Origin of the sequence: Pedobacter polaris (genome assembly GCF_005116505.1) — a bacterium.
GTDB classification, from domain to species: domain Bacteria; phylum Bacteroidota; class Bacteroidia; order Sphingobacteriales; family Sphingobacteriaceae; genus Pedobacter; species Pedobacter polaris.
In genome coordinates this window covers 115,343-173,013 of sequence record NZ_SWBR01000003.1, presented here as the reverse complement: position 1 = coordinate 173,013, position 57,671 = coordinate 115,343, and the positions used below count along the sequence as shown (strand labels likewise).

59 protein-coding genes and 1 tRNA gene (1 of these 60 cut by a window edge) are annotated in these 57,671 nt (G+C 36.3%); 11 read left to right on the top strand and 49 right to left on the bottom strand.

Going from position 1 to position 57,671, the window contains the following annotated elements; translation table 11 throughout:
* Positions 1-22 precede the first annotated feature (22 nt).
* The 7 genes from FA048_RS12835 (at position 23) to FA048_RS12805 (ending at position 10,374) form a co-directional block, all read left to right on the top strand.
* Positions 23-1,129 (top strand): hypothetical protein, encoded by a 1,107-nt coding sequence (locus tag FA048_RS12835; RefSeq protein WP_136841619.1) that lies wholly within the window; start codon positions 23-25, stop codon positions 1,127-1,129.
* A 2-nt stretch (positions 1,130-1,131) separates the two neighbouring features.
* The gene (locus FA048_RS12830; RefSeq protein WP_136841616.1) at positions 1,132-2,451 is read left to right on the top strand and encodes a hypothetical protein; all 1,320 of its coding nucleotides are present in this window, start codon (positions 1,132-1,134) and stop codon (positions 2,449-2,451) included.
* Positions 2,452-2,454: 3 nt separating this feature from the next.
* On the top strand, positions 2,455-4,125 hold the full coding sequence (locus FA048_RS12825; protein ID WP_136841614.1) for a hypothetical protein: 1,671 nt from the start codon (positions 2,455-2,457) through the stop codon (positions 4,123-4,125).
* Between the two features lie 121 nt (positions 4,126-4,246).
* Positions 4,247-5,014, top strand: coding sequence for an ImuA family protein (locus tag FA048_RS12820; RefSeq protein WP_136841612.1), 768 nt, complete (start codon positions 4,247-4,249; stop codon positions 5,012-5,014).
* Positions 5,011-6,504 carry a Y-family DNA polymerase gene (locus tag FA048_RS12815; RefSeq protein WP_136841610.1) on the top strand — a complete coding sequence of 498 codons (1,494 nt, stop codon included), beginning with the start codon at positions 5,011-5,013 and terminating at the stop codon, positions 6,502-6,504. The genes FA048_RS12820 and FA048_RS12815 overlap by 4 nt, the downstream gene beginning before the upstream one ends.
* A 23-nt stretch (positions 6,505-6,527) precedes the next feature.
* Positions 6,528-9,758, top strand: a complete 3,231-nt coding sequence (locus FA048_RS12810) for an error-prone DNA polymerase (protein WP_136841608.1) — start codon at positions 6,528-6,530, stop codon at positions 9,756-9,758.
* Between the two features lie 7 nt (positions 9,759-9,765).
* Complete coding sequence (locus tag FA048_RS12805) at positions 9,766-10,374, top strand: alpha-ketoglutarate-dependent dioxygenase AlkB family protein (RefSeq protein WP_136841605.1); 609 nt, start codon at positions 9,766-9,768, stop codon at positions 10,372-10,374.
* Positions 10,375-11,095: 721 nt separating this feature from the next.
* Here the strand turns inward: FA048_RS12805 and FA048_RS12800 are convergent.
* The 32 genes from FA048_RS12800 to FA048_RS12645 form a co-directional block, all read right to left on the bottom strand.
* Positions 11,096-11,647: a hypothetical protein gene (locus tag FA048_RS12800; protein ID WP_136841603.1), complete on the bottom strand. Its 552-nt coding sequence runs from the start codon at positions 11,645-11,647 to the stop codon at positions 11,096-11,098.
* 11 nt (positions 11,648-11,658) lie between these two features.
* Entirely contained in the window at positions 11,659-12,117 is a 459-nt protein-coding gene (locus FA048_RS12795; protein ID WP_136841601.1) for a PH domain-containing protein, read from the bottom strand.
* A 78-nt stretch (positions 12,118-12,195) separates the two neighbouring features.
* The gene (locus tag FA048_RS12790; protein ID WP_136841599.1) at positions 12,196-13,179 is read right to left on the bottom strand and encodes a hypothetical protein; all 984 of its coding nucleotides are present in this window, start codon (positions 13,177-13,179) and stop codon (positions 12,196-12,198) included.
* A 260-nt stretch (positions 13,180-13,439) separates the two neighbouring features.
* On the bottom strand, positions 13,440-14,246 hold the full coding sequence (locus FA048_RS12785; protein ID WP_136841597.1) for a topoisomerase C-terminal repeat-containing protein: 807 nt from the start codon (positions 14,244-14,246) through the stop codon (positions 13,440-13,442).
* An 11-nt stretch (positions 14,247-14,257) separates the two neighbouring features.
* Positions 14,258-14,878, bottom strand: coding sequence for a hypothetical protein (locus FA048_RS12780; RefSeq protein WP_136841595.1), 621 nt, complete (start codon positions 14,876-14,878; stop codon positions 14,258-14,260).
* The gene (locus FA048_RS12775) at positions 14,878-15,693 is read right to left on the bottom strand and encodes a DUF4099 domain-containing protein (RefSeq protein ID WP_136841593.1); all 816 of its coding nucleotides are present in this window, start codon (positions 15,691-15,693) and stop codon (positions 14,878-14,880) included. Before FA048_RS12775 ends, FA048_RS12780 begins: the two co-directional genes overlap by 1 nt.
* A gap of 11 nt (positions 15,694-15,704) precedes the next feature.
* The gene (locus FA048_RS12770) at positions 15,705-15,992 is read right to left on the bottom strand and encodes a hypothetical protein (protein ID WP_136841591.1); all 288 of its coding nucleotides are present in this window, start codon (positions 15,990-15,992) and stop codon (positions 15,705-15,707) included.
* 4 nt (positions 15,993-15,996) lie between these two features.
* Positions 15,997-16,608 carry a M23 family metallopeptidase gene (locus FA048_RS12765; protein WP_169306872.1) on the bottom strand — a complete coding sequence of 204 codons (612 nt, stop codon included), beginning with the start codon at positions 16,606-16,608 and terminating at the stop codon, positions 15,997-15,999.
* A gap of 1 nt (position 16,609) precedes the next feature.
* Entirely contained in the window at positions 16,610-18,568 is a 1,959-nt protein-coding gene (locus FA048_RS12760) for a type IV secretion system DNA-binding domain-containing protein (protein ID WP_136841587.1), read from the bottom strand.
* Between the two features lie 50 nt (positions 18,569-18,618).
* Entirely contained in the window at positions 18,619-19,080 is a 462-nt protein-coding gene (locus FA048_RS12755) for a hypothetical protein (protein ID WP_136841585.1), read from the bottom strand.
* Between the two features lie 5 nt (positions 19,081-19,085).
* Positions 19,086-19,943 carry a conjugative transposon protein TraN gene (gene traN / locus FA048_RS12750; protein WP_136841583.1) on the bottom strand — a complete coding sequence of 286 codons (858 nt, stop codon included), beginning with the start codon at positions 19,941-19,943 and terminating at the stop codon, positions 19,086-19,088.
* A 2-nt stretch (positions 19,944-19,945) separates the two neighbouring features.
* Positions 19,946-21,202 carry a conjugative transposon protein TraM gene (gene traM, locus FA048_RS12745; RefSeq protein ID WP_136841581.1) on the bottom strand — a complete coding sequence of 419 codons (1,257 nt, stop codon included), beginning with the start codon at positions 21,200-21,202 and terminating at the stop codon, positions 19,946-19,948.
* Entirely contained in the window at positions 21,199-21,651 is a 453-nt protein-coding gene (locus tag FA048_RS12740) for a hypothetical protein (protein ID WP_136841579.1), read from the bottom strand. The genes traM and FA048_RS12740 overlap by 4 nt, the downstream gene beginning before the upstream one ends.
* Entirely contained in the window at positions 21,629-22,243 is a 615-nt protein-coding gene (gene traK / locus FA048_RS12735; RefSeq protein WP_136841577.1) for a conjugative transposon protein TraK, read from the bottom strand. Before traK ends, FA048_RS12740 begins: the two co-directional genes overlap by 23 nt.
* Before the next feature lie 72 nt (positions 22,244-22,315).
* A complete protein-coding gene (locus FA048_RS12730) occupies positions 22,316-23,467 on the bottom strand; it encodes a plasmid transfer protein (protein ID WP_136841575.1) in 1,152 nt (383 codons plus the stop codon).
* A 10-nt stretch (positions 23,468-23,477) separates the two neighbouring features.
* Entirely contained in the window at positions 23,478-24,254 is a 777-nt protein-coding gene (locus tag FA048_RS12725; RefSeq protein WP_136841573.1) for a hypothetical protein, read from the bottom strand.
* Positions 24,251-24,916, bottom strand: coding sequence for a hypothetical protein (locus FA048_RS12720; RefSeq protein ID WP_136841571.1), 666 nt, complete (start codon positions 24,914-24,916; stop codon positions 24,251-24,253). Before FA048_RS12720 ends, FA048_RS12725 begins: the two co-directional genes overlap by 4 nt.
* The gene (locus FA048_RS12715) at positions 24,913-25,581 is read right to left on the bottom strand and encodes a hypothetical protein (protein WP_136841569.1); all 669 of its coding nucleotides are present in this window, start codon (positions 25,579-25,581) and stop codon (positions 24,913-24,915) included. Before FA048_RS12715 ends, FA048_RS12720 begins: the two co-directional genes overlap by 4 nt.
* Positions 25,578-26,243 carry a hypothetical protein gene (locus tag FA048_RS12710; protein ID WP_136841567.1) on the bottom strand — a complete coding sequence of 222 codons (666 nt, stop codon included), beginning with the start codon at positions 26,241-26,243 and terminating at the stop codon, positions 25,578-25,580. The genes FA048_RS12715 and FA048_RS12710 overlap by 4 nt, the downstream gene beginning before the upstream one ends.
* Before the next feature lie 33 nt (positions 26,244-26,276).
* Positions 26,277-28,757 (bottom strand): TraG family conjugative transposon ATPase, encoded by a 2,481-nt coding sequence (locus FA048_RS12705; protein WP_136841565.1) that lies wholly within the window; start codon positions 28,755-28,757, stop codon positions 26,277-26,279.
* Positions 28,735-29,043, bottom strand: coding sequence for a plasmid transfer protein (locus tag FA048_RS19745; RefSeq protein WP_169306871.1), 309 nt, complete (start codon positions 29,041-29,043; stop codon positions 28,735-28,737). The genes FA048_RS12705 and FA048_RS19745 overlap by 23 nt, the downstream gene beginning before the upstream one ends.
* A gap of 11 nt (positions 29,044-29,054) precedes the next feature.
* Entirely contained in the window at positions 29,055-29,372 is a 318-nt protein-coding gene (locus FA048_RS12695) for a DUF4134 domain-containing protein (RefSeq protein WP_136841564.1), read from the bottom strand.
* Between the two features lie 82 nt (positions 29,373-29,454).
* On the bottom strand, positions 29,455-29,745 hold the full coding sequence (locus tag FA048_RS12690; RefSeq protein ID WP_136841561.1) for a DUF4134 family protein: 291 nt from the start codon (positions 29,743-29,745) through the stop codon (positions 29,455-29,457).
* 4 nt (positions 29,746-29,749) lie between these two features.
* A complete protein-coding gene (locus FA048_RS12685; protein ID WP_136841559.1) occupies positions 29,750-30,085 on the bottom strand; it encodes a hypothetical protein in 336 nt (111 codons plus the stop codon).
* Positions 30,082-30,456, bottom strand: coding sequence for a hypothetical protein (locus FA048_RS12680; RefSeq protein WP_136841557.1), 375 nt, complete (start codon positions 30,454-30,456; stop codon positions 30,082-30,084). The genes FA048_RS12685 and FA048_RS12680 overlap by 4 nt, the downstream gene beginning before the upstream one ends.
* 8 nt (positions 30,457-30,464) lie before the next feature.
* Complete coding sequence (locus FA048_RS12675) at positions 30,465-31,094, bottom strand: ParA family protein (RefSeq protein WP_136841555.1); 630 nt, start codon at positions 31,092-31,094, stop codon at positions 30,465-30,467.
* 38 nt (positions 31,095-31,132) lie between these two features.
* The gene (locus tag FA048_RS12670) at positions 31,133-32,410 is read right to left on the bottom strand and encodes a relaxase/mobilization nuclease domain-containing protein (protein ID WP_169306870.1); all 1,278 of its coding nucleotides are present in this window, start codon (positions 32,408-32,410) and stop codon (positions 31,133-31,135) included.
* 143 nt (positions 32,411-32,553) lie between these two features.
* Positions 32,554-32,964, bottom strand: a complete 411-nt coding sequence (locus tag FA048_RS12665) for a plasmid mobilization protein (RefSeq protein ID WP_136841551.1) — start codon at positions 32,962-32,964, stop codon at positions 32,554-32,556.
* Positions 32,965-33,364: 400 nt separating this feature from the next.
* Positions 33,365-34,303: a toprim domain-containing protein gene (locus FA048_RS20185; protein ID WP_136841549.1), complete on the bottom strand. Its 939-nt coding sequence runs from the start codon at positions 34,301-34,303 to the stop codon at positions 33,365-33,367.
* 637 nt (positions 34,304-34,940) lie between these two features.
* Positions 34,941-36,005, bottom strand: a complete 1,065-nt coding sequence (locus FA048_RS12655; RefSeq protein WP_136841547.1) for a hypothetical protein — start codon at positions 36,003-36,005, stop codon at positions 34,941-34,943.
* A gap of 269 nt (positions 36,006-36,274) precedes the next feature.
* Positions 36,275-36,538: a hypothetical protein gene (locus FA048_RS12650; RefSeq protein WP_136841544.1), complete on the bottom strand. Its 264-nt coding sequence runs from the start codon at positions 36,536-36,538 to the stop codon at positions 36,275-36,277.
* Positions 36,539-36,547: 9 nt separating this feature from the next.
* Positions 36,548-36,784, bottom strand: coding sequence for a hypothetical protein (locus FA048_RS12645; RefSeq protein ID WP_136841542.1), 237 nt, complete (start codon positions 36,782-36,784; stop codon positions 36,548-36,550).
* A gap of 152 nt (positions 36,785-36,936) precedes the next feature.
* On the opposite strand from FA048_RS12645, the gene FA048_RS12640 reads away from it, so the two are divergent.
* Positions 36,937-37,410: a helix-turn-helix domain-containing protein gene (locus tag FA048_RS12640; protein WP_136841541.1), complete on the top strand. Its 474-nt coding sequence runs from the start codon at positions 36,937-36,939 to the stop codon at positions 37,408-37,410.
* A gap of 280 nt (positions 37,411-37,690) precedes the next feature.
* On the opposite strand, the gene FA048_RS20095 is transcribed toward FA048_RS12640, so the two are convergent.
* The gene (locus tag FA048_RS20095; protein ID WP_136842428.1) at positions 37,691-37,846 is read right to left on the bottom strand and encodes a response regulator transcription factor; all 156 of its coding nucleotides are present in this window, start codon (positions 37,844-37,846) and stop codon (positions 37,691-37,693) included.
* Between the two features lie 144 nt (positions 37,847-37,990).
* On the opposite strand from FA048_RS20095, the gene FA048_RS20090 reads away from it, so the two are divergent.
* The gene (locus tag FA048_RS20090) at positions 37,991-38,215 is read left to right on the top strand and encodes a helix-turn-helix transcriptional regulator (RefSeq protein WP_394347489.1); all 225 of its coding nucleotides are present in this window, start codon (positions 37,991-37,993) and stop codon (positions 38,213-38,215) included.
* A 207-nt stretch (positions 38,216-38,422) separates the two neighbouring features.
* On the opposite strand, the gene FA048_RS12625 is transcribed toward FA048_RS20090, so the two are convergent.
* From FA048_RS12625 to FA048_RS12575, 11 genes are all read right to left on the bottom strand, one after another.
* Positions 38,423-39,742 (bottom strand): HlyD family secretion protein, encoded by a 1,320-nt coding sequence (locus FA048_RS12625; RefSeq protein ID WP_136841537.1) that lies wholly within the window; start codon positions 39,740-39,742, stop codon positions 38,423-38,425.
* 8 nt (positions 39,743-39,750) lie between these two features.
* Complete coding sequence (locus tag FA048_RS12620; RefSeq protein WP_136841535.1) at positions 39,751-41,940, bottom strand: peptidase domain-containing ABC transporter; 2,190 nt, start codon at positions 41,938-41,940, stop codon at positions 39,751-39,753.
* A 44-nt stretch (positions 41,941-41,984) separates the two neighbouring features.
* Positions 41,985-42,761: a GLPGLI family protein gene (locus tag FA048_RS12615; RefSeq protein ID WP_136841533.1), complete on the bottom strand. Its 777-nt coding sequence runs from the start codon at positions 42,759-42,761 to the stop codon at positions 41,985-41,987.
* Positions 42,762-45,551, bottom strand: coding sequence for an outer membrane beta-barrel protein (locus tag FA048_RS12610; RefSeq protein WP_136841531.1), 2,790 nt, complete (start codon positions 45,549-45,551; stop codon positions 42,762-42,764). It lies immediately after the preceding gene.
* A 107-nt stretch (positions 45,552-45,658) separates the two neighbouring features.
* Entirely contained in the window at positions 45,659-45,886 is a 228-nt protein-coding gene (locus FA048_RS12605) for a hypothetical protein (protein ID WP_136841529.1), read from the bottom strand.
* 22 nt (positions 45,887-45,908) lie between these two features.
* The gene (locus FA048_RS12600; RefSeq protein ID WP_136841527.1) at positions 45,909-46,112 is read right to left on the bottom strand and encodes a hypothetical protein; all 204 of its coding nucleotides are present in this window, start codon (positions 46,110-46,112) and stop codon (positions 45,909-45,911) included.
* A 175-nt stretch (positions 46,113-46,287) separates the two neighbouring features.
* Entirely contained in the window at positions 46,288-47,853 is a 1,566-nt protein-coding gene (locus tag FA048_RS12595) for a thioredoxin domain-containing protein (RefSeq protein WP_136841525.1), read from the bottom strand.
* A gap of 165 nt (positions 47,854-48,018) precedes the next feature.
* Complete coding sequence (locus FA048_RS12590) at positions 48,019-48,759, bottom strand: LytR/AlgR family response regulator transcription factor (RefSeq protein WP_136841523.1); 741 nt, start codon at positions 48,757-48,759, stop codon at positions 48,019-48,021.
* Positions 48,760-48,818: 59 nt separating this feature from the next.
* Positions 48,819-49,088 carry a hypothetical protein gene (locus FA048_RS12585; protein WP_136841521.1) on the bottom strand — a complete coding sequence of 90 codons (270 nt, stop codon included), beginning with the start codon at positions 49,086-49,088 and terminating at the stop codon, positions 48,819-48,821.
* Between the two features lie 156 nt (positions 49,089-49,244).
* Complete coding sequence (locus FA048_RS12580) at positions 49,245-50,636, bottom strand: hypothetical protein (protein ID WP_136841519.1); 1,392 nt, start codon at positions 50,634-50,636, stop codon at positions 49,245-49,247.
* A 59-nt stretch (positions 50,637-50,695) separates the two neighbouring features.
* The gene (locus FA048_RS12575) at positions 50,696-51,943 is read right to left on the bottom strand and encodes a PDDEXK family nuclease (RefSeq protein WP_136841517.1); all 1,248 of its coding nucleotides are present in this window, start codon (positions 51,941-51,943) and stop codon (positions 50,696-50,698) included.
* Positions 51,944-52,191: 248 nt separating this feature from the next.
* Between FA048_RS12575 and FA048_RS12570 the strand changes: the two genes are divergently transcribed.
* Positions 52,192-52,710, top strand: coding sequence for a hypothetical protein (locus tag FA048_RS12570; RefSeq protein ID WP_136841515.1), 519 nt, complete (start codon positions 52,192-52,194; stop codon positions 52,708-52,710).
* Positions 52,711-52,846: 136 nt separating this feature from the next.
* Here the strand turns inward: FA048_RS12570 and FA048_RS19740 are convergent, their stop codons facing one another.
* From FA048_RS19740 to FA048_RS12545, 5 genes are all read right to left on the bottom strand, one after another.
* Positions 52,847-53,338: a helix-turn-helix transcriptional regulator gene (locus FA048_RS19740; protein WP_169306868.1), complete on the bottom strand. Its 492-nt coding sequence runs from the start codon at positions 53,336-53,338 to the stop codon at positions 52,847-52,849.
* Positions 53,339-53,809: 471 nt separating this feature from the next.
* Positions 53,810-54,385: a GNAT family N-acetyltransferase gene (locus tag FA048_RS12560; protein ID WP_136841511.1), complete on the bottom strand. Its 576-nt coding sequence runs from the start codon at positions 54,383-54,385 to the stop codon at positions 53,810-53,812.
* Positions 54,386-54,986: 601 nt separating this feature from the next.
* Positions 54,987-55,532: a hypothetical protein gene (locus FA048_RS12555; protein ID WP_136841509.1), complete on the bottom strand. Its 546-nt coding sequence runs from the start codon at positions 55,530-55,532 to the stop codon at positions 54,987-54,989.
* Positions 55,533-55,565: 33 nt separating this feature from the next.
* Positions 55,566-56,762, bottom strand: coding sequence for a tyrosine-type recombinase/integrase (locus FA048_RS12550; protein ID WP_136841506.1), 1,197 nt, complete (start codon positions 56,760-56,762; stop codon positions 55,566-55,568).
* Positions 56,763-56,907: 145 nt separating this feature from the next.
* Positions 56,908-56,981: transfer RNA gene (locus tag FA048_RS12545), tRNA-Ala, on the bottom strand.
* Between the two features lie 170 nt (positions 56,982-57,151).
* Between FA048_RS12545 and FA048_RS12540 the strand changes: the two genes are divergently transcribed.
* Positions 57,152-57,671, top strand: partial view of an ATP-binding protein gene (locus FA048_RS12540; protein WP_136841504.1) — the beginning only. The gene runs 1,733 nt beyond the window's last position; 520 of the gene's 2,253 nt are visible here — the first part of the coding sequence; its start codon is at positions 57,152-57,154; its stop codon lies beyond the right edge, outside the window.

Genomic DNA, 57,671 nt, shown 5'->3' with positions numbered 1-57,671 from the left:
ATAGAATGTTCAATTTGTAAGTATGAAACAGTCTGTTCCTTGCTTTTTCCTGATTATTGTCGGTTTAAGATCAAAGATGAATTTTAATGAAAAACACTATCTTGTACCTAAACTGAATACAATGAAATTATGTGAACTTTGCAAAAAAAATGAGGCTGATAAAACAGGATCTCATATCATACCACATTTTCTCTTAAAGAGGGTGGACAATCTGGATGGAAGCGACAAACGGGACTTGGAATTTGGTTTTAGGATAGGCAATGGGAATGTCAAGGGTTATTTTGGAAGGTCCATTCAGCCGGAGAAACTAGAGGAAACTTATGGTGAAGTCACAGATGAGCTGATTGCGGGCTCACGGTCTGAAATGATAGTAGATTTTTTGCTGTGTTCTGATTGTGAGAAAAAACTTGCGGAAATTGAACATTCCTATTCACCTAGCATAGAAAAATTCGAAAAAACTACCTTCAAAAGCAATGATGACCCGCAGCTTTCAACGCTTTTTTGGGCTTCTGTATTTTGGAGAGCCTCAGTTTCTGGGACACTGGCAATAAAGTTGTCGGATGAGCACGAAGAGCTGCTGAGAATATTTTTGAACAATGGATTAAAAACCGAAGAATCCGAAGCAGACTTCACTGGCATAAAATACCGACTCCTTAAAATCGAAGGTTACCAAGAAGATAGAGATGGATTTGTAAACTTTGGACATAACCAAACCAATCCATATTATGCAGCCATCGGAGATCAGGTAATCAAAATGACTTTTGATCAGGATGCTGAAAAACAGAAGGTGGCGTTCTTTGGCTTTGAAGATGCAATGAATGATGCCCCATTAAATAATGTCGAAAACGGAGAGCAGTCAATGCCTGTTAATCATGAAATGCTAGAGCACGCCATCGCTGAGTTTACAATGATGCTCGCCGAAGATTTTATGGAAGTCCTGGACAATGACCTTGACGAACTGCATGTATTCCTTGGAGGGAATGGCAAAATGGATGACGAGCTAAAATCCGCCATTAAGAAAAACATTGAACAGGATGAAATACCACTTGGCCATCGCTATTCACCAGAGGGAAAAACAATTGCCATAATCAAAGCAATGCAAGATTTAGGAGTAATACCGAAAGAATAAAAATGGAAATCAAAGAAAAAGTACTTCAGGAGATCCTTTCTTTTTATGTAAAGTCAAAAGACTTTAACGGTATTCCCCTATCGGCTTTGCAAATAAAGATGAAGGAGGATCCAAGTGAGATTATAGAAATAGTTAAGATATTGGTTGAAGAAGACAAGGTTACAATCCAGACAGGTACCAATCCACATATCATTTCATTAGGATCTTATACCTTTGCTCACCAGCTTCAAAAATTGGAGGAAGCCAAGCAGAATGAAACAAAAATCATCTTAAAGATAAAAGGTGGGCCAGATTTTGTATCACAAAGCCATCCGGTGTGCCTATATCCGACTGAAAATCTTTTGCGGCAAAAAAGGAATGTAGATGAATATGCCGAATCGCCATTTACAAAACGGTTAGCCCTAGGTGAACCACAGTTAAAGCCAATCTATTTTGATGTTGAAGTACTAGATCGCTATCTTAAAGACCCGAGGTTCAGTTTTGACTTTGAGGATTATTCTGGCAAGATTTCCTATCATGAAACCGAAGAAAAAGCATCGGAACTAAGGGAGGAAGATAAGTTCTTCATGCAGACCTTTGGGCTTGGAACCGACGAGAAAGGTGGTCGTGTGGCAGTCGTTTACCTAAGATATCTCAGTGACTTGACACCAGAACACCAGGTATACTGGAAAAGCAAAATACGCAAGGATAACTGCCAGATACTTAAGGAATATTACGACAATACCATTGTCGGTACCTGGACCACTTCCTATTCTATTTTCAAGGCCTTTATTGGTCAGCAAAAATTACTGAACGAAATTTCGGAAGCAATCTTTGGAGTTCCATTGTTCAGGAAAACCTTCGAGGATGATAAAAGACCAAAAGAATTTACCTTTTTCATGACACCAACACTTGAGAATTACAACTCATTTATCCTTCTACTTGATAAAATGTATTCTGAAAACATAAATAAAACATTTTTTGAGGGCAAGATAGATACGTGGGAATTTCTTCCGGTTTCTGATGGCGTAGTTGAGAGAAAAGGAAAAGGAACCATAGTTCTTCTCCAGGCGTTTGTAGAGAAAAATTATAAAGCTGCTGACAAAAAGCCACTAGACGAAGTTTTCGGTCCAATCAAGGAAATTAGACGGGAGCGGCAAGATCCCGCACACCGGATAAATGAAAATTTTTATGATAAGGTTTTTGTAGAAAAGCAAAAACAGATGATGATAAAAGCATTGCATTCAATTACTGCATTGCGATATATTTTTCAGGCCCACCCCAAGGCAGCTCACATAAAAATACCCAAATGGCTTGAAACTGGTTCTATCAAAATATTCTAGTAGATGAAAACGTCAAAACCTCTACCTGCCAATGGTCTTCCAACAAGTAATTTCATTGTTGGGTATAAGGATATATTTCGCAGGCCAGCACCTTCTGATAGGCTGAGCTTAATTTCCAAAATGTCTAAAGACATTATAATCGGAGAAATTGCAGCCCTTAATTATAGATTAAAACCAAAAAAATCGAAAACCATTGACATCAATTTTAGCACCCAGCGAAGAGAATTATTTAATTTTTGTGGTAGGGATCAGAACATGTTCAATGACTACGGTAGGGCCTTAGATAATGTAACGGGTGGTAAAAAATCGTTTATCTTCACAAGGCAAACCTGCCTTTTTGCTTTAGAGGAAATCATTCAGAGCAACATGTCAAATGTTGATGGTTTCAGATTAAGCAATGAAAACAATTGGGACTTATTGCTCCAATACCTATTATCTGTTAATGATGAGATTACGAAAATTAAGGACAATGATGAGAATGAACCTATAGATTTTGAAACCCTTAACCCAAAATTGATACCTATTTCCGAGCTACTCTTGTATGTTGATCCATTCTTTACTGTTCATCGCGGTTGGGAGCTTATGGATTTTTTAACTCGGCAATCAAAAACAAAGGGATACATCCTTGAATATTTCAAAAGTACCTACAATTTGACGATTAAGGAATTTATACATGAATTGCACCGTATGTGGATTGCGAATAATAACAAAAGCGCAGATTTGGATTTCTATTACACATTAAGGGAAAACGAAAAATATGTTGCCTTTTTTAACAAATTTTCTGAAAAGTTTGAAACTACGGACACTTTTAAACTGCTTAACATACGTAAAAACCCTTTTTTCAAAAGGGACAAAAACAATTTCATGTTATTAGACATTTCCATTTTATTGGAAAAAGCTTATCAACAGTTCATAAATGATTTCTACTTTGATTTTCTTAGAAACAAGCAGTTATCCAATGGTAGTCCATTCACCATGCAGGATTACAAGGCAATCATTGGCTATTTCTTTGAGGACTATATCGAAAAAAACCTAAGATATTCATTTAACGACCATCGAAATTTCGTCCTAAGGACATTTGATCAACTCAAGATTAAAATCGACAAGAAATTGATAGAATGTGGCGATGTCTATTTGAGGAACCACAATAGAATAATGCTGGCTGAAGTTAAATCCACCTCTATTTACGATAAAGAAAAATATTCTGGCAATATTAGTGAACTTTACAAATCGAATAGGGCAAAATTCTTCAAAGATTTTGGTATTGATCAATTGGTGAACAATATTAAATCTTTCAAAAGAAATTTCACCGATATTGATGTTAACATCATTGAACACCAAACACTTAGAATATGGCCAGTGATAATTTTTAATGAAAGGAGTCTACAAACGCCTTTCATGGCGCATATTTTTAATAAGCGATTTTCGGAGTTGATGAATGGTTATGATGATAAATCTAATTACGTCTATCCACTTACCTTATTGCATGTAAGTGATTTAGAGAATATGGAACATATTTTAAAAAGCCGACCCGGGAAATTATTTGAATTACTGACGTACAATTTTTCCCAGAAATATAAAATTATACCGCCGTTTTACAACACTTTGAATCGACATGATATTCGTCCAAATTACACGCGAGTAATGAAAAAGGCAAGATTACTATTTGAGTAGAGTAGTTAAATATAGGCCATCTTGAGAATTTACTGTTTATAACTTTACTAAAATTGTTAGTAAATACTAACAATTTTAGTAATAGCTTTGTTGTTAATAAAGTCTTACGCAAACCAATAGCGTGAGAAAGGCAACGATGACAGGGGAAAAACAGGAAATATTAGCTAGGCTCAGACAGCAGATTTCAGCGGCGCAGGGATTTAAACCCAGCCCTATAGCCACGAGTGATGGTTTTGGGCTAGGCGAAATCGAAGCATGTTTCCCTAACGATGTTTTCCCGACCGGCACCATCCACGAGTTCTTGGCCGAACACCCAGAAGACGCTGCAGCCAGTGAAGGCTTTATTGCAGGGCTGCTGGCAAAGCTCATGAGAAATGGAAACAGCTGCCTATGGATCAGTCACAACCGTAAACTATTTCCACCATCACTTGAAACCTATGGTGTAGATCCCCAGCAAATCATTTTTTTGGATCTCTATTACACCAAGGAAATCCTTTCGGTCATGGAAGAGGCGCTAAAATGCGAGGGTCTGGCCTGCGTCCTTGCTGAACTTCCTGATATTGATTTTGCCCAAAGTAGAAGATTGCAACTGGCAACAGAAAAAAGCCACGTGACTGGGATATTGCTTAGAAAAGAGCCTAAGCGCAGCTTATCTGCAACAGCTTGCAGCGCAAGATGGCAGATCAAGCCCCAGCCCACAGAAATATTGGAGGGAATACCTGGCGTAGGGAACCCAAGATGGGAAGTGAACCTGCTAAAGGTAAAAAATGGTGAAGGCGGAAAGTTTTATATCGAATGGGCAGAGGACAAATTTGCTCCTTTTGAAAGCCAAGAGACAAATCCCCAGCCCCAAACGACTACATTACCGGAAAGGGGGCTGATCGCATGAGGTATTTAAGTATTTATTTCACCAATCTCTTATGCGATTACCTGGCCATTAAGAAACCAGAACTTAAGGACAAGGTCTATGTATTCACCATGTCCCAGGGCAACCGCATCATGGTGACCGCCTCATCCAAGGAAGCTGAAAAACAGGGTATATTTGCAAACTCAGTCCTTGCTGATGCCAAGGCGCTTGTCCCTGATATCCTTGCCTTTGATGACAAGATCGATTTCAATAAGAAGTTACTCATTCGTATCGGCAAATGGGCGATTAGGTATTCTCCGATCGTGGCCATTGACCTTCCCGATGGGATTATCCTGGATTCCAGTGGCTGTTCACACCTTTTGGGCGGTGAAGAAAAATACCTGGAAAGCATATTGAATAAGTTAAAAGAATCCGGTTATAACTGTCGAGGCGCAATCTCTGACACCATTGGCACTTCTTGGGCAGTGGCTAGGCTGGGCAGGAAATCCCCGATCATTGGACAAGGTCAACAGTATAACGCACTTTTGAATCTTCCCCCAATGGCACTGCGATTGGAACAGCATATCATCCAGCGCCTGCACAAACTGGGTTTTGATAAGATTGGAAAGTTCATCCAATTGCCAGCTTCAATGCTCCGCAGAAGATTTGGACAGGAATTCTTGTTGAGGCTCAGCCAGGCCCTTGGCACCGAGGAAGAAACCATCATCCCCATCATTGTTAAACCGCCATACGAAGAAAGGCTTTTCTGTTTGGAACCGATCCGCACCAAGCCAGCAATCGAAATCGCCATAGAAAAACTTTTGCAGGCCCTATGTGAGAGGCTTGCAAAGGAAGGGCTTGGCATAAGATCGGCAGAGTTGAAAGGCTACCGCTTGGATGGACGTGTTACCGAAACCAAGATCGGCACCAACCAGCCTACCCATCTCGTACCCCATCTGGCCAAACTGTTTGAACTCAAAATCGACCAGATTGAGCCAGACCTTGGCATCGAACTGTTCATCTTGACCGCTACCAAGACCGAGCCCGTACACGTTGCACAGGAAAAGCTATGGAGCGGAAAACCAGGCCTTGCCGACCAAAGTTTAGCCCAACTCCTTGACAGGCTTGCCGGAAAAGTTGGGCCACAGGCGATTAGAAGATATATCCCGCAGGCGCATTACTGGCCTGAGCGTTCCCTCCGACCAGCGGTTTCACTAGAGGAAAAAACCGAGATCAAATGGCAAAAATCAAATCCACGCCCGATGGAAATGCTGCACAAACCAGCCTCGATCCAGGTGACCGCGCCAATACCCGATTATCCGCCGATGAACTTTCGCTACAGGGATGAACTGCACCTGGTGAGAAAAGCCGATGGACCGGAACGTATCGAGCGGGAATGGTGGATGGAGCCCGGCGAACACCGCGACTATTATATCCTGGAAGATGACAAGGGCAGGCGGTACTGGGTGTTCAGATCAGGTCACTATGACGAAGAGCATTCAGCCTGGTTCCTGCACGGATTTTTTGCATAACAAATGAAAAGGAGAAAACGATTATGGGCTACTGCGAACTACAGGTCACTTCCAACTTCAGCTTCTTGCGGGGTGCTTCCCATCCAGAGGAGCTCATTGAGCAGGCAGCCTCATTTGGCTACCCCAAGATTGCCATTACCGACGTGAACTCTCTGGCAGGGATTGTCCGTGCGCATTCCGCGGCCAGAAAACTTGACATTAAAATCATTCCCGCATGCAGGTTGGATCTTTTGGACGGACCTTCCCTGCTCGCATATCCAACTAACCGCGAAGCCTACGGTCGTTTATCTGCGATGCTAAGCGAAGGAAACTTTCGGGCAGAAAAGGGCAAATGCTATCTATACAAAGCAGATGTTTTTGCAAACCAAAAAGATATTATTTTTATCACCATACCGCCTGATGTACTGGGTAAGGGATTTGATTTTGATCTCAGCTTCCCCCAAGCCCTGAAAGAGTACAAAGAAAATTTAAACGGTTCTCTCTATTTAGCAGCAAACAGATCTTACCAAGGCCAGGACCAAAAAAGGCTTTTCCGATTGGATGAGCTGAGTAAAAAACTGAACGTTCCGCTGGTCGCAACTAATGATGTGTATTACCATCATGCCCAGAGACGCGAACTGCAGGATATATTGATCTGCGTCCGCGAGAAATGCACCATCCACAATGCTGGCTTTCGTTTGATGATGAATGCTGAAAGGCACCTTAAACCCATTGAGGAAATGCAGCGGCTCTTCCGACAGTATCCCGAAGCCATAGAAAATACAATAACAATTGCCGAAAAATGCCAGTTCACCCTGGACTCCCTGGAATATGTCTACCCCGAGGAAATTTTATCTGGTGATAGGGCGCCACAAGAGGAACTTGAATATCTGACCTGGAAGGGAGCCGAGGAAATGTTCGGACTGCCGCTTCCAGAAAAGGTCACTACCAACATCAACCATGAGATGAACTTCGTGAAGGAAATGAACTATGCGAGCTACTTCCTCACGGTATATGACATTGTGCGCTTTGCCCGCGGCCAAAAGATCCTCTGCCAGGGAAGGGGCTCCGCCGCCAATTCCACCATCTGCTACTGCCTTGGCATCACCTCGGTCGATCCGACCAAGTTCGATCTTTTGTTCGAACGTTTTATTTCTTCAGCTAGGAACGAACCGCCAGATATCGACGTAGACTTTGAGCACGAGCGCCGTGAAGAAGTTATCCAGTACATCTACAACAAATATGGCAGGGACCGTGCAGCCATCGTGGCCACGGTTACCCAGCTCCACCAAAAGGGAGCACTCCGGGATGTGGGAAAAGCCATGGGCCTATCGACCGACACCATAGATAGACTTTCAGCTTCCATTTGGGAATTTACCGATGAATGGTTTGAGAGTGACCGTGTCAGCGAGCAGGGGCTGAACCCCCGCGACCCGCTATTGGTAAAGGTACTGGACCTCACTAGGCAGATGATGGGATTTCCGCGCCAGCTGGGCCAGCATACCGGGGGATTTGTGATTACCCGGGGGAAACTTACCGACCTTTGCCCGATTTTCCATGCCCGGATGGAAGACCGGACCAACATAGAATGGAACAAGGATGACATCGATGCGCTCGGGTTTCTGAAGATCGATGTACTCGCCCTGGGCATGCTGACCTGCATCCGAAAGGGATTTGACCTGGCCAAAAAGCATTATGATCTCGACCTGACCTTGGCATCCATCAATAAGGAAGAGGATCCAAAGGTCTATGAAATGATTTCTAATGCGGATACCATTGGTGTATTCCAGATCGAAAGCCGTGCCCAGCAGCAGATGTTGCCACGTTTGCGCCCACAATGCTTTTATGACCTGGTGATCGAAGTGGCAATAGTCCGCCCAGGACCCATACAGGGCGATATGGTCCATCCATATCTTAGAAGGCGAAATGGCGAGGAACCTGTGGAATATCCGTCCAAGGAACTCGAAGATATTTTGGGCAAAACGCTAGGCGTACCGCTCTTTCAGGAACAGGCGATGAAGATAGCGATAGTGGCAGCCGGCTTTACCCCTGCCGAAGCCGATGAACTTCGCCGTAGTATGGCCACCTTTAAGATGCACGGCATGGTGACCAAGTTCGAAAAAAAACTGGTTGACGGCATGACCGCCAAGGGCTATACCGAAGAGTTTGCAAGGCGGGTTTTCAAGCAGTTGGAGGGATTTGGAAGTTACGGATTTCCCGAAAGCCATGCCGCTAGCTTTGCCTTGCTCGTGTATGTATCCTGCTGGCTGAAATGTTATTATCCAGATGTATTCGCCTGCGCAATCCTGAACTCCATGCCCATGGGCTTTTATCAGCCGGCCCAGCTGGTCATCGATGCACGCAACCACGGCGTAGAAGTTCGGGAAATCGATGTGAACGTATCGCTCTGGGATAACTTTTTGCAGGAAAAAACGGGCAAATATTGTGCACTTCGTTTAGGGTTTCGACAGATTTCCGGGATCAGGGAAGATGATATGGAGGCTTTGGTCCTGGGAAGGGGAAATGGTTACCACAACGTGCATTCGCTTTTAGATGCAGGTGTTTCTATGGGAGCTTTGGAACGGCTGGCCGATGCAGATGCTTTCCGCTCGATGGGACTGGACCGTCGTCAGGCACTATGGGAAGTATCCGCGCTAAAGGATCGACCAATTGGCGTTTTTGAAGGACAGCCCTCAGAATCGTACAAGGAACAGCAGATCCAATTGCCCTTGATGACCAAGGGCGAGCACGTGGTACAGGACTATACCTCTACTGCCCTATCGCTAAAGGCCCATCCAGTAAGTCTGGTGCGCGAAAAACTGAGGCTCTTCAATGTTAAATCCTCGCAGGAAATCCGAGATACCGACGATGGGCGTATGGCCAAGATTGCAGGCCTTGTTATCGTGCGCCAGCGCCCTGGAACTGCCGGCGGGGTCTGCTTTATCTCGATCGAGGACGAAACCGGGCTTTCCAATCTTGTGGTCTTTGAAAAATTGTTTGAGACCTACCGCAAGGAAATCCTGCATTCTAGGCTGCTGATGGTAGAGGGCAAAGTGCAAAAGGCAAATGGAGTGGTGAACGTGATCGTTTCCAAATGCTTTGATTTTACAAAATTATTGAAAGGGATGACCGCAAAAGATGATGACCAGCTGCCGATCTTGACACTTTCACGCTCGGACGAAAAATCACCACCCTATCCGTCCGAAAACAACTGTTCACAGGTGCGGACTACAGAACCGAACGAGGCCTTCCATGGAGGGCGAAATTTTAAATAAAATAGTAATGGAACAGTTAGCTTTTTTTCCGGAATGCGGTCAAACCAAAGGACTTCCCACAGAGGTACTAGAATACTTGCCAAATGTTTTTGATGCAGAACTTGGCAACCAGTTAATGGAACGCTTCATCAAAGAAACTCCCTGGACGCAGAAAGTGGTGAGCATGTATGATAAACAGGTGATCACACCAAGGCTATCTGCCTGGTATGCGGATGCGGAAACCTATGATTATACAAGTTTAAGAAAATCTGCACCCAACCTTTGGACACCTGAACTGCTGATGATCAAATCGGTTGTCGAACCGATCGCTGGGGTTGCCTTCAATAGCGTACTGCTTAACTATTACCGCGACGGCAACGATTCTGTTGCCTGGCACAGCGACAACGAAAGGGCATTGGGTACCCATCCCACAATTGCCTCGGTCACCTTCGGCCAGGTCCGCTCATTTGATATCCGTAGTAAGGCTGACCATAGCGAGAAATATTCACTAAGGCTGGAACATGGATCACTGCTATTGATGAAAGGCGACCTGCAGGCAAAATGGGACCACCGTATTGCCAAGTCTACACGAGCTATGAAACCAAGACTTAATCTGACTTTTCGGATAGTGGTTTAAGCGTTACGGTTTCATCGGTCTAGATCAGGTTCGCATTCTCCAAGAGTATCATTGGGCTGACCTAAAGAGATTGTCATTTAGGAAGCCTATTTGGGAGAAATTTTGCCCATTCAAATGAATGGGATATAACATCAATAAACACGTTACACTTCGGAATGATGTTTATGATATTTTGATATGTACCATTAAAACACTTGCTACCTTTATAAGTTAAAAGAGGCTTTTTCATTTTTCTTTAGAAAGCAAAAATTTTGTTTGAAATATTTGGGATTACCTTTGAAAATCAGTTGCAAAGCAATTGCAACGAAATAAAAAACAAGGTGCGGAGGGAGCAACGTTCTATCAACAAATAAGGTCTAACGAGTTAGGGTGCTTTGTTGATAGATTGTTGCCTTTTAAACAAATCTTGTTTTATGCTGGCTTTGAGGTGGGGCAAATAATTGTTCCCGGTGTAGGTTTACCGTAACGTGGATACAATTATGCTGTGTAAAAGCATAAATTAAGATTTGTTAGCTCTTTAATTTACTGCGTTATTAGATATTCAGTAATATCAATCAAAAAATCATTCCTTTTGATTACGAATGCAGAAATAATATTAAACCTAATATCTGGACTTAGTTCTTTTTTCAAAGTATCTAAAGCAAAGAAAATATTGTTGCTTTCCATATCAAATTTTCCAAAATGCTCAACATTGATTATGTACCTTTCTAATTCCATAATATTAAGGCTTTGCGAACAATTTATTATTTAAACCTGCGATTTCGTATGTAGCCAAGGCTGGTTCTAGCTCAATTTGATAATTCGCATTACCTGGTCCTGCTACAACAGCAAAGAAATGTTCGCCTCTTTTTTGATTACCAGTTTTGTTAAACCTTAAAATTCTAAATCTTTGTCCTGTTAAAGGATTATCCCCTTTTAATAGCAAATCAGATACTGATGCAACATCCGCAATAGTACCAGCTGCTCCTGCAATCTTAACGCCAGTCATTACAGTATTTAATGACCCTATTCCAACGCCAAGTAATCCAACACCAGAACCAACCGATGCTACTTTACCTGCAAGCTTGCCAGCAAAACCAATCTTCTTTTCTGTGTGGTTATTAATAAATAAAAACTCTTTTGCTTGTCCAGAGGGATAACCAATAATCAAATCATCATTAACATTTAAAATAGATCCATTGGCACTAACAAATGTAGTATCATTCATTATTTGCTGTCCAAAAGAAAAGGTATAAAAAATTAAAAATGATGCCGTAAATAGTATGCTTTTCATAATAATTTGTATTAATTCATTTCAAAAATTCTGTTATTTATTCTTGCTTTCTGAACATACTCCCTTAAAACATCAGTAATGTCAGATTGAGGAATTCCAATAAGTGCAATATTTTTATTTAACTGATCAGTGGTTATCAGAGTAACATTCATTATTTTAAAAATCTGCATTATAAAGCTCTGCACAACAACATAATCCTTAACCCTGTAAAGTTCCAGGTTATCAATTCTCTTGATAAAAATCCCAGTTCTAATTTTAATGGTTTCTTCGGTGATTAAATAACTGATGTATCTGATAAACATATATTTATACCAAGCAACAATCATTGTTATTAATGAGCCAATAATTAATATTGGGAAATAAACATTAGCCAACACTAAAAAGGCTATTGCTAATAGGATTAATGGGAATACTTTAATAAAACCAAAAATTGTAGTTGGTTTTATTTCAAATTGATTTTGTGAATTCATAATTTATAAGATTAATAAAGGGGGAATTACCCCCCTAAATCGACAGACACCCATCTGTCAAACCAACTATGGCATATTTTATCTGCCTCTTGACTTTTGCGGTTCGGCGCTAACTTCATTTGAAACCCTACTCTTTTCAAAATCAGAAATTAACTTATTTACAGCATCTGGGGTTTTTAAATTGTTCATGATCTGAATAATGCCAGGAATTTTTTTGCCATTCATTTCGTAATAACCTTTACCCTCACTAACGTCAACACATGTAATTGCTCCGACTGCTATAGCCTTATTTATCGCTTTTTCCATTGCTTTTGCCTCAAGATTTGACTTAGCCTTCAGAGCCTTTTCATCCACTACATTTTTAGCATCAACAGATTTACTATAAACTGGCTTTAACTCTGCATCGGCAAAATCTAATGTTTTGTATTGTGGATTTGCAGAAACAAAACCCTTAACCTCTACCCCATTCTTTTGAAAGGTTACTTCGTGTTGGTTTCCCTTTTCTAATGACTTAATTAATCTTTCCTTAGTTTCCGGATTTTCTAAACCTTTAATCAAAGAATTATCAATTGACTTATTTAGGTTAAAGCCATATTTTTCTCCAAATGATTTAAGAAGGTGATTACCCTTTTCTTTTTCTGCTTGCAAATCAAGCTTAAGCCAAACATTAGCTTTTTCTCCACTTTTAAGAACAATATCTTTATTTACTGCTCTTCCAGATAAAAGGTTATAAGCCTCTTTTGCAGTTACACCTTTACCTTTATTTACATAGAAACATTGTGATACCACATCCTTATTGCAATACTTTTGAAGCTCTGCCTTATAACTATTCAAAAAATACAAATCATTTTCCTTACCCTTTGAAAAGCTTATGTCGTAGATAATTTTATCACCCACCTTTGGGTTATCCTTTTGATTTGGCAAAGGCATTAAGGAACTAGTTTCTAATTTAAAGGAATCGTTCTTTCGACTTAAGGCCTCATTTAGAGCATCATTTAATTTGTCGCCAAAACCTAAATACTTTAAGTTGTTTAGCAGGTATTCTAAATTTTTCTCATTCATAATATGACTAATTAAGATTTATTTTTTTTTGGATGATAACCAGCCGATAAAAACAATAATTGTTACAGCGGTAAGCACAATAAAAATGCTTAACACATCAAAAAAAATGATGATTAGTTGTTTCATATCAATAGATTTTATGGTTTTAATTGGACTGGGTTTTGCATCAGGGATAGAAGTGGTTATCCTTTTTGCGTGAAATGGGATAAGAAAGGGCAAAAAGATAGAAACGGATAGCCCGCCCGGATGCCCAAATTTATTTATTGAATTACTCCCTTATACTCTTCATTAAGAATTACTTTCGCATCATAAGTTTCTCCACCTTTCTTCTTAAATCCCTTTAACACATCAGTAGATTTACTTTCACAAAGCTGAATTACATTATCAATTGAAATATGCTTTCCCGACATTTCTTTCCAAATCACAAAATCGCACTTAATAGACTCATCTTTAAAATTAGAGCAACCATAAGCTTTAGCATTTGCATAGATTGTACCGGTTGAGCATTTAGGGCAAGGGCAAATCGTAGTATCAAATTTAACCACCAATTCATCATCCAGAATAAGCTTTGCTGAAAACACATTACCAGCATTACTTTCAAAATCATCAAGAAAATCCGTTTTACGGTTATCCAATAATTGTTCAGCCACATTAACTGATATCTCCTTATTAGCAATTTTTTTACCAATATAAAGGCTACACTCCTTGGCAAAGAAATTTTCACAGACAAAGCCATTTGCTGTTTCTACAACTTTACCCCCACAGCCAGGACAAGCATTTGTCAACTCATTACTTGGGAAATCCGGCTTAATAACATCTTCAGAAATAATCAATTTTGCGGAAAACAAATCGCCATTCTTTTTCTTTAAATCTGTAAACAGGTTAGTTTCTTTATTTAAGCAAAGTTCTTTAGCAATTTCTTCCGTAATCTGTTTTTCGAAATAGCTTTTATAGATAAAAAACTTACACTTATCATCCATACTTTTAAAATAGTTGCAAGAATAACCGTTGGTTTTTTCCACCATCTTACCTTTGCCACAAACTGGGCAATCAGCGATAATATTCATAAAAATTAAAATTAAATGTTTGAAATAAGTTGCTCAAGGAAGCAACAATGAGTTTTAGATTTGTACGTGCGGATATTCGCCCTAAAACCTACAGCTTTGCAGAATGCTGAGTAACTAAATTTAGCCTGGCTAAAAGAAAATATTTGCTCCTTGAATTTAACATTAACAGCCTCATCAAATATTGAAATTTCGGCAGCTAAATCAGAAAGAGCTAAAGCGACTTTAACATCTTCAATTTGACCTAATATATCCTTTGAAAATATAAAGCCAAAATTCTTATCTGGAAACTTAAGTTTTATCCAATTTAGTTGAGCCATTGAGACTTTAGTGCCAACAGCAATACAAGTCAATTGTTCGAGATTTTTAAACTTATGCTGACTTATAGAAAGGAAGCTAATCGCTTCCATAGCATTAGCACACAAAAAGACTTCTCTAGCTAAATTTGAATAACCACAAACCCAAAGCTCTTTAGACTTTGGCACTAAATGAAAGGCAAAACCAAAATGCTCAAAGCCATCAGCACCATAATTAAAAATCAGATTTCCTATTTTATCTATGCTGTAACTTTCAGAAAAAAAATCTTGTATCGAATTTGGCACTCCTAATTTTGTTAAAAAAGGATGCGTTTGCATTATCTTGAAGCCCCCGACCTTGTATAGCCACGAGAATTTTCGTTACTATTTGAATGCCCGATTTCAAAACTATTATGTTGTTTTTTATCCTGGCTTAATTGTGCTTGCATATCCTTAAAAGCTTGCTCATAACCTTTACCAAAATCTTTAGATTGAACTTCATCGTGTTTTTTACTGAACAAAGCTTTTAAACCAGTCATTAATAAATAAGATATGCCACCATCTAATAAAAGCGAAACAATTAGGGCAGTTTTATTAGAAACCATACCTTTTCTATCTGTATTGTTCATCTGAAAAACAGTACCATCCTTTAATTCTACTTCCTGCCCTTTACGGTAACGTTCTTTTTGCTCTAAAGTTAACTTCTCATTGTTAACCATATCCGGAACAATTACCTTGTCAGTATCAGTAATTACAAATTCTTTAGTGTCCTTATCAAATTCTACCAAGATTTGCTTTTTATTGCCTGCACTATCAACAGTTGTTTTACTGATATTGACACTCTCTCCATTTTGAAGTTTCTGTGCCTCAACATCCGTTAAAAAAGGAGGATAACTAGCCTCCTTGTATATAGGATGAATAATTAAATCCAATTTACCTTTAGCATTAGGTTTCATTGATATTTTGGCATCTAACTGATCGATATTTAAACCATCTGCCGAAAGATTTTTTAAACTAATCATATCAGTGCGTTTACCAGAAAGGATAGCCTGTAAATCATTTACATCAATTAACAGCTTACCTTTAGTAGCTAAGCCTATTTTTTCCAAATCTTTAATTGGAAGATCTTTTTCTTTAAAAATTTCTTTTAACATAATATTTAAGTTTAACGTTTAATTGTTTTTTGATTGTTCTCAGTGGGGATTTCTATTTTGTTGTCGTTTACAACATCCAATTTGTTCTGTTTGGCTTGAATTAAAGATTTATATAAACCATCTTCGTGCGAGAGTTTAAACCTGTTTCCGGTAGACAAATCTTCCATATGTAATATTCGATTGCGAAGCAATCCAATGACCTTAAACGAAGTGTTATTGTTGCCAATTATTTCATTCAGCAAGAATGAAATTTCTGGCTGTTTACCGCCAATTCTGTTTTTATTTTCCTCGCTGCTCATATCACTAATTTTTAAGTGAATAATAAAGGCTTTGAGTATCTAGGTTCATCATTTGATATAAAAATGGTAATGGGTTAAGAAATTGGTCCTTGTATTTAATTGAAAAATGCAGATGCTCCCCAGTAACCCTACCCGTCGCACCAGAGATACCAACTGGAGTTCCCGAAGCAACTAGATCTCCTGGCTTAACAAAGCGATAGGATAGATGACCATAAATACTGGTGTAATTTCCGTGTGTTATTCGAATGAAATTTCCTATAATGCTGTTATAACCAGTCTCTTTAACAACACCGTGTAATATTGAATAAACTGTATCCGTCCTTGCATTCAAGTCTATACCCGAATGAAATTTATTTCTCTCTCCAGTTACTGGGTGCGTACGGTAACCGAAACCAGAGGTAAGATAAATTCTATTCAATGGTAACCTTGCCGTTTTGAAAAATTTGAAAACATCTACCGAATCAATTTTAACGTTCGACATTATTTTTTTAGAAATAATGCTAGTATTGATAACTGTATCAATAGGAACTTCTATTGGTTTTGCTAACTCTATTTTATTATTAAATATGGGTTGAGTTACTGAATTAAATACTTGTGCTTTTAAATTTAAAATCAAGCTACAAATAAGAAGCAACAAGATTTTCGATCTCTTGGTTAATCTTAAAGAAGTTTTTCCTAAGTTTTTCATCTTTCTTTCCATTAAAATCATAAAATACTGGCAAAGGTTTATAGTTCTTTTCTTCGATCTGTATCTCCTTAATATTCAGATTTATCTTACAGTTTATAGCTGAGGTATCAAATTGTCCAGTGTAAGCATCATTTGCATCTGCAGCAATTACACCAACCATTTCGCCAGCATTTAGAGACGCTATTTTTCCGGCAGGAATTAAAATCTCTAGTTTCTCATTCAAGGATGTTGAAGTTTTACTCCTGTCAATTGATAAGCTTTCGCCCATTTGTTTAGACTTCCCAAATAATCGTTCTAACCAATCTAAAGTTTCCTTATTTCTAACAGAACCAGATATAACATTTCCAACTACAGATTGAATTGTCGTTGCCGTATCTTTTCCATATTGCTGTTTAAACTGTGGTAATTCCTGTAAACCCATTAAAACTGCCACTTTATTACTTCGAGCTGTTGCAATTAAATTTTCTACTTTATGTACGAAAAGTGTGGGTATCTCATCAATAATAATTGCAGAAGGCATATTTCCTTTTGAGTTGATTAACCTGGTTAAGCGATTAAGCACCACAGAATAACAAGCAGAATTTATATTTTGAGTATTAGGATCATTAGCCAATACCAAAACACCAGGGTTTTTTTTATCAGAAATTTTAAGATTAAAATCATCTCCAGAAAAAACCCAGTATGTTTCTTTAGTGGCCAATCGGCTAATAAAAATTTTAAGTGTACCTACTTGCCCTTCCAGCTGGTCAAAGGCTTTTGCCTTAAAAGCACTCATAAAAGGGGATAATAAGGAAACCAATTCCGGCTCTGTAAACAGTGTAGTAAAAATTTCTTCATAAGACCTGTTTAAGAAACCTAAAACGTGAGGCAAACTTGAATATCTACCATCTTCATATTTACTCAAAAAGTAAACACAAGAAGCTAAAAAGTTAACGGCTGACTGTGTAAAGAATGCATCACTACCCCCAGACTTATCTCCCTTTTTTAATGCCTCCACTAATGCCTCCGCTGTCTCTGATGCATCTGCCAAAGATTTAATATAATCAGCTCTTAAAGGATTAATCCGTTTACTTTTTTCAACCTCATTTAGATTGATAACGTGAAATTCAAAATCTTTCATCAATCCATTTTGCTTTGCTAAAAGATAATGATAGTAGGCTATTTGTCCTAAGTCTGGAAACTTGAAATCATAGAGGCAAACTGCAAACTCCTTAGCAATCATTTGCCTTATAAATGGATTTACAATAGAGAAGGACTTACCAGAACCAGGTGTTCCAATCAGTAAAGTACCTCGAAAAGGATTAACTAGATTTATCCAGCCATTCCATACTTTCTTCTTGAAATAAAATAGTGTTGGGATATTAACAGAATACGGCGTATCAACTCTTTTAATCTGTTGCATAAAACTTTCGCCCTCAACATTCCATTTATCTTTACCCAGACCGGAGCGAAACAGTTTAGAAACATTGTCCATTGCAACACTAATTACAACAGCCCCAATCAAGGAGCAAATCATATAGATTAGGTTATTCCAAGTAGTATATTTAAATACTATTGATGATGCTCTATCATAAAAGAAGATACTCCCAAAAAACAAAATAAAACCTACAGTTAAAGGATAAATAATATGTGTTTTTGGGTCTAAATCAATCTTTTTCTTTGCCAATGTTCCAATACTAACCAAGCATATTAATATCAGAGTTGCCAATTTGCTAATTAACAAACTATTGTAAATAGGCAGTTTATTGATTTTATATAAAGCGATTGAAAATTTACCCCAAAATGGAGCATTTATATAAACAAACATTGCAAATTCAATTATGACCATCATATAAATGGCACATTGCAAAAACCCGTGAAGTTTTTGTATTTCTTTGGTTTCTTCCATAATTTTTATAAAAAAATAACCAATGATTAGCTGGTTATTTAATAGATTAATTAAAGCGAGATTTTTAGCCCAATTGATAGGTTCGTTCTAAGCCGATATGATTTTTCTGCAAAAAATAGGTATTGGTTTTTATTGGCAATGATAATTTCAGCACCACTATAAATCGCTTGGCCAAGTTCTAAACCCAATTCTGGTCCAGCTAAAAATTTATAAAAATCTGTCCCCACCGCCCCTCCAATCCTATACCTAAGTGAAGTATTTCTATTCCGATAAAATTCTGGCTTATATATTATGCCCAGCTGTAATTCTTCATAGGAACTTTTAGACCATTGAAAATAATCAGCTGAAATTTCATAAGAGTTACGATATTTTGAAGGGAAATTAAGATTGACACCCATTAAACGTGCCTCCTTATTCCCTAAACCTAACCTAGCACCTACGTAGGTAAAGCCAGATTGAGCATATACTTTATTGAACAAACAAAGTAATAGCAAGATTAAAAACTTCTTCATAATGCTTAATTAGATTTTAGCATATCTGCACTAAGGATATCAGAATAATCAATTTGAAAACTAATTATCCTCCCCGAAAGCTGTTTCTCACTTAATTCGACATTTAAAACCTTGTTGCCAGGAAATGTGAATTTCTTAAACACATATACATTGCGATAATATTTTTTAAATGATTGAGCATCGAACAATTTTAATTCTGGCTTAATTTCTACAGATTGAATATTAGAGGCTTTAGTGACCTTTTTATCATCTACTTTAAACCTTAATTCATCAATATCATATTTTAAATTAGTTCTATTTGTGTAGGAAATATCTAAAAAGACAAAGTCGCCCAAGGTGTAAACATTATTAAGCTCTGCCTGAATACCATAAGCTTGTGAATTAACAGAATGAATATTTGGTTTAGTCCTAATTATACTCAAAGCATAGTTTTTCATTTCCCTTTCTGACATTGTAATGTTTGGCACATCCAAGGGTTTTATATCGGCTGGAAGTATTTCAATATTAGTTCTTAAACTTCCCTCAGATGCAGTCGGGTCATAAATGACATTATATTGAGCCATAAATTTTTCTCCAACAATTGTAATAACTGCATCATCTGTATAATTGAAACTTTTCTGTTTAAGCGTATCTAAGTATTTAATGCGAAGCACGTTCTTAACAGGTAAGTCTCCAATTATTTTTTTACTAGAAATATCTACATATTGGATTGGTTCTGGAGAGATAAAATGAATTGATATCTCATTATTTAAATAGACTATTGGCAAATCTGTTTTTTTTGTTCCCTCAGCTGTATTTTTTTGAGCATAAAGATTTATGGCCGTTAAAGTTATAACGGCGAATAAAGAAAGTATTTTTTTCATAATTAGTAGTTTTTTTGCGCTTTTTGAAGTTCTTCTGAATCTATAATATACACGTATGTGTTGTACTTTATTTTGGCCTTGTTTTTTCTGATCAGTCCGGCTATTGCTGTTGAAGTGGATTGGAAAACTTTATCTAATGCACTCATAAGAAATTCTTGTTGATTTTGAGAATTGCCTTGCATATTAAAGCCCTGCATAGAATTTCCACCTAAATTTTTAGAAAATTCCCTAAATGCAGATGACGGTACATAAAGCCCTGGCATTCCGTCCAAATCGTAGATATCTAACTTTACAGGCAATATTTTTGCCCCATTCAAAATAGAGGTAATGCCTAACTTCACTCTCTGTTCAGAAAAACCATTGATTTCAGCATACAAGTAATTTCCTTTTTTTACCAATAAAGTACCGACATTGATATCTTCTAAAAGTCTCAATCTGATTCTACTTCCAGCATAACCGGTTACATCTTCATCAATTATTGCCTTGATAAATTCTTTATCCTTTTTGGCAAACAACGTATTAAAGACATCAGAAGCACCATCTGCTTTTTGTACATCCAATTTCTTTTGGTTTTTACGAATTTCGTCTGCCTTAGCCATTGTAGCTTGTCTTTGCATTTCAGCCTTATACTCCGGATCATTTGCTTTAGCCATACTGTCGGCATAAGCCATCTGCTTTTTAAACATATCCATCGGGTCCTTTTCCTGCTCTGCCTGTCTATTTCTATAAGTACCACTATTTGACTGTGATGTTTGTTGTAGAGTTTGATTTTTATTACCAGATAAATTTGATAATGCTTGAGCCAATGCCTTATCCTCTTGAGATAATCTATTGTCAGCAGCCCTTTTATTTGGAGAATCGCCAGTATAAGGAATATAATTATCACCTCTACTCTGCCTAATATTCCCACTATTTCCTTTGGCTTTCATTACCTGGTCGATGGAATCCAAAACTCTTTTTTCCTTATCAGAGTATTTACTTCCATAATCTCCATTTTGGGAAGCCTCTTCGCCAATGGTATTAATGGCCGAGTATCCATCGGCCTCTTTATATTGATTTCGATACGCATCAAGCTTATTTGTTAAATCCTTTTTCTTTACGTCATCAGATACCTCTGAGACATTCTCTTGTAAGCCTACTACATCTTCTTTTTTAGTTTTTGATTTAGCACTACTATTAAAGACATAGAAGAACAAGCAGAAAAACGGAAAGAAAATTAAAGGCAGCACATATTTTGGCTTTTTAAAATTTATTTTCATTTCTTTTTATTTAATGGTTTATTAATTTCCTGTAATCTGTTTAGGGCATTTTGTAAAAAAAGAGAATCTTCATTTGTTAAGGCTTTCTTGGCTATGATTGTCTCAATTTCATTTTTCAGCTTTATTGTTTCTCTCAGCTTTGAAGATGTTTCTACAATATTGTTAAAACCATCACTTACTGGGGTAACCACTTCTGTTTTTGCCTTTTGCTGAATTGATATTTTTTCTTTTTGGACAACTGATTTATTATCTACACTAAAAACCGTAAACGATAAAATAAGTGATACAATGATAAGCCCAACCATCCCTATATAAATTTGCTTTGGGTATTTTTCAGAAAAGCCTTGAAACAATGCTCCAGACTTCTCAAAGTAAATACTATATTCTTTTTTCAATTCACTATATATAGTGTCTTTTGGGTCTCTATTAGAATGTATTTTTTTGAACATTTTCTAAGTCTTTATTTTCCAACGTTTTCCACTTAGTTATTAAAACACCGTGTGGGTTATTTTCACTTCTAGGAATATCTTTTAAATATCCTTCCGTTATCAAGGAGCGTAACACAACCGTACTTCTTCTATCAATTTTTTGTTTACCATAAAACCTAAAATATTTCTTTGGTAAATCAAGATAAATAGAGTCTGTTTGAATGGTTAGTACAGAACTTGAAGAAAGAATGGATGTAAAATATCCCTTTTCCTTAAGGTTGTTATATTGTTGAACTCCAGATTCATCAATGAGGTACATTGATTTTCCCATTTGATATTCTATATACTTATCATCTGGAGTTAACGAAAAAAAGATAGAATGGAATAAATCAACGTGCGCCCTATACTCTGCAGGCCTGTTCATTTGAACATCAGTTTGCTTAGCCAAGATGGGAACATTATTATCTAAGATATAAACACTCTGCCTTGCAATAGCAACCTGCTTGAATGCAAAATAACTTACAATTGCAGCAATAATTATAGAAGCAACCAAACTGCCAATTGCAGTTATAGAAGCCAATCTTATTTTGGATTCAATATTTTTTATTATCATAATAAATTTGAGTTAAATAAAAAGAGGTTATCTTTTGGGATAACCTCTTGAAATGAGAAAATTCGAGAACAATTACATAAATGCACCACCAGCTTTTTTAGCAACACCTACAACTGTCTGTGCTCCCCTACCAAAATTTGAAGCAGCCGAACTGATACCAGAAGTTGAAATAATCCAAGTAGATATACTAGGCACGGTGAACATACAGATAGCTCCAACTAAAAAAGTGACGATAACTGTACCAAAAGAAAGAATTCCATTTCCTGCAAACCAAGCCATTTTTTCGAGGTTAGCACTAAGCCCATCTTCACCTATCAACTCCTTGTACTTACTTATTTCTGAAGTCATTGCATATTTTTGCATTAACGCAACTATATACATAATTAAATAAGCAATTCCAGAGTAAAGATTTACACTTATAAATCTGGCAATCCAAGTTGAAAAGCTATCTCTAAAGGCAGGTAAAATACTTGCTGCCACAGCAAAAGGTCCTAAAATTATCAATATACTTGAATAAATAATTTGAATAATAAAAAGCACATACACAGCTAATCTTAATATCCATAATCCTATCAATTCTAACAATTGGGTAAATAAAAGTTGCATACCAACTTCTAACCTATTTTTTAATTCTATTAGGGGACTAACAACTGAACTCATACCCTCCTTGACAGTGCTGGTCACAGAGTCCCAAGCATTTGCTAACCAATTATCAGATTCCTTTTCTGCTACTTGAGTTTCTGCTTGAAATGTATAGAGAGAGTTGGCTACTTTGAGCATATAGTCCGCCCTGGTAAATCTTAAATTATTAACATTTGTTTGTTCACTTTGAAACATCTCTTCTGTTCGTTCTGCAACAATATCTGTAGGAAAGGCAATTACTTTAACAAAAGTTCCCCACCAAATTATTACCATTACCAACCCAAAAGGACGAAGGAGTGGCATAACTTCCAATTTTTTATCCCCAGCCATCATTTCGTAAGACTTTATGGCAAAATATATAATCATAAAAATTGCGCACAAGGCTTTAGCATCTCCAATAAACATATCAAAGTGTGTCCATATAGAGTCTTTTAATCCCTTTAAAAAAACCATCACACCCTCTTCATACACCCCATTTCCTTGTAAAAATTCTACAGATTTTTTATAGTCTGTACCTTGACCAAATGCGAAAGGCATTCCTATTGCAAATAGCAATAAGAGTAAGTAAATTTTCTTTTTCATATTTATATTTTTAGTATTTACGAGTATTAATTACATCCCGTGCAATTTTCACATCCATTTCTGGAGTCCAAGTGTCAATTGTGACATTATTAGTTTTTACCTTTTGCTGTTGTTCAGTCATTCTCATTGTCATTTGCGCAGCTGCAATTCTTGTTGACCAAGTACCATATAATGCCCGATATTCTTTTAACATTCTATGATAGGCTAAAATTCTAGCCCCTCTATCTAATGTTGATGTTCTTGCTGTTTCAATTCTTTCTTGCAACATATCTAACTGATTTTTATACCAATCATAAATCCCCTCTTCAACAACCTTAACTCTAACTTTAGTAGGCAATGGCATAAGAATACTTGCCATTGAGTTTTCTAAAACAGGCTTTAATTCTTTAGAGTAATACAAAATCCATAAGGGATCAGCAAAAGAAACAGCACCAGATTGATTTGCAATTTCTAGAACTGCGCTATTACTGAGCGTATCAGCGTGAAGTTTATAAGCGTCATCAATGGAACTCATACCAGCAACTAATCCCAATCTTTGAGTTTGTGGACCAGTTGGGCTTAATGGGCGATGGTCGGTCTTAGGATAATTAGGGTGCAAGCCCCACGTCATCCAATAATAAGGATTAATGCCCAACCAACCCGAAGTAGGTGTAAACTTACTTCTATCCCACTGTTTATGCACCATTCTTTCCTGCTGATAAACCACACTTTCATCCTTAATTGATTTTTGCGCCTTTACATTTTTATACAATAAAAATGCAATCATTAAAAAAAATAATTTCCTCATTGTTTTAAATATTTAGCATTCCTAATTATATCATTAACAATTATTTTATCATTATTTATGTAAGCTGCCCAAGGATTAAGAGATTTGATAATTCCTTTCTGCTTAGCCCAATACATTGCTTTCCAAGCACCATATGTTAATCCTGCAATTATTTGCAATTCCTTTGTTACTTTTCTCAATAACTGGTCTCTTGCATTATAATCCATCAGCACATTACTTCCCTCTTTTAAGATAAATTCTGAAACTTCATTAACCAGACTAAAAGACCTAGCTTTCATTTGCCTTCCCATATTTTCCGCAAACAATAACAAGTAAGGTTCTGCTTTACCCATTTCAACCATCTTACTTGAATAACTAACTATATCAGCCACGATATAAGCCATATTCTTAACAGCCAGCCCATTTTTAAGTGCTGAATTTACATTTGAAAGACCTTGATAAATCATTGTTTGTGCAGCAACAACAGAACCCACATTTACGTTGATGTCTTGCAAATTATTATCTATTTTACCTAGATATTGGTTATGCGTTATTTCAGCAGCATTTCTAACCGCACCATTTTCATTTACAATATTAAAGTGAGCTCTATCAAATACTAATCTTTGAGCAATCGCATCATTTACTATAAAAAATGCAATCAAGCATATTAAAATACTTTTCATTTTTTTAAATACTTAGCATTCGTAATAATATCATTCACAATAGATTTATCCATATCTATATAATCTTGAAAGGGATTCAAAGAGCGCATCAAGCTAGATAAATTTGAATACTGAATTGAATTAACTAATCCTCTGGACAAATCTTGAATCACACTTAATTCCTGCAGAACAAAATCAAATAATATTTTTCTGTCTGATTGTTTCATTTGATTTACCGCTCCCATACTTGCACTTAAACCAATTAAATAATAAACCAAACTTTTAGATTTTTGTAAAAATTCAATTTCAGTTTGATAAGCAATAAAAATCAATGCTGGATTTTTTTCAGCTAATTGATAAATCTCTGTTTGGCTTTTAATAATATTGTTTACCATTGGGGTTGCTTGAAGCCCAATATTAGTGGCATCTATTGCAGTTCCCAAAAGGCTATACCTTTGTTGAAGCTCACGGTATTTATTCTTCAGCTTTGCGAGATAAGTTTTATTTACCTCTTCATTTATTGTTGTTACAGCCTGTTTATCGCGAGCTTCATTCTGCTTATCAAATTCTGTTCTGGAATTTTCTACTAATTGATGAATAGCTGGAATATTCAAAGATTTCTGCTGACTATATAAAGCCGTATTTAATCCAAATAGGGCAATAACTATAATTACTATTCCTTTCATTTTTTTAAATATTTAGCTTCATTCAATACATCATTAGCAATTCTCACATCCATATTTTGCCATTCAGCCCAGGGATTTAAAGAAGCCCAAATACCTCTCATTTTCGCCCAATACATAGCACGATGCATACCATAAGCTGTTCCTCGTAAAATTCTCATTTCTGATGCGATATGATTTAATAATTTGGAACGCTCCCCGGAATCCATTAAATTATTTTTACCTCCTTTTAGTACAAATGACTGTACCTCAATAGCTAAATTTGTCGCACGAACTTTAAATTCTCTTGCACCTTGTTCAGCAAATAATAATAGGGCTGGGTTTGACTTTGCTATGTCAACTGTCTTTTCTACATCTCCCACAATGTCAATTCCTATATTAGCTATTTCTTTAATGGATATTAGGTTATTTATCACAGAAGACACTTCACTAAGCCCCTTATAAATTTTATCTTGCATATCATTCACAATAGCTAATTGCCCTGTTACTGCAAGTTGTCCTCTTTGTAAAAGGGTAAGATTATCATTGGTCTTACCCATTTGTTTATTAATTACCCCAGCGTGAGCAGCCATTGCAGCAGAAGTTGTTGGGTCTATATATAAAGTTTGACCAAAGCCAAATCCATAAGCAAATATGGATAAGAGCATAAAAATTATTTTTTTCATACTATTTAAATTAAGAGGTAAATGATAATTTATTTATGAAGCCTGTCTATTTACTGTATGTAAGGGCTTTGCATTTTTATTAATGGCAGAGACAAAGTCTCCTAAAGAACTTTCAGAATCAATCATATCTTTAACAAAAGCATCTAGCCCATCTGCGTATGAGCCGTAAGCTGAAGTATAGATTTCAACTGCAGATTTTTCTGGTTTTTCAGTGGTATAAGTTAAATATTGGAATAATGAAACCTCGACACCATAGACTTCGCCAGTAGAGCCTCTTCTAATGTAAACTTCTTTAAACCTCCCCCTGTTATCGGTATTATCTAATTGATTGATAGTAAATATTTTTTTCCTTTCAACTTCATTGATGGAAAGCAGAGCTGCTATCTCTTTATAATTATCTTTGAACTTTGTCTGGTCTAACAAACAAATGGTATCAGAGTTATTTACAATACTATCTTTAACAACTGCATTTCCAATTATATCTCCAAGCTCTTGAGTTACTACAATTGCTTCTCCCCAAAATTTACGAACTGTTTTATATAGATATAAAATATAACCAGCCATTAGAGGAGAGGCAATCGCTTTCCAGGCTTCTTCAATTATCAAAGCTTTTCTAAATCCTGTACGATTTCTCATTTTCTGAATGAAAACATCCATAATAATTAGCGTTACAATTGGAAACAAGATTTTGTGTTCCTTAATACTGTCAATCTCAAAAACAATAAATCTTTCAGTGAATAATGATTTGTCAGCATCCTCATTTAAGATAGCCTCGAATTCCCCTTCTTTGTAAAATTTTTTCAGAACATATCTAAATTCATCTACGTTAAAAGGTATGTTTTCCTCTACCTTAATTTTTGGTATTGTCTCAATTGCGAATTCATAAAAAGAGTTAAAGTTTAGACTGGCAATTTTACTTCCCTCTATTTCTTTACTAAAAAATACAGCATAGTATGAACTAATTACATTAGCTATAACATCTCTCTCGACCTGTCCAATATTTCCCTCTGCACCTTGCCATAGCAAACAAATTAACGTGCATAAAAAATCTTTCTTCTCTATATTGTACTCTTCTTCTGAAATAGCAAAGGGGTTCATTGTTATTGGCTTATTATCAGAATAGGTAATATATTTACCCTTATAGTAACTGTTTAAGCCAGAGTAACTGTGTCCGGTATCAACAATAACCACATCCATATTATAAAGCATATACTGTTCTATTAATGCATTCATAAAAAAAGATTTACCAGAACCCGAAGGACCTAAAACAAACTTGTTTCTATTGTTGATTCTATTTTTAGACATCGGTAAATCTGCTGGATCTATTGCAATTGGCACGCCCTGCCTGTCGGTAAATCTGATTTGGAATTTTGATATTTCATCTACAGCCAGGGCTTCCTTAAAAAAAAGACAAAGAGCTGCATCAGCCGTTGTTAAAAACCAATCATATTTTTTTAATTCAGCACCATTACCTGGCAATGCACATCTAAATAATTCTAACTGATTGTAAGCATTTTTAGATGGAATTATTCCTAATTGAAACAAAGAGCTTTCTATAAAATTTGTTGCTCTCTGTACACTTTCACTCTCTGCCGATAAAACTATATTAAAATGACTGTTTACCAAGAGTTGATTATCCCTTGCCACATCATTTAACAGTAAGTCTATATCTTCAACACAAATAAGGTTGGCTGGGTCAGGTATTCCAGAATGTCTTTTTCTCTTTAATTCCAGCTTATTTAAAGTAAACATCTGATTTGGCACTTCAATAACTTGATTAAATAAAATGGTTTCAAATTCTGGAACCTTAAATAAAAATGAGAATAAATCAACCGGAAAACCTTTCATTGTATCCTTGTCGTTTAACTCTATGTGTGTTGATATTTGAGAGGGCAAATCAATATTATCAATGTTAACCAGGCTAATGCTTCTAACAATTTTATCTCCGATATTTATTTCAGTATCGGTAGGAGCGATGTTATTCAACGAAACATTTTTGTTTGCAAACTCCATACTAAGCACTCTCATTACAAAAATATTGATTGCCTTTTCTCTTAAAGGTTTTGGGTTAGTTCCGGCAATTGTTAATACATCAATTACCTTACTTAATGATTGCTTAAAATCTCTGATGACTTTTTTATCATAAACATAAAAAGCACCTCTTTTAACCTGTTTTGTTAACGTTAAATAAGTATCAACTTTAATAAAATCTCTACCTGCAAAATGTTCATTATATTTATTTTGCAAGTATTCATCTGCTTTTTTTGCCTCATATTTAGAGCGACTAAAAATGTCCTGCTTTTGAATGTAAAATCCCTCTCCTAGAATTTTAATAATATTCACAAATAAATTATGAAACTCTTCATAAGCTTCGGGTGCTGCTGCATACTGCAAAACTGGATTATCAATTTTAATGATAACTGAAAATTCTCCATTTAAACCATATAGAAAATCATAATCCTCATCGTGATCTACACCAACATATGGCAATTTAAATTCTGTTCCTTTTTTCATATTGACTAATTCTTCTAAGATTTACCGCATATAGAAATATTCCTTTATACTTGGTTTTACTATACAATCCTTTCTTCTGCTGACCAGCGGTATAAAACAATCCACCGACTATAATACCGACTAAAACAAAACCACCTAAATATTTATTGACTAATGCCATTGTTAAAGAGCCAAAGACTAAAGCCAGAAGCAAAACTCCAATCCCCCAATAAATAAACTTTCCTTTAAAACCTTTGTAAATAAGGGGCTTTTGAAGCCCCTTATAAACTGAAAATTGCTTTGCCATTTTTTTAAGAGCTATATTCCGAAGAAAGCTTTTACAACAGCAGCAGAAAGAACAAGGAATAAACAAGAACCTCCCCAACCCATCAATTCTTTATTAATGTCTTGGTCTCCACTGTTCCATTTAGAATAAACCCTTAAGCCACCAATAATGCCAACCACCGCACCGATGGCTAGTACAATATTTGTTGCAGGATCTACATAGGTTTTCAAGCTACTGGTTGCTGTATTAATACCAGTAACACCACTTTGTGCAAATACAGACTGTACTTGAAATGCTGCAAACACAATTGCAAGCATAATTGCTTTTTTTAATTTGTTGATCTTGTTCATTGTAATAAAAATTGATTAATTCATAGATATAAAAAAAGCCATCTTAAAAAAAAGATGGCTTGCGGACTTGAAAAGCAAACATTTACATTCCAAATAAAGCGGTAAGAAAATAGTTCATTAGTACGATAAATAGACAGGCAAAAAACCAAGCAGTTATATCAAGGGTAACATCTTTACCCATTTGCCACTTATAATAAATTCTACTTGCCCCAAATATTCCAACTAATGCAGCTAAGACAAAAGAAAAATCCTGCATCGAAAAAAACGAACCAGAAATATTATTTGCTGCCTGATTCATTTCACTTACACCAGGTTGCGCATAAACTTTTATTGTAATGGTACAAACACCGATAATTAACAGGGTCTTTTTCATAGCTTTAAAAAGTAACAGGTTTAGTAAATTCGATTGCCTCTGTTCTAGCTAAATCAAATAGGTTTTTTAATGATACACCTCCAGAAGTTTCGATCGGGCTTTCTGAATAATCGGCTTCCTCAACTTTCTCTGAAAACTCAATTTCTTCATTTAAATAATTTTCCTCGATTGTTTCATCCATCATTTGAGGCTTTACATCTTCTGAAAAGGTTAGCTGTTGAGATGCTAAATCTTTTGACTTAGGAGATGCTCTTGATCCCATAGAGTCTATTAAAATATTAATTGCATAATAAAGTAGGTAGATGGCTGCCATCCACATAAAAAACTGTAACCAGGTCATAATTCGAAATTTTCAAGTGATTTTTTAATGATATTTTTTAATTCGGGGTTTTGAGTAAACAGAAAATGAATTGCAAACGCAACTGTTTTATTCATATCCACTCCAGTAGCAATTTTAAACTGACTTAACATTTGAATAGTCTTGTCATCAAGTCTTGGGTGTAGCATATTTTTATTACCGTTGGAATAATCATAAGCTCTTATGGCATTTAATATTTCTACCTGTTGTTCAACGTTATCAGTTTTAGGTTTTATTTCCTTTTTAAGAATTACTTTTTCTAAAACAATAGGGGGTTGAACTTCTACTTCTTTATTCGGTTCTGCTATCTTATTTCTCAATAAATCAGCTAGAGATTTTATTTTTTCACTCATAATATTTGTTAGTTAGATGCCAAAAGATATTTTTCATATATCTTTTCAAACACAGGAATGATAAGTGGATAAACAGATAGAGGTGTTTGAAAAGTGTTAGTTCTTTGAAAATCTATTCTATCAGGCAACGGAGTTGAAATATCCCCAAACTTTGAAAGTTGTTCTTCTACTTCCTTTTGCGTTTCATATTTAACATTCCCTTTAATTCTATTTGGAATATAATTGATTGGTGCATTGGCATTAATCTTCTTTAGTACTACAGAAAATAAAACAGTAGAATCAAAGCTAAATTCATCATAAGCAAAAGGGCATATAACAAGATCTGCGGATTGAAAGACTGGTATCAATCCATCATCATCTAACTTACCAGGCAAATCAATAATTACAATCTGCTCTTTGTTTTGAGTTAGAATTGAAAGCATTACAGGATAATGCTCAAGGCTTGCAGCTATGACCTCATAAGGCTCTGCATTTTCTAAGAGCTTAGCTTTTTCATACTTACCCGCAATAGATTGCTGATAGTCCATATCAATAACCGTAACAGTTCTCTTTTTGGCTAGTGTTAAGAAGTTGGCTAATAATAAAGTGAGCGTACTTTTCCCCGCTCCACCTTTTTGGTTTCCAATAATAATTACCATAGTATATAAATTTTGTGGGTGTAAATTTTAATTCAGCATCAAGATTTTCTTTTCTTCTTGCGAGCTGCATCGTCTTGATCATCTGCTAAATGGATTTGTGCAATAGGAGCAGAATGGTTTATCTCTAAACTTTCAACAGGCAAATTTTCATTGCCAAAATATGATTGGGTTAAATTTCGATAATCATCGGTTTCTAAAATTTCCAAGATAGGAACTTCTACACCAGCAATTACATCATTCAAAAAAAGTTCATTATATTTTTTTGTAATTACCAAACTCTGTGAACTTAACCCTTGTAATAGTGTAGGGTAATTGTAGAGTGATGCCTTTAAAAGTGTGGCATAATAATTTACTTGTTCTTCAGATAATTTACTTGTGATGTTAGTCTTATTATCATTCGTCTTTATTCTTTGATTTTTTGGTTCATAAACCTTATTTGCAGTTGAATAATTTAAAAGCTCCTTAAGTGAAATAACATCGCCACCTTTAAACACATTTTTTTCTGCGTGATCAATTATTGAATATCCATAAGGTTGTTTACCATCTTTTCCGTGATAAATCAATTCAATACCAAATTTTTCTTTTAGAAACTCACTTAAGTCAGAAGTATAGGTATCTGTGTTTTTCTTTAGTCCTCCTGCTAGAAGCATTGTTTTGGCAGAAAGGTCTGTATTATAGACGAGTTTATATTTTTCAAATATGGCTCTCATTTGAGCTATCCTATTGGTATCTTTCTCAAAACTTAAAGACTTATCGTTGATACTTACTAAATTAATATCAAGTTGTTTTTTACCAAATTTAATAACCTCAATATTTCGCTCATTCTGTTTTAAAACATAGCCCCTACTTTCTAAAATCATCATAAACTGAGCTTTTGTAGAGAATTGATAAGTTAATGCTTTTTCTACATCTTGGCTAGCATTGATACCTTCATCAATACCCATTACTTTATTAATGTTTTGGACTGCCTTAATTTTTTCAAATTCCGAGGAAATCTTTTTACCCTCTTTATCTACTCTTGTAGAAACAATATGAACGTGGTTATTTTCTGTGTCTTTATGAAATACGATTAGATATGGATTTTTGGCATATCCCATTTCCTTAAGCCAGCTCGTTGCAATTTCTGTTAGCTGCTCTTTATTATATTCTTTTCCTTTACAGGAAATGGCAGCGTGAAACTGTGGTGCCTTTATCCTGGTATTTTGGGCGGAAACTAATTTTAGATAATTAGAATAATCTTCTGGTCTTAAGTTATCCAATCCTAGTAAAGGTCCAAAGTTCTCAATCTTCATCAACTCTCCTTTATTTTGGTCCATTTTATTAGTGTTATAATTTACACCATTAAAAGATGCTGAGGAGGAAAGAATTTTAACAACCATTTAAATAATATAGCTAAATAACAATATAACTGGATAACAAGCTATGTATGTAACAAGTTATACAAAGGCTTAAGTAAATGTTATTTACCCATCAACCTTATAATTTTTCGAAGTGCAACTTCCAATGATTTTTGTGTTTCAACATAATTTTCGAATAGAACATTAAACCTTGAAATAACGACTTCAGAATAAATGCCTTGCCTATTCAAGGTGTTAGCATATTTAGCTAATTGATTTATATTGTTTCCAGAGCGACCTAATTCTTCTCCAATCACATCTAAAGCTTTTATTGCCTCTTTGGCATTAATCACAATTGAATTTGACTTATCTAAAGCTTTCCTGCGAACAATTTCTGTCTTTGTTAATCCTAGTGTCTTCTCTAATTCTTCAATTAATTTAAATTCCTCTTCATTAAAACGGACATCAATCTTTTTATTTCTTTTGCCAATTTCAAGCACAGGTCGCCCTTTTAACCTTTTTAAATCTTTCATAAATGTGGAATAGGAAATAGTGCTGCAGGCTAAAAGAAAACGAGTTGCGAGTTTTCTTAACCCCTTACTCCTACCAAACGAGGTACGAGACGGTAGGTGTAAGGCAAGATACTTTTTGTGGGATAAAAATGCATTTCGCATTTTTGTCTGACAAAAAGACATCTTGCAACCTAAAAAACGAAAATATAGCTATATAACTACTCCGCTTTAAAAGGTCTTTAATTATGTATTTGAAACCAACTTAGATACTATGAAATTTTTTGCTCGCTAAAGAAAAAATCAAATCTGTTATTTAAATAGCTTTATAACCATACAACTACATATCTAACTAACAATACAACAAGCTATATAAATATCAGTATATCTAAGCAACTATATAACAAGTTATATAAATGACTTGCTATCTTGTTATATTGTTATTTTCTTCTTTAACATCTAAGCTTTGCCAGGGCCTTAAATTATTAGCCATCAATTTCTCATTGTAATCTTTAAAACCTGCATAAAGATTTGAGCAATCTTTTGCAGTTGGGAAATTTTCTAATAATTTTTCGGTGATTTTTTTTCCAGTAGCATCGTTGTCTAAGAATAGTTCTATCTCAGAAAATTTTTCTTCCTTAATTTTCTGAATGGTTTTTTCAACCATAGCAGTTGAGTTCATAATTATGGACGTAGCTAAAGTACGATGCGGATTTTCTTTAATTGCAGATTGATAATCTAGCATTGCCTCAAAAACCTGTATTTGAAATCCAAATCCTTTGATAAAGGTTATATCCTTTTTTCCTAAGCAACCTTTAAAATATGGGTTTCTAATATCCCACCCACCGCTTTCATTTTGCCAACCTACACCAAAGTAATTTTTGCTTTCCCCTGCTTGGTTTTTTAGCTCATAATAAACTTCTCTTAAATTATGTTTATCACCAGTGTCCAATCCACGAGTTGAAAGATAATTAGTAATACTTGGATTACTACCTAAATCTTTAGTTTTAATGATATTGTAATTCTTAACTTCAATGTCATTTGTTTTAAAATTCTCATTTCTATTGGCAATGGGTAAAATTAATACTCCAGAGAATAAATCATTAATTCTTTGAACAACTGTTTTAACAGAAGCAGTGTTGTAATATAGAAGAGCCAAATCTATAAGGTTACCTCCTTTTCCCTCTCCGTGATCAAACCACTTTCCTTTTTTTTCATTCACACTGAAAGAGGCATCAGTATCACTGGCTCTAATTGGAGATAAATAAAAAGCCTCTGCTCCACTTCTATGCTTAGGCTCAATGCCCAATTTTTCTAAAAAATCAGCTATTGATACTTTTTCTTTTATTTCTGCAATGTTCATTTTTTTAAAAATTTTACCCATAAAAAAAAGTCCCACAAAATGGAGACTGAAAATATTCTATTTACTTACTTTGTTCTATCTTTAAGTTTCGTGTTTTTCTAACCCACTTAGCTTTTTAAATTCTTCTTCAATTTGAGTGCTTTTAGCCTGGCAACCTTCCATCCATAGCTTTCCATAATCAGCATTACGCCAAGAGAAAAAAATATTCGAAATATCCTTTGCCTGCTCTCCATTCCTGTACTTTACAAATAAAGTTCGACTTCTTTTTTTTTAGAAAGCACCTGGATCAAATACACCACTAAAAGTTTTTTAGGTTTCAAATACTTGCCGAAAAGCAGTATTTATTATATATTATTTATTTATATTTATATATATTGGTCGCAATAGCCGACAGCAAACCCCTCTCAATTCCTTTTTAAGCTCATTTAAAGCCGCAATGTTCGACAGTGATACCAGAAAGTCGCAATGTACGACAACAAGGTCGCAATGTCCGACAGGAAAACCTTAAAAAGTCGCAATGTCCGACAACAAAACGCTGTAAAGTCGCAATGTCCGACAGCAGATTTAAAAAAAGTCGCAATGTTCTACAGCAAAATGATTTTTCCCGACAGCAAAGTCACAATGTTCGACAGCAAAATTAATTTTTTGCGATTAAAATATCGCCTGATAGAATCAATTCTATTGCAAAAGCTTTTGTTATTTTCAGATTTAAACATTGTAAATAAGCATCTGCCAAAACTTTAGCTTTATCTTCTAAATGATATTCATTATTAGCTAACCAGTTCTGAAAAGGGGCAGGATTATCATCCGTTGCCATTTCAGTAAACTCTGCTCTAAAAACATACTTTAAGTTAATCATTAACCTATTATAAAATGAATGATCAGCCAACAATTCCTTTTGACCTTGAAGATGATTAAAAGTTAATTTAACCATATAATTACTTTTCCCAACAAACTCAAAAATGAATTTAAATTCACTTTCTTGTATTTTTTGTAGTACCCTAGTTAAACTTAATTTTTTGTGTTTGGGTAATTGGCTCTGAATACTAGCATAATCACATAAACGATCTAATGGAACAATTACAGAATTACTATTCTCATTATTGGTTGTTAAAAGAATATGGTTCATTTTAAATAGATAGAGTAACAGGCTCTGTCTAGTCTCCCCCCCTTTGCCTTTACCTACCTTTTTATATATTTCCGTGTTAATGTTATAATACCTCCTTAAAAAGCCATCTAACAACTCATTTGACACCCTTACCTCATATTGCTTTAATTCATTTTTCTTCCTATCAAAATTTAATTTCAAATCAATCAAAATAGGGAAGTTTTTCATATGAATAACTTCTTCCCCTTCTTTATATTCATATTTTCTAGAAAAAATGATATTCCTTTCAAGCATTAAATAAAGTGCATAATCAAAAACGGTTTCAAACTTATAACCTTGAATAATTGGGACTTTAATTTTAGTATTTTTAAAAATGGGATGTTTGATTGCAAGATCCTGCCGATGGCGACCTGTTGCTTTGCAAAAATCTAACATAGTAAATCTGGTATAACCAAATAAATCAAATTTTATCTGTTTGGTAATAAAAACTATGAAATCTTGCACTAAGCCAGAATGACTATCAAAGCTCCGCTCAATATCTTTTAAGTTATCAGCAACAGCCCTATCTATCCGGCTAATCGTTTTATTATCCATAAGTTTAACTGGTATTTATTAGATAGATCTTTATTTTACCGTTTCGACCTTATTTAGTCATCATCAGATACGGAAAAACCGTATGACGGTAGAGATTATTACCATAACCATAGCGTTGCGAGGCTATTAGCCCCCTTACATCTTCCATTCGCTCCGAGTATGATGCTAGATACTTTCAACCAGCTGGGCGGTGCTTGCTCTAGCACACAGAGATATGTTTTATTAGCCCATAACGGCATTAGCACCTTTGTAAATAGAGAGCCTAACTATTATTTCTTATTTAAATAGCCTATAATGCTATTTTTTGAATAACGAGTGCCCTTTCCGCTACCTCGCTTTATTATTTCTTTAGAACTAGCTAATTCGCTTAATTTTGTAGATTTACATCCGATACGGTTCATGGCTTTTTCGCCATTCATCCACTCATCTTCATCACTATTTTTTACTATGTTTTTAAATTCACTTATTAAATCAGCCTTAAATCTATTTAAAGCATTATTAAGCTCCTCTCTAGTTAAAATCTCGATTTCCATAGCATTTTCTTAATGGCTTAATTCGTATTTTAACCCTGTTACGGCAAATAGAATTTCCCTTGCTGCCTGAATTATCTCTAAATCTTGGTTGTTGGGCATTTGCATAATTTGGTAATGAACCTGAGACCTGGATTTACCTGTCCGTATCTCGACCATTTTCCACATACCACGCGGTGCGTTATGTCTTAAATAAAGAAGTTCCACTTGCGATGCCTCCTGTATATCAATTGAAATAGTGTCTTCCATTTGTATTTTGTAACTTAGTATCTATAATAAACTCGCATCATTACCCAAAGAAATTATGCATATTTGAGTAATCATCTTTGCTGAACACAAATCTATATAGAAATCTATATAAAACAAGTATTTTATATAGATTTCTATAAAAATAAACGTTAATGACTGAAAATCAGGCTATTAAATTTATTAGAAAACAACTGGGACTAGACCAAGAAAGGTTTGCGGTTGCTTTAGAAATGAAACAAGGTTCAATATCTGATATTGAACGTGGGAAAGCCGCTGTATCTTCTAAATTAAAAGATAAGCTAAGTAAGGTATTCTATATAGATATAGATTTTATAGAAGGTAAAAGCACTTCAATGCTAATTGAATCTAAAACATTAGATGAAATAAAATATCCCTCAAAAGATAAAGAACCAAGCGATAGCGCCGAGATTGATAAATTAAAATTAGAATTGTTGAATAAAAATGAGGTTATCAGTTCTAAAGATAAAATCATTGATATAAATGAACGATATATTTCTGCTCTCGAAAGAGAAAATGCAGAATTGCGCCAACGATTAGAAAATCAATTAGGATTAAAAACCAAGTTTAAAAAACCCGAATCATTTAGGCCTGCCTCTAAAGATTGATTTCTTTCTCTCAATGTTTTGTTTTCTCTTTCTAAGAAACGAACATATCGCTCCAAATGAGTTAAATAATTTTCATTTGTCTTTTCACATTCTTCGGTTAGAATAATATTATTATAATTCCTATTTTTCATAATGCCGCCTAGATAACACAACAAATAAAAAGCAAAAAAGACAGTGTACCAATACGCAGAACAACGTATTCTTGTATAAAACCACTACGTTTGATTACGTATTTTTAACGTAATTTTGGTGTATATACAACGTAGAGGTTAATTCTCCCTTACTTTTTAACGTTAACTTTATTAAAAATCGCTGCAGCATGCGTTGTCAACGTTCGCTCTGAGAGAAACAAAATATCGGCAATTTCCTTATACTTTTTTCCTTCAATAATTAACTTTGCAACTTCAATTTCTCTAGTGTTAAGCTTAAAATAAATTAAATCATTTGGATAATATTTTCATTGTTAATCACTTTATGAATTTGAGCGCTTAATAAAACTAGATGAGCATTTTTATTATCGGCAGCCATCTTTTTTACAAATAATAAGTTAATAATTACAAAGCCAAGGTCGCGTTGCCTTTTGCGATATAGTAAAACTAGCGCTAAACCGCTTCCCGCGACGTTTCCCAGCAATCCCCAGACCATTAGCGAACATTTAAAGAAGAGACGGATGGATCTAGGACTGTTGCAGGCTGACGTTGCAAGGCGATTGAACGTATGCGACGAGTCAATAGGCAATTGGGAGAATGGCCACAGCAAGCCCCAGACACTTCTACCCGCTCATCATCTCGTTCCTGGGGCATAACACCCTTGAGTCCAAGAATGCCTCGGTCGAGGAGAAGATTTACGGCTACAGGTGCACGAACGGATTGAGCAATAAACGGTTGGGGAAACTGCTCTACGTTGATGGCTCAACAGCCCAAGCCTGGGAGTAAGGGAAAAGACCAGCGCTCTTAAAATGCTGATGTTATTGAACAAGTGCTAAAAAGCTAAGCCACTCGTTCGAATGGCTTTAATTTTCGCCCCTATTGTCGATTATCTTGGTGACATTTCTAAAGAACCTTTGCAGCAGGGAACTGTTTTCGGTAATGATTTCAGCATCCGCATTCATCCCGTTTTTCAGAATTATCTTTCTTTCAGGATCTTTATTTTCGAATCGGTCGAACTGTATTTTAGCTAAAAAGACACTATCCTTGTAGGCGACATCTGACACATGGCTTAAGGTGCCCCTTATCAGGCCGTATTGTTCAAACGGGTAGCTTCTCATCTTAACCAAAGTCCTTTCGCCTAGGCGAATCTTTCCCATGTTGTACTGGGGAATCTGCACTTCCCCAAAGTAGTCCGTATTCCCAGGGTTAACTATGAAGACTTCTTGGTTAGTCATGACATTCTGATTTTCCTGGATGATTCCTGCATAGCTCAATCTTCCGTCTGAAGGAGATCGCAATATATACCTCAATACCCACGCGTCAGTTTCGGTTATGAATTTGTTTAATGCCTGCACGAAATTGGATTGTTGTTCAGTGATTATGTTATCAAGCTCTAACAATTCCTTCTCTTTGGAATTATAGCTGCTGGTATTGTTTAATAGGGCCGTTTCCGTTTGCTGCAAGGGATATTTTGCAGACAAGAACTTGTTTTCCTGTTGTGCAAACTCGCTCCTGGAGATGACCTTTTTCTGATAGAGCTTTTGGTACGAGTTAAATTCCGCCTCAATGTTTTCAAATTCTTGCCGTTGAACCGCCTGCTGCTTTGCTATGTGAGCCTTGAGCAACAGTATGTCCTTCAGGTCCTTTTCTAAAAAGGCCCTCTTGTTAAGATAGTAGCCGTTCTTTTTTGTCGCGGCATACTGCATGAACTCCAAATTAAACGCCTGAAACGAACTTTGCAGCTCTCCTAAGTTTAACTTGACGGGCAACGGTTCCGTACTCACATTTTTTTGCATTGATAGATCGTTTTGTAAGCGCCTTAAGAATTTTGACAGGTCTAAGATGTCTTCAGGACTTCCCGTGCTTTCAAGATAAGCCAATGGCTGATTTTCCTTCACCATTCGCCCGTCTTTTACCAACAAGGCCATTAGTTTTCCGCCTTGGTACGATAATACTGATTTCGGAGCGTTGAGGCTGCTTACTTTCAAGGTGACCTTTACCACATCGGGGTACTCAATGAGCGAGGAGGCAACGATGATGGCTCCCAGGATGGCAAAGACCAGGCTAATGCCCCACCTGATTATCCACGAAGGCACCGAAGTGATAATTTCCTGCACCTCGTCGCTTCTTTTCTCCCTCTCGTAAAGATAAGACCCAGTTTCTATATGTTCCTTTAATTCCATCTCGATGGTTATGCACTAAGTTCCAACTGATTCTTAACCAACATGTAATACTCGCCTTTCAATCGGGTCAGTTCCGAATGGGTGCCCTGTTCGATTATTTTGCCTTTATCTAGCACTATGATGTTGTCTGCGTTCTTGACAGTGCTCAACCTATGGGCAATAACGACGACGGTTCTGCCTTTAAAAAAAGTGTCCATGTTTTCCATGATCACCTTCTCGTTGATTGCATCCAATGCGTTTGTTGCTTCGTCAAAAAATATATACTCAGGGTCTTTGTAAACTGCTCGAGCGATAAGTATCCGCTGGCGCTGCCCCTGGCTTATTCCATTGCCTTCCGCTCCGATCTTTGTGTTCAGGCCGAGAGGGAGGCCTTCAATAAATTCGCCAACGTTTGCAACCTTAATAGCATGTTGCAATCTTGCCGCTTCTGGATGTTCGTCCTTAACCGCTATGTTTCTTGCTATGGTATCCGAAAAGATAAAACCGTCCTGCATCACGATACCGCACTCGCCCCTCCAGAATCGATACCCGATCTGATTGAGATAGACAGAGCCAACCTTGATTTCGCCCTTCTGCGGCTCATAAAAGCGCAACAACAGTTTTAAAACCGTTGTCTTACCGCTTCCGCTCATTCCAACAATTGCAGTGGTCTTTCCATGGGGAATCGAAAGGCTGATGCCTGATAGTACGGGTTCGTTCCCAGCCCCTGGATATGTAAATGAAATGTTCTTTAATGCGATTGTCCTGTCCGTCGGCAATTCCTTCATGAAAGTTTTATCCACGGGTTCTTCATCATCCATCCCGTGTATCTCATTGAGGCGTTCCAGACTGATCTTGGCGTCCTGGAACTGCTGCAGGAAGCCCAACATCTGTTCGATTGGGCTGTTCAGCTGCCCCACAATATATTGAACGGCCATCATACCGCCTAGCGTTAACTGCCCGTCTATAACCGCTTTTGCAACAATGAACGTTATAATGATGTTTTTCCCCTCGTTTATGAAAAATGTTCCCGCTTGCTGTATCTGCCCCAACGACAAACTCTTTATACTAAACCTGAACAGCCCTGCCTGAATCCGCTCCCATTCCCAGCGTTTCTGCTGTTCACAATTGTTCAGCTTGATTTCCTGCATTCCGTTTACCAGCTGCACGATCGAGCTTTGGTTTTTAGACGAAATATCAAAACGCTTAAAATCGAGCACCCTTCGTCTCTTTAAAAAAAATATTACCCACAGCGCGTAAAGGACGGAGCTGACCAGAAAGATAAAAAAGATTGTGGTGTTATACCACGTCAACACCACAGCGAAGATAACAAGATTGAACATGGAGAAGACGACATTCAGGGTCGAACCGGTCAGAAAGCTTTGGATACGCCCCTGATCGTTCATGCGCTGCATGATATCGCCGGTCATTTTGGTGTCGAAGTAACCCATTGGCAGTTTCATCAGTTTTATGATAAAATCTGTCAAGATTGAGATATTGATGCGTGTGCTGATATGGAGCAGGATCCATGAACGGATAAACTCAACGGACATTCTTCCCAAAAACAGCATGCTCTGGGCAATGAGGATGATGTAGATGAAATTCAGGTTTCGGGTATTGATGCCTGTGTCCACCAGGCTTTGGGTAAGGAACGGAAGGATTAGCTGTAAAAGGCTCCCCACGCCCAGGCCAATAAACAACTGTAGGATTAATTGGCGATAGTTACGCAGGTACCCAAAAAGATAAGCCAAGCCCAATTTCTGCTCCTTATCTCCCTCATGCAGGTAGAATTCTGGCGTTGGCGCAAGGGTTAAAACAATCCCTTCATTTTCGCCATTGTTCTTTGTCCCCCAGTTCTGTAAAAACTCACTTTCTGTATAAGTGAGCAGTCCTTTGCCGGGATCAGCAACATGATAATACTTTTTCTTTATGCAATAAAGAACCACAAAGTGATTTTGCCTCCAATGAAGGATGAGGGGGTATTCGAGGCCTGTCAAAGACTCAAAGCTCACCGTTGCACCGGTCGTCCGGAAGCCGATTTTTTCGGCGGCCTCACTAATGCCCAATAAGGAAACCCCTTCTTTGTTTAGGCCACAGATCTCCCGCAGTCTCTGCAGACTGAAATTTTTCCCGTAATGCTTTGCGATCATACGCAGGCAGGTAGGGCCACAGTCCATCTGGTCGGGTTGCTTATAGTATGGGAAAGCTTTAGGAGGCATACAACTATTATATCAATATCTAGGGGCGGATTATCCCACCATGTTTATAGCAAAAAGTCTTTTAATAGCATTTGTTTCCGTAATCCATAACCTTTGAAGGTGTTTTCAACGATAGTTTTAAACTGCTGATAGGTCACTTGTTTTCCTCTTTTAGGTGGGACAATCCCTTGATTGGCCTTTTCAGTAACTTTAATCGCGAACCATGTAACGTTCTCATACGGCAACGCAAGACCCAAAATCATACCAGGCAGACCCGTGAAAGATTCTGGGCCCGAGGCTATGGGTATTTCGTTGGTATAAAAGGCAACCACATACAAAGAATCCATCACAAGCCCATTGGCCCTCCTGCAATGAAACCCCGCAATCTCCCTCGTTTCATTCGTAATCTTCCATTTTATTGAACGAAGGCTATCCTTCACTAAAAAAAGCTCGTCGAGCATTTTCTTTTCAGTAGTGTTTGTGTTCGTCGAAAAATCGCTGTAAACGGTATTAATCTGGTCACTGATGCTTTTGCCATTCCATAAATTTTCATTAGGGTCACCAGTATATTTCATCGGAACGAACAATGTACGTGATTTGGAAAATGTTAAAGTGCTTCCTAATTTCAAGAACTGCTGATGGGAACCCTTATAGCGGGTAAATTGATCCTGCCATATGCTATTTGGCTCATATGACTTGATTATCTTATTAATAACTGCGTATTTATTCACGGTCTTCTCGAATTCAATGACCCCCTCGGTTACCAAGATGGGGCTTTGCCCAAAAACTACTGTACAGAAAAAACAAGGAAACAAAAGGAAAATTATTCTATTTATATGCATTTAATTAGTTTTTAAAGTCCCGAACTTGCTAAAGTCCCACATCAAGGAGAGCATTACATACCGTTTGATCGTGGAATAGGTTGTTTGTGTGAGCACCGTGCCATATGCTGCTCTCGTAAAGCCGTTATTTTGGTTCAGTAGGTCATTTACCGAAATGGAAAATTTAACATTTTCTTTTTCTAGAAACTTTTTGCTTATCGTTGTGTTAATCAGAAAAAGGCTGTAGTCCCGCTTGAACGCAGGTGTCTTTGCCTGATAAACGTAATTTCCATTGGTAGTGATGGCAAGGCTTTTAAATATGTTAATCGTTGCCGACGCGTCGCCATTAAAGCTAAAGCCGCTGTTATCGAACTGCCTGCTTAACGTAGCTTTGCTGACAGCATATGAGGGGCGCAGGTTTAAGGAAAAATTATACTTTTTTAATTTGTATTTAAACAGGTTCAGTCTAGCGCTATAGACTTGGGCCTTTCTCTTATTGATCATGAAATTGGATAATCCATAATCGTTTGTTTCACTAAAGCCCATTGAGAAAAGAGTATTCAATTCAAGAGGTTTTATTAATTTGCTATACGTTCCCTCCACGTTAAAGTTCGTGCCTTCCCCTTCGGTATAGTTAACGGATTGATACGTAGTAACACCCTCAGTATTTGTTACGAAACTGTTTATCAAAGGGTCTTTAATTAAGGAGAACTGGGCGGTGATGACTATATTCCTCTTGGTCAGTGGTTTGGATAGCACATAATATAGGCTAATCGAATGCCTGTAGGAAGGGAACAGATCAGGGTTTCCTGTAAAGATATTCAAGGGATCGATATTCGTTTTTACGGGCTGTATCTGGTCGATTGTAGGCTGAATGGGCGTCCCCCTGTAATCCAGCCTGAAAGTCTTTTTATCGGTGTTTTTAATATAGATAGCTGAAGGGATGTAGTTCGTGAATCGGCGTTTGTAGTTTACATCTGTGTAAAGATCTAATTGTGAAAAACGAATGTCAGAAAGTTCATTTCCAAGGCGCATGGTTTCCTGGCCTTTGTTGTAGGATAATACCGCTTCTACTTTTTGGGAAAGTTCATTCAGTTCGTAATCATTGCTGTATTGAAAATCTACCTGATCGTATACACCCGTTGTAGACTGGTTGTACGAAATCCTGGTCGAGGTACTATTTGCAAATCCCACACCATAGCTGGAAATCAATGAGAGATATTTTGAAAGAGGTTCGGTATAGCTGATGTTGCCACCGAGGATTTCGTTTTTCAATGCCCAGGTTTTTTTCTGATTGACAATCTCTGTTTTCGAGATATTCCCCTGCGGGGTATAGAAATCATTTTGTGCTCCAAGAAAACCGGTAGTATTGCTTTTATTGGCTGATTGATTAAGTTGTAGAGATATCGTTCGCCGAGGTGTTTTAAATTTTTTTGTATACAGTTCACTGGCATTGAACATATTCTGTTCATCAACGGAATTAAGCGATCGTTGACCAACATTTAGCTTGGCAAGGCCGTCTCCCACTGTTATAGAACTGAAAGTATTTCCCGACTCATTCTTTTTATGCGTTCCGTCTATGCTGATTTTCAATGTCGAAGCACTGTCTAGTTTGGCAAAGTATGTTCCGTCAATCTTACTTCTAAAGGAATATTTTTCAAACACCTGGTCAGAAGTCGTTACTTGGATAGCCGAGGGCAATTCGTTTCTGGAGATTGCGTTCCTAAGGCCTTCAACCGATACCGAGCCGATCAAAAAATTCGTGTTGATACTTTGCCTATCCTTGTCCCACTTTGAATCATAATGAACCCCTGCCGTGCGCGCAATAGGATTGCCCTGTCCATTGTACCGTTCGGTACCAAGATCTTCATCACTAGTTCTCAATGAAACTAAAACACCTCTTAAGAAGAGATTATTGTTAACGGCATTAATGCCATATTTGTCGTTTTCAGAGCTGCTTAGTCCGAGTTTTCCTGTATTGGCAAGGTTTCCAAAGACAGAAAATTTTGACTTGTCACGAAACAGATTAAACATGAATTGCTCCTGATAGTATTGCTTCGTGCCGTAGGAGGCAGTCGCCTGGCCGAAATAGCCCTTCTTTTTATCTTCCTTGAGTGTCACGTTGATCGTCTTGGTCTTGATGCCATCATCAATTCCGGTAAAGGTTGCCTGATCACTTTTCTTATCATAAATCTGAATGGTTTTGACCATGTCTCCTCTGATGTTTTTTGTAACGAGGGTAGGATCGTCCCCAAAGAACTCTTCTCCATCGACTAAAACCTTCCCAATCTTCTGTCCATATGCGGTGATCCTGCCAAAATTGTCTACTTGTAGTCCAGGTATCTGACGCAATAGGTCTTCGACCTTTGCATTTTTTTCTATTACGAAAGACTTTGCATCATATTGCAGGGTGTCCCCGTTGATGATTAAACCAGAACCTGTTCCCTTAATCACTACCTCTTGCAATACCTTGATGGTAGGGGAAAGTTTGACCACTCCTAGGTCAAGCGACTTATGAATGGAATCCAACACGAAATGCTCAACATAATCAACATAGGTGGGATAGTTGACCATGACAATGAAATTTCCCTTGGGCATGGTGTTAAAAGCGAGCGTACCATCTGAAGACGTCCACCCGTAACGCACCAGTATAGAATCCGCTGAATTCAGTATGCTGACACTTGCATTAGCTATATCCTTTTGGGAAAAGGCATCAACTACATGAATCCTAGCACTATAACGGTCCTGTCCTCGCACAGCACTAGCAATCAGGACATATAATAAACAGCAAATAAAACCTTTTTTAAGCATTCACATCAATTTGTAGTCTAAGATATACAATACCAGTCGGATCCTGGAAAAGTTAAACCCTAAAAGATTATAATAAAAGATTATAATGCCTCTAGGGTTTAATGAATTTATGATATGCTTTTCACATCACCACATTTTACTTCAGTTGGATTTCCTTCAGCATCGGTTCCAGTACATCCCACACCATCAGTTGCGGTACAAGTACCATGGCATACTGCATCTGATTTTCCTTCACATTTCGCAGAACAGAATGCGCCACCACCTCCGCCTCCAGGGACTTCTCCGCCCATCACTTTTTTCATCTCAGCCTTGCTGAGCAAGTTAACTTTTTTCATTTTTTGTTTTTTTACGTTGTGATTATTCGATTTGGTTTGCAGAACACGATTTAGTGTAAGTTTCGTTTAGAGAATCCGTCCCTGTACAGCCCACACCATCAGTTGCGGTACATGTTCCTTGACAGGTCACAGACTTTTCGCCACACATGGCAACACAAACGCCGGTACCGCCTCCTCCAGGGACTTCTCCGCCCATCACTTTTTTCATCTCAGCCTTGCTGAGCAAATTGACTTTTTTCATTTTTAAAAGTTTAACTTTGTTTATTGAATTTTTTGTAATCCAATCACGCAGGATTACTTCCGCGATACCAATTAGACGTTGGTATTCGTTTTGGGGCAGTACGTTTGCAACCGGCTGCCCCTTACTTCTGCCATCTCAACACTGAAATGGCCCAGTTCCGTTATGATAAGAAATATTTGATGTCTTCTAGGCGATATGGCTCAGGGAGTTTATAGCCATTGAGAAAAATTGTTGGGGTATACTCTATTTCAGCAACATCGCACCACTCGTTTTGAATTTGCATAATATTTTTCATCTCTTCCCCTACCGTTATAGGATATTTTTCTGCCCAAGATTTGTAATCTTTTTGCGCCGATGAATACCATTCATTCATTGCATTTTCAATCACATCCTCACTACTTAATGCACACAAATGCCGAGAAACTTTGGTTCTAAGGTCACTATCAGTATTGGCTGTCAGGAATATTACTTTCAATTGGATATCTTCCCGATGCTTAATCCATCCGTCGATAAGCTGATGAGCTTTTGCGCATGGCCCGCAGAACGGGTTGCTCACCATGGTAATTGTTGTTTCCGCTTTTGGGTTCCCTAGTACTATCGGTCTCAAATCATTACTAATTGCATATTTTGGCTGGTTTTTGAGGGCTTGATGGAATAGGTCATAGTTATACTTAAATGTTTTTAATTGGCTTTTCACCGACTTAAGTTGACTTGCTTTCAGTATGATTGGCTTTACATAAGCCCAAATAAGAACTGGAAGCAGCAGGCTGACTAAAAGGCTAGATATGGCATTGAGAGAAAAACCAAACGATAAAAGGTCAAAGCTATAATGTGAAAGCCAGAATGTAACAGCTTCTAACAATAATAATAGCTGCACCGCACAACAGAGTACGCACCAGTTTTTAGCACGATATTGGTACGTGACCGAATAAATGGTATAGGGCAACGCCAACAAGTTTACGAGGGGCAGAAGGGGCATTAGAGGATCAAGAACCAAAAGCAGAAAAGAACACGAAAAATACATTAGGCCAACGTCGCTCCATGTGAGCCACGAAGTAAGCTTTGCTGCGTCAGATTTCAGGATTGCATTACAGTCGTTCTTGCCCCCAAGACCGCACAGATTTTTTATAAAGGGGTTGTTGCTATTAATGCTTTGGATAACCAACAGCATGCTTATCGCAAGACCTAACAACTTGATAGAGCCAAGTAGAGCGATAGGCAGGTGTATGGTTGTGTTTGCAACGCCCCAACAAATTATGGTAACCAGCAACAAGAAGGTGGCTGGTACTTTGGCACTTTCTAAAGATGACTTAACCAGGTTCGACAAATAATTTTGCTCTCCACTAGAATCATCAGCAGTAGCGTGAAGAGCAATGCCATCCCATCTGCTTAAGAACTCATTCCTGGCAATCTTGCTTTCGCTATTACTCTCATTTTTATAAAATACAGCTGTGTCTGTGATTGAGGTAACGAGCATAAAACGCCCCCCTTTTTCTGGCAGGTGAGCCAAAAAAGGAAATAGCATATCCGTTTCGGTAAATGCAGCTTTATCGATCAAATACGATTGATTCCGGAGGCCCCAGTCGGAGAGGCAATCACTTACTGATAGTAGGCTAGGATATTCGGGATGATCTTCCAAGCATTCGGCAACACTTCGGTGGGTAACCTTGACCTTCAAGGTTTTAATTAGGTTAAATACCGTTGCTTCTAAGTTACTTTTTATCATAATTACCTGTTCCACTAGGAGGTAAGAGTTCAATTAGATTATAATCCTAGCAGGCTTAAAACGAAAGTATATATCTTTTTTCACCAAAAAAATCTTTTTCACGAACAGGCATATTGTATACGCGAAACAACTTATTAAGTACCGTAAAAGCAAAATTTTTAATTTTTAAAATCGCCCCACATTATTTTTTTCGTTTTTAAGAATCTGAGAGCTTATCATGTTCATAAAAGCTTCCTTGTAGGATTCGCCGAGTGAGATAGTGCTATCGTTAGACATCGTTATCCTTGAATGTTCAACGATCTTAATATAATTAATGTTGATTATAAACGCTCGATGCACCCTTAAGAACGTGGTCCCTGACAACATCCCCATTACCTTTGCAATGCCGACGTGAGTTAAATGCGTATCGTCTATAGTAGATATGCTGATGTAATGCTCCATCGCCTGAATATAAATTATATCGGAGATCTTGATGCGCAATATTTTCCCCTTGATGCCTGAATTGATAAAAATATTCTCTGAATGTGATGTTTGGGGCGACGAACCGCGCGGCCTCGACCGGTCGAGTACTTTTTCTACCGATCTTACAAACTGGCTGAATGAAAATGGCTTCAACAGGAAGTCATGCGCGTCTACCTCGAACGCTTCTACGGCGAATCTCGAATGTGCCGTAATGAATACGATCGCTATATCTGGGGGGAGCATTTTAGCAATTTCAATTCCTGATATTTCTGGCATGTCTACATCTAAAAACAAAATTTTAGGCTTATGCTTTCGCAGGTCTTCCAGCCCTTTAAAAGGGTTGGTATTGCTTCCGATGAGACGTAGTTCTGGCACTTTGCTTATATAGCCTTCCATCGCGGTTATTGAATGACTTTCGTCATCGAGAATGTAACAAGAGTTCATAAGTGGTGATCACGGTTGATATACTAACCTAACCATTATTTTTCATTTTCTTTATAAAATTAACGTGCTGTCTTACTTTTTTTTAAAAGCAGGATGGAAAAATAATGGTTAGGCTGGCTTGTCAAAAACACTTGTACCCAAGTGTCTATTATCTTGTGAAAAACCTCTCCTTCTGCCTCTAATACTGGTAGGCCACCCCTATGATGTGGCGGCTCTTCTTCAGTTTTCGATGGCTCCATCGCGTCTATCCAGGCGTTAATTTTGTACAATGCCCAGGCCGCATAAACATTCTTTTTCTGGATGATTGCAAAATCTACAAGGGCATACATGCGTTGCCTTGTTTGCGTTATGAATGCCAAACCGGAAAACCAATGCGGGATAGGTGCCTGGAGTGGAACACTATTCAAGAAATAATTTTAATGTGGAACAACGTATTTAAAGGAGTAGAGGTGCAAAAAAGTATTGACTGTTAAGAAACTGCGCCATCAGTTTGTCTTTTTTAGAGAAGGCTTAATTTTTATTTTTGGTTTGGGAAATTCAACCACTTCTCCAGTGGTACTTTCAATAGCCTTTCGGCAATTTGTCTGGAATTGTTTATCATTAGCATTATCCAAAACGTATACGACAACTTCATAAAGATCGACCGTTTTGACAAGAGCTGTACCTAGTCTTTTTGCGTTTGTTAAGCACTTTTGAGTGAATTGATCTGCTCGCAGGTGCGGTTCCACTAGACGGTGCCCATTACCGAAGATGATGCCCTTTGCAGGAACTTCCACATCATCTCTTTCGAAGTCTTCATTAATATTCGATTCCAACTGCCTGAACTTTGAAATATCAATTGCGCTGTTATCCTTGCCCTCTGATTCACCAATCATTCTTATTCCATTTGTGTGTGAAATAAGGTGATCAATTTCTATATCGCCGTCTTTGAAATTTTCAACCGTATAGCCTAGCAGTTGAAGGCTTTTCTCAACTGCCTTTTCTAATGGCTTGCCATTTTCAAATAGCAAAGCGGAATATTGAATTAATTCTTCCTTCTCCATCAATTCAGCATCTTTCAGAGTATGTAATGCAATTATTTCCTCTTCAAATTTTTGTATAGACATATCGATCTCCGAAATCTTTTTCGGAAAATCAACTGAATTCATCCACTCAGGTTTTGGAGTCCCTTCGGCTTGCGAACTCAACAATTTATCTATCTCAACCAATTGGCTAACAATGCCCTTAGAGATACGGGTAGCTTCTGGCTTCCACTTTGAGCCTCCTTGCTGACTGTATGTTTTCAATTCCGAAATATCGAAGTAAGGCAAGTAAACTATGCATCCCGAAAGATCTTTAAATCTTGAAATAGCGGATATGACGTTTGATCCGTCTCTAGTGGTAAAAAGCTTATTACGAATTTCAGAGGTAAACACGACTTTATATTCCGAAATATCTTTAATTAAGGCATATAAACCTTTAAACTTCGCATCAACGACTTTCAAATGCTTTCCCTTTGCATTCCTTATGCTAATTGAGGTCGGTAAGACATCGTAATTCGTGATTTGTGAAGTAGTATAATTTTTAACACCTCTTGTACCAATGGAATATCCTGCAGCCCCGCTATCTATTTCATAATCATTCAATAGGAAAAAAATTGTCTTTCCCGCTTTCAGGGCGTCTTTGATTTCACCACCCCAGTGCGCAATGGCTGTTTTGAGCCGTTCCGCCCCCTCGATAGTGATACACGAGCCGCCACCCGTGAAATCAATCCGTGGCATTTTAGGAAACTCTGGATCAAACAAAACAATATCGTAATCCAAAAGTGACTGTCCAGATTGATAGGAAATTTGATCTATACTCGGAAAACTGAAGTTAACTGCGACAATATTTTTCATTTGGTATTTGGAGAATTAAATTGGTTGATTGGCATAAATATAGAATAAACCAAATTAACTTACTCACTATAAAGATTATATAATAAGTGATGAACTTTAATTTTTTTCTCGGTATCTTCAGGTAATGTATGATTAGTTACGAAATGCGAAGAGCCAATAGCTTTATAACCTCCAACAAAATTGGAATGGCTTTGAATAATCCCGGGCACTTGAGCTAAAACCTTTGAAAAGTCTCTGTTCTTACAAAACATGATGATAACACCGTAGTTTTGCCTCCAAGTTACATATCTTGTTAATTGATCTATCGTATCTAGATACGTTTTTTCTCCACCCCATAATTTGCATTCGAATATTAATATTTCTCCTTTTTCTATCTTTAGATGAATATCGGTTTTTCCCTTTTTTACAAAAGTTTCACCTGTTGCGTTTCCTTCAAAAATAGCATTTAAAGCGGCTAAAATAATATCCCTTAACTGCTCTTCCCCTAGTTGCTTATATGAAGATGGCGTTCTTTCGAATGTTAAACATTGGTTATCAATAAAATTAAGGATTTCACTTAAAATGGTTTCCTCAAGTGTATATTCTTCTGGAAGTTTTGGCGTTGGCTTCACCACCTTAACAAAATCTCTTGTGTCAACTGATATCTTAGTCACCTCACGAGGCACTTTTTGTTTTAAAGGAATTCTAATCTTCTGTGTTAATGCATTGATTTTATTATTGTCACTTTCCAATTTGGTTTTTCTTTGAGATAAGATATTTTTAATCGAACCTAAGAAATTGGTGTTTTCTTGAATAATGTTTGAATTTTTAGCATTGAGTAGATTGATTAGTCTATCTGATTTTGAATTAATCTCATTGGCCATTGCGTCTTCATCCATTGAACCACCATACCATTTCGTGTCAAACTTGTATGAAATTTCATTGCGTTCAAAGGATATGCTTTCATCAAAACCATCTAGAGTTCTTGTCAACCCATTAAGTTTCATTATCAAGTGCAGATTAGAATTAGGCTGAATTGGAAGTGATATGATTGCAACTTCATATTCCCAATTTGTATCTCCTTCTGATTGATATCCAAATTCCCTTTGGTGTGCGCGAACTCTTCTTACCTCTTTTTTTGGCTCAAAGGCAATATCTTCTGGATCAAAATCTAGGGCTACCAGCGAATACCTTTGAAAATAATACTTTGAAAGTTCATCCACATCAGAACCTAGAATTTGTGCATCATTTTCGCGAAGAATTTCTTCTCGGACTTTTTCAAGTTGCTCTTGATAATGATCATTAAAAGTTGGCCCGAACATACCCATATTATATCTTTATTATTAATTAAGTCATAAAGGTAACATTTTAGTGCTTCTAAATAAATGCCTAAATATCAATGGAAACCACTTAATAAATTAGGCAGCTAAATGCAGTTGGACAAACATTAAATTTAGTTTTCGTTCAAACCAAGGAGAAGGCATAATGGAAAAATTATGTTAGCTAATATATAGCTAGATAACTTAATGCCAATTCGGTAAGGTATCGGCGAAATATTTAGATAAGTATATATAGAATGGCTACCTTAGTAATACATTTCAATATTATGTTCTCCGATTTAAGCAAAATTCCTTTATCAAATGGATTGACTATTTCCATGGCGATCTTTAACATTTGTGCTCCACCAGCTATTACAATAATGTTTACACAAACCACAATGTTCTTTGAATTAGATACCATTAAGCTGATCTTCTTCTGCTTAATGATTGGGAGTTTATATTTTTCTGCGATAATACTTTATTCCAACACAAGAGGACATTTTAAAGATTTCAAGAACACCGTTGTAAATGATGAAACTAAGGCTCATCAATTACAGTTTTTAGCTGATGCAAATTTTAAAGGATTTAAGTTTTGGATTTTTACAGCATTTACTTGTTTTATCTTTTTTTTATTTCAGAAAAAGCTCTACACCGCCCATGTAGCGATAGTTTCCATTTCATTTTATATTTATATAATGCTCTGGCACTACATACAGGTATTCTTTTTCAATAGGAAACAAAAGAAGATTGGAGAAAAAACTTATAAAACTCCCTAGAATTGATACTCTTACCATCTACTATTTCAACTTTAATTGAAATTGAGGTGAGTTTCTTTATACTCCAATCATTAATATTCTTAATGATGTGGATTATTCAATAACTTATTACGCAAAATAGGAAATAATAAAAGAGTTATATGGATTGAAGAGTTTTAATAAGGTCGAATTTATTAGAAACGCCAACTTTTAAGAAGATATTTTGGCTGTGCTTAGTTACAGTTCTTTCAGCAATAAATAAATTACTTGCAATATCTTTATACTTTAAGCCATTCAGCATTAAAACAACCACCTCAACCTCTCTGCATGTAAGATTAAACTCCTCACACTTTAATTTAAATTGTTCAGCTTGGGATGGTTTATTTTCATTGTTTAACTGATCTATTAATATCACAAATTGCTGATTTATTTCTCTACTTTCTACTAATTCCCTCCAAAAGAATAAGGCGGAAGTAACAACAAAACCCCCATTAATAATTACCACTTCTGTAAATTGTTCTACTCCGTAATAGCTTATTATAGGCATGGATATCCAGGGCATTATAGAAAGATAAGTTAAAACCATTTCGCTTTTCTCTCTACTTTCACGTTCAAACGTCTTCTTAATCTCGCGGTATATAAAATACATGGCCACAATTGTATAAATAGCTGGGACGTACATAGCATGTTTTACGCTATTAATAAGATTGAGAGTAATTAAATATTCTATAACAATGCAAGATAAAAATGGCACAAAAAGAAAGATTGATACCCCATAGAATACGTGGAATTTTAACCTTTTAAGGTTATAGTAATTATAAAAGAAATATGGAAAATAACAAGCCAAAGCAAAGCCACTACCATATGCTAGAATATTTTGAAAAACTATTGGCATAGGTATCTTCGAGTCGGGAAATAGCCCACCGCAAAGATTATAAACAATGAAAAGCGTAAGTAAAGTTAAATAATAACCTTTCTTTTGATCAAAGGATTTTTGATAATAAAATAAAAGCTGAAAGAGCAAAAGGATTATTTGGCTAATTAAAAAAACTAGCGTTATCAGTTCCATTTCTGTGTCAAAAACTTTCATAAGATAAAATGTTAATAGATTGATAGAAGTTTAACGGTGAGGTCTTTTGAGCATAAAGAGAGTATAATCAAATAGAATTGTATTGTAGGTTCTGAAATCGAAACTCTCGTACCAAGGCACGTTAATTAAAGTGGAGGTTTCTAATAAAATATCTAACCCGTTCATATCGCTATCTTCTATTATCTGTCTTAATAGATTACTACCTATACCTTTTTTCTGGTCGGCATCCTTCACCCCTATAAACCATAGATAAGTAAATTCGGAATTAGGATATTTAGATTTTATGAGATTTTCCCTTTTCAAAGCCGAATTTATCCTCCAGATACCAATTGATTTAAAAATCAACTTAATGTCAAGCCATATAGCTTTTAAATTATTCTTTTTTAAATGCGGGTAAATAACCAGGGCGCAGCCTTTATAGTCGTCGGACAAGTAGATTCTACCAAATTCAAAACATATATCAAAAGAATATTGCATTAAAGCGTTGATTCTTAACTCTCTTTTGTAGTCTTGTTTTATAATGTAGTTAACACTTAGATTATTTGAAAAAGATTGAGCTAGAATATCAATAACTACAACCCTGTCTTTTCTTTGTGCTATTTTCATATATATATCAATCTAAGTTCTTATAGTAATTCGTAACTCTAAACATCTTCCTTTATGATTATTAGTAAGTCATTACTTTTCAAAAATAACCGTTGCGTTCACCCTAAAATATATTTAAACCATTTGTCCGAGAGTAACAACACTGAAATAAAAACTAAAAATAATATGGCAAGAATTGCGCCTAAACAAATATCAATACTGAGCTTCATCAGATAAACATAATAGGGTGTATCAGACATTAATGTGGTAAAAATGGGATTTTAGATAAGGTTAAAATGATACTCAAATTGTTGAATAAAGTCAACGATTTTGTTTGAAAAATTGCTTCAAAGACAGCTTATCAGTGCAAAACGGCTTCAACCCTTAATATTCAGTATTTAAAGAAATAACTTTACACAAATGCATTTGTATTAGAGAAGTACGTAACAAATGAACTTAATCATGAAGGGATAAAATGACTAAAACATCATTTATAGAATATAGAAAACTTATACCCTTAACAAGGTTAACTTTAAAATTTCTGATACAGCCATAATATTGAGACCATAAAAAATAGCAAAATCTACGCTGTTATTATGATAGCGAATACAAAAGTGTCAATTTAATTCATTTTCTTTTGATACTCCCAAGCACTATTTTTATCTAAAACAGCCAATTCTTTGTAAAACTCTATAGCTTCTTCTTTATATCTTTTTTGAAAGGCAGCGTATTTCGCTAGCGTCTTACTATCATACTTCCAAGATAAGTCAGAATTGTATCCACCATAACGATATGAAAGTTGATTGCATAATTCAGCAGCAATAATTTTAGCTTTTAAATCGATCAATTTTAAACTCAATGCTTTCTCTATCATTCTCTTTCCAGTTAATAACCTATCAATAAAGATTTTATCAGCAGCATATGGATTAGCTAATAGATCCCCTGCCTTAAGATAGAAAAAGGACCTTAGCATTAAAGCCGTCGTATCATTTGGACTTTTAACCAAAACCTTATCTAAGCTATCTATTTGTTTTATGTAACTTTTCGCAGTGTAATATAAGCGACCATCATCAAGTTTCACAATACTCGACTGTTTAATTAAATGAACTTGAGCTTTTGCAGTCAATGTAATTATTGACAGTAAAATAACTGCAGAAAAGGTTTTCATATTATAGATGTGTTTTTTATAGGTAATCCAAACTTACAAAATATCTTTAAAAATATTATCAGCTGCTTGATCCAACGTATCAGTCATTTTTAAGTTTTTAATATAGCCCTCAGTTGTGGATCTTTTTGAGTGACCTAGGAGCTGTTGAATAATAGCAATATTTCCACCCGTACTTTCGTCCGCTAGTACGGCAAATGAATGCCTAGCTATATGCGTAGATAAGTTCTTATTGATATCAGCCATTTCGGCTAACATTTTTAGGTATTTGTTGATTAAAGAGGTACAAGCTTCTTTATGTTTAGTTCTTGCTTTCTCATTATCATCATCAGATTTTTTTTCATTTGGTTGCCACTTCCAAAACGGGAATAGCCTTAAATTTTGCTGTACAGCATATTTTTCTACTATTACAATTGCTGGCAAAATTAGTGACATATCATAATGAGTGCCCGTTTTAAGGCTAGAATAAATAAACCTACTATCCTTAAAGTTATCTTCAGTTGCTTGTAACAAATCGCCTACACGAACACCTCGCAGATAAACTTGAAGTATAAAAAAATCTCTTACTGTTTCTAAAATATCTCCAGTGGGAAGTTTTAGGTTTATAATTTTATCTAATTCAAGCCTGGTAAGCTTTTGTTTAATTTTTTCATTCACAGTGACCTTAAATGAATTAGCATCTTGGTCAATTCGATTTTTGCTATATTTTTTAATTACCCCTTTTAGGTTAACTAGTTTTTTATTAATTGTTGAACCAATGTTGCCATTTTCTAGTTTTAGATGTAAAGCAAAATTTTCCATCCAAGCTTTATTAATATTATCGACTGGGATATCCTTAAACCTTTTAACTTGATCTTTTAAAATCCCGTATTTAATTACGGTTGAAAATTTTTTAACTCCATCCATTTTAACTATTTCTTTTTCTAGAACCTCAACTAGACTAAGAGATGTTTTTTCATTAAAAATTTCTTTATCAATTATTCTATTCTCTTCTTTAGCAAGTAAAAGAGCTTTTTCATAAAAACTCAACTTAGAAGTTATGAGCTTGTTGATGTTTAAAGAATTTGGTGCAGAAGATTTAAGTTTAGACTGACTGGCATCCCAATATTTAGGCAGACATTTGTAAATGACCTTTTTAAAAACCTTTCTATTATCGATAATTTGAAAAATAATCGGATGTGAACCGTCGGAATAGGTTTTATTAGTTGATAATAACACTTTTATTGAAGCCATTCTGGTGCAAACATTATAGTAAACAAGGTGCAAACAAATTAGGTTAAATTTCAATTGTTAACATATGCAAACGTATGCAAAAAGCTCATTAAAACAAAGAAGGGAACGATTATAAACCGTTCCCTTTCGTTAACATACGATAATGTGGAGAATATCGGATTCGAACCGATCACCTCTTCACTGCCAGCGAAGCGCTCTAGCCAAATGAGCTAATCCCCCAATAATTAGATGGGAAGCAAAAGTAATTAAAAGTTTAAGGCTCGCAAATATATTATTAGAATTTTAATCTAAAATATTCCCCTTAGGAATAAAAAACTTTAAAAAATTCTAAATACTTGTTTAAACATTTAAAGTTACTAGCTAATTATTACTATTTTAGATGGCTGATTATGCGCTCAAAATCATTCAGAATCTTCAAATTACTCATATTACTTATATTTTTTTCTATAAGTAATGTAGCCATTGCGCAAAATCCGGGAGGAAGACCTCCAATTAAAGATCTTTCTGAAATTAAACAAATGCCTGCATCAGCAGATAAAATAATTCATTTAGTTAGGTATGCCAGAAACCCCAGTATGATTTATTCTGATGAGCTTAAGGTAGAAATAGAAGAAGTATTACAGTGGGCAAAAGACCAAAAAATAGACGATCAAATTGCAAATTTAACAGCTACACGAGCAATTATAGAATTAGGGTTAGGAAACCAAGAATTAGCCGTAAGTTATATTAAACAAGCTGAAGAATTTTTACCCAAGATTAACGATTTCCAGGCTGTGTCTATAGTTTCTGATTTAACTAGAATTTATAGCAGAATAAGTAATTTTGAAAAAGCAATTTTGTATTTTGATAAAATGGAAGCGCTTACAAAAGATAAGCCTCAATTTATTCTTCCAAGAATTGCTCACTTAA

Bases quoted from the DNA above. Each gene is read 5' to 3' on its own strand.
- FA048_RS12835 (WP_136841619.1), top strand. From the start codon at position 23: ATGAAACAGTCTGTTCCTTGCTTTTTCCTGATTATTGTCGGTTTAAGA.
- FA048_RS12830 (WP_136841616.1), top strand. From the start codon at position 1,132: ATGGAAATCAAAGAAAAAGTACTTCAGGAGATCCTTTCTTTTTATGTA.
- FA048_RS12825 (WP_136841614.1), top strand. From the start codon at position 2,455: ATGAAAACGTCAAAACCTCTACCTGCCAATGGTCTTCCAACAAGTAAT.
- FA048_RS12815 (WP_136841610.1), top strand. From the start codon at position 5,011: ATGAGGTATTTAAGTATTTATTTCACCAATCTCTTATGCGATTACCTG.
- FA048_RS12810 (WP_136841608.1), top strand. From the start codon at position 6,528: ATGGGCTACTGCGAACTACAGGTCACTTCCAACTTCAGCTTCTTGCGG.
- FA048_RS12805 (WP_136841605.1), top strand. From the start codon at position 9,766: ATGGAACAGTTAGCTTTTTTTCCGGAATGCGGTCAAACCAAAGGACTT.
- FA048_RS12800 (WP_136841603.1), bottom strand. From the start codon at position 11,647: ATGAAAAGCATACTATTTACGGCATCATTTTTAATTTTTTATACCTTT.
- FA048_RS12795 (WP_136841601.1), bottom strand. From the start codon at position 12,117: ATGAATTCACAAAATCAATTTGAAATAAAACCAACTACAATTTTTGGT.
- FA048_RS12790 (WP_136841599.1), bottom strand. From the start codon at position 13,179: ATGAATGAGAAAAATTTAGAATACCTGCTAAACAACTTAAAGTATTTA.
- FA048_RS12785 (WP_136841597.1), bottom strand. From the start codon at position 14,246: ATGAATATTATCGCTGATTGCCCAGTTTGTGGCAAAGGTAAGATGGTG.
- FA048_RS12780 (WP_136841595.1), bottom strand. From the start codon at position 14,878: ATGCAAACGCATCCTTTTTTAACAAAATTAGGAGTGCCAAATTCGATA.
- FA048_RS12775 (WP_136841593.1), bottom strand. From the start codon at position 15,693: ATGTTAAAAGAAATTTTTAAAGAAAAAGATCTTCCAATTAAAGATTTG.
- FA048_RS12770 (WP_136841591.1), bottom strand. From the start codon at position 15,992: ATGAGCAGCGAGGAAAATAAAAACAGAATTGGCGGTAAACAGCCAGAA.
- FA048_RS12760 (WP_136841587.1), bottom strand. From the start codon at position 18,568: ATGGAAGAAACCAAAGAAATACAAAAACTTCACGGGTTTTTGCAATGT.
- FA048_RS12755 (WP_136841585.1), bottom strand. From the start codon at position 19,080: ATGAAGAAGTTTTTAATCTTGCTATTACTTTGTTTGTTCAATAAAGTA.
- traN (WP_136841583.1), bottom strand. From the start codon at position 19,943: ATGAAAAAAATACTTTCTTTATTCGCCGTTATAACTTTAACGGCCATA.
- traM (WP_136841581.1), bottom strand. From the start codon at position 21,202: ATGAAAATAAATTTTAAAAAGCCAAAATATGTGCTGCCTTTAATTTTC.
- FA048_RS12740 (WP_136841579.1), bottom strand. From the start codon at position 21,651: ATGTTCAAAAAAATACATTCTAATAGAGACCCAAAAGACACTATATAT.
- traK (WP_136841577.1), bottom strand. From the start codon at position 22,243: ATGATAATAAAAAATATTGAATCCAAAATAAGATTGGCTTCTATAACT.
- FA048_RS12730 (WP_136841575.1), bottom strand. From the start codon at position 23,467: ATGAAAAAGAAAATTTACTTACTCTTATTGCTATTTGCAATAGGAATG.
- FA048_RS12725 (WP_136841573.1), bottom strand. From the start codon at position 24,254: ATGAGGAAATTATTTTTTTTAATGATTGCATTTTTATTGTATAAAAAT.
- FA048_RS12720 (WP_136841571.1), bottom strand. From the start codon at position 24,916: ATGAAAAGTATTTTAATATGCTTGATTGCATTTTTTATAGTAAATGAT.
- FA048_RS12715 (WP_136841569.1), bottom strand. From the start codon at position 25,581: ATGAAAGGAATAGTAATTATAGTTATTGCCCTATTTGGATTAAATACG.
- FA048_RS12710 (WP_136841567.1), bottom strand. From the start codon at position 26,243: ATGAAAAAAATAATTTTTATGCTCTTATCCATATTTGCTTATGGATTT.
- FA048_RS12705 (WP_136841565.1), bottom strand. From the start codon at position 28,757: ATGAAAAAAGGAACAGAATTTAAATTGCCATATGTTGGTGTAGATCAC.
- FA048_RS19745 (WP_169306871.1), bottom strand. From the start codon at position 29,043: ATGGCAAAGCAATTTTCAGTTTATAAGGGGCTTCAAAAGCCCCTTATT.
- FA048_RS12695 (WP_136841564.1), bottom strand. From the start codon at position 29,372: ATGAACAAGATCAACAAATTAAAAAAAGCAATTATGCTTGCAATTGTG.
- FA048_RS12690 (WP_136841561.1), bottom strand. From the start codon at position 29,745: ATGAAAAAGACCCTGTTAATTATCGGTGTTTGTACCATTACAATAAAA.
- FA048_RS12685 (WP_136841559.1), bottom strand. From the start codon at position 30,085: ATGACCTGGTTACAGTTTTTTATGTGGATGGCAGCCATCTACCTACTT.
- FA048_RS12680 (WP_136841557.1), bottom strand. From the start codon at position 30,456: ATGAGTGAAAAAATAAAATCTCTAGCTGATTTATTGAGAAATAAGATA.
- FA048_RS12675 (WP_136841555.1), bottom strand. From the start codon at position 31,094: ATGGTAATTATTATTGGAAACCAAAAAGGTGGAGCGGGGAAAAGTACG.
- FA048_RS12670 (WP_169306870.1), bottom strand. From the start codon at position 32,410: ATGGACCAAAATAAAGGAGAGTTGATGAAGATTGAGAACTTTGGACCT.
- FA048_RS12665 (WP_136841551.1), bottom strand. From the start codon at position 32,964: ATGAAAGATTTAAAAAGGTTAAAAGGGCGACCTGTGCTTGAAATTGGC.
- FA048_RS20185 (WP_136841549.1), bottom strand. From the start codon at position 34,303: ATGAACATTGCAGAAATAAAAGAAAAAGTATCAATAGCTGATTTTTTA.
- FA048_RS12655 (WP_136841547.1), bottom strand. From the start codon at position 36,005: ATGGATAATAAAACGATTAGCCGGATAGATAGGGCTGTTGCTGATAAC.
- FA048_RS12650 (WP_136841544.1), bottom strand. From the start codon at position 36,538: ATGGAAATCGAGATTTTAACTAGAGAGGAGCTTAATAATGCTTTAAAT.
- FA048_RS12645 (WP_136841542.1), bottom strand. From the start codon at position 36,784: ATGGAAGACACTATTTCAATTGATATACAGGAGGCATCGCAAGTGGAA.
- FA048_RS12640 (WP_136841541.1), top strand. From the start codon at position 36,937: ATGACTGAAAATCAGGCTATTAAATTTATTAGAAAACAACTGGGACTA.
- FA048_RS12625 (WP_136841537.1), bottom strand. From the start codon at position 39,742: ATGGAATTAAAGGAACATATAGAAACTGGGTCTTATCTTTACGAGAGG.
- FA048_RS12620 (WP_136841535.1), bottom strand. From the start codon at position 41,940: ATGCCTCCTAAAGCTTTCCCATACTATAAGCAACCCGACCAGATGGAC.
- FA048_RS12615 (WP_136841533.1), bottom strand. From the start codon at position 42,761: ATGCATATAAATAGAATAATTTTCCTTTTGTTTCCTTGTTTTTTCTGT.
- FA048_RS12610 (WP_136841531.1), bottom strand. From the start codon at position 45,551: ATGCTTAAAAAAGGTTTTATTTGCTGTTTATTATATGTCCTGATTGCT.
- FA048_RS12605 (WP_136841529.1), bottom strand. From the start codon at position 45,886: ATGAAAAAAGTTAACTTGCTCAGCAAGGCTGAGATGAAAAAAGTGATG.
- FA048_RS12595 (WP_136841525.1), bottom strand. From the start codon at position 47,853: ATGATAAAAAGTAACTTAGAAGCAACGGTATTTAACCTAATTAAAACC.
- FA048_RS12590 (WP_136841523.1), bottom strand. From the start codon at position 48,759: ATGAACTCTTGTTACATTCTCGATGACGAAAGTCATTCAATAACCGCG.
- FA048_RS12585 (WP_136841521.1), bottom strand. From the start codon at position 49,088: ATGTATGCCCTTGTAGATTTTGCAATCATCCAGAAAAAGAATGTTTAT.
- FA048_RS12580 (WP_136841519.1), bottom strand. From the start codon at position 50,636: ATGAAAAATATTGTCGCAGTTAACTTCAGTTTTCCGAGTATAGATCAA.
- FA048_RS12575 (WP_136841517.1), bottom strand. From the start codon at position 51,943: ATGGGTATGTTCGGGCCAACTTTTAATGATCATTATCAAGAGCAACTT.
- FA048_RS12570 (WP_136841515.1), top strand. From the start codon at position 52,192: ATGGCTACCTTAGTAATACATTTCAATATTATGTTCTCCGATTTAAGC.
- FA048_RS19740 (WP_169306868.1), bottom strand. From the start codon at position 53,338: ATGTATTTTATATACCGCGAGATTAAGAAGACGTTTGAACGTGAAAGT.
- FA048_RS12560 (WP_136841511.1), bottom strand. From the start codon at position 54,385: ATGAAAATAGCACAAAGAAAAGACAGGGTTGTAGTTATTGATATTCTA.
- FA048_RS12555 (WP_136841509.1), bottom strand. From the start codon at position 55,532: ATGAAAACCTTTTCTGCAGTTATTTTACTGTCAATAATTACATTGACT.
- FA048_RS12550 (WP_136841506.1), bottom strand. From the start codon at position 56,762: ATGGCTTCAATAAAAGTGTTATTATCAACTAATAAAACCTATTCCGAC.